The 56,947-nt window shown below is 54.1% G+C and carries 52 protein-coding genes and 3 pseudogenes (2 of these 55 cut by a window edge); 25 read left to right on the top strand and 30 right to left on the bottom strand.

What is annotated here, in order from left to right:
- The 6 genes from menF to menE form a co-directional block, all read left to right on the top strand.
- Positions 1-1,308, top strand: partial view of an isochorismate synthase MenF gene (gene menF / locus O1Q74_RS14450; protein ID WP_271874073.1) — the 3' portion only. Its footprint begins 21 nt before the window's first position; 1,308 of the gene's 1,329 nt are visible here — the last part of the coding sequence; the start codon falls outside the window, past its left edge; the stop codon is at positions 1,306-1,308.
- A 220-nt stretch (positions 1,309-1,528) separates the two neighbouring features.
- Complete coding sequence (gene menD, locus O1Q74_RS14445; RefSeq protein WP_271874071.1) at positions 1,529-3,211, top strand: 2-succinyl-5-enolpyruvyl-6-hydroxy-3-cyclohexene-1-carboxylic-acid synthase; 1,683 nt, start codon at positions 1,529-1,531, stop codon at positions 3,209-3,211.
- Positions 3,199-4,029, top strand: a complete 831-nt coding sequence (gene menH / locus O1Q74_RS14440) for a 2-succinyl-6-hydroxy-2,4-cyclohexadiene-1-carboxylate synthase (RefSeq protein ID WP_271874068.1) — start codon at positions 3,199-3,201, stop codon at positions 4,027-4,029. Before menD ends, menH begins: the two co-directional genes overlap by 13 nt.
- Before the next feature lie 5 nt (positions 4,030-4,034).
- The gene (gene menB, locus O1Q74_RS14435; RefSeq protein ID WP_271874066.1) at positions 4,035-4,892 is read left to right on the top strand and encodes a 1,4-dihydroxy-2-naphthoyl-CoA synthase; all 858 of its coding nucleotides are present in this window, start codon (positions 4,035-4,037) and stop codon (positions 4,890-4,892) included.
- Complete coding sequence (menC, locus tag O1Q74_RS14430) at positions 4,892-5,863, top strand: o-succinylbenzoate synthase (protein WP_271874063.1); 972 nt, start codon at positions 4,892-4,894, stop codon at positions 5,861-5,863. The genes menB and menC overlap by 1 nt, the downstream gene beginning before the upstream one ends.
- Positions 5,851-7,266 (top strand): o-succinylbenzoate--CoA ligase, encoded by a 1,416-nt coding sequence (gene menE / locus O1Q74_RS14425; RefSeq protein WP_271874062.1) that lies wholly within the window; start codon positions 5,851-5,853, stop codon positions 7,264-7,266. The genes menC and menE overlap by 13 nt, the downstream gene beginning before the upstream one ends.
- A gap of 17 nt (positions 7,267-7,283) precedes the next feature.
- Here menE and O1Q74_RS14420 read toward each other — a convergent pair whose 3' ends face one another.
- Positions 7,284-7,493 (bottom strand): catalase, encoded by a 210-nt coding sequence (locus O1Q74_RS14420; RefSeq protein ID WP_271874060.1) that lies wholly within the window; start codon positions 7,491-7,493, stop codon positions 7,284-7,286.
- A 252-nt stretch (positions 7,494-7,745) separates the two neighbouring features.
- Between O1Q74_RS14420 and O1Q74_RS14415 the strand changes: the two genes are divergently transcribed.
- Complete coding sequence (locus O1Q74_RS14415; RefSeq protein ID WP_271874057.1) at positions 7,746-8,285, top strand: YfaZ family outer membrane protein; 540 nt, start codon at positions 7,746-7,748, stop codon at positions 8,283-8,285.
- A gap of 201 nt (positions 8,286-8,486) precedes the next feature.
- Here O1Q74_RS14415 and tyrP read toward each other — a convergent pair whose 3' ends face one another.
- Positions 8,487-9,695, bottom strand: a complete 1,209-nt coding sequence (gene tyrP / locus O1Q74_RS14410; RefSeq protein WP_271874054.1) for a tyrosine transporter TyrP — start codon at positions 9,693-9,695, stop codon at positions 8,487-8,489.
- Positions 9,696-9,915: 220 nt separating this feature from the next.
- On the opposite strand from tyrP, the gene O1Q74_RS14405 reads away from it, so the two are divergent.
- The gene (locus O1Q74_RS14405; protein ID WP_271874051.1) at positions 9,916-11,109 is read left to right on the top strand and encodes a nicotinamide mononucleotide deamidase-related protein YfaY; all 1,194 of its coding nucleotides are present in this window, start codon (positions 9,916-9,918) and stop codon (positions 11,107-11,109) included.
- A gap of 406 nt (positions 11,110-11,515) precedes the next feature.
- On the opposite strand, the gene O1Q74_RS14400 is transcribed toward O1Q74_RS14405, so the two are convergent.
- From O1Q74_RS14400 to tesA, 3 genes are all read right to left on the bottom strand, one after another.
- Entirely contained in the window at positions 11,516-12,376 is an 861-nt protein-coding gene (locus O1Q74_RS14400) for a co-chaperone YbbN (RefSeq protein ID WP_271874049.1), read from the bottom strand.
- 109 nt (positions 12,377-12,485) lie between these two features.
- Positions 12,486-13,256 carry an SDR family oxidoreductase gene (locus O1Q74_RS14395; protein WP_225087273.1) on the bottom strand — a complete coding sequence of 257 codons (771 nt, stop codon included), beginning with the start codon at positions 13,254-13,256 and terminating at the stop codon, positions 12,486-12,488.
- A 28-nt stretch (positions 13,257-13,284) separates the two neighbouring features.
- The gene (tesA, locus tag O1Q74_RS14390) at positions 13,285-13,968 is read right to left on the bottom strand and encodes a multifunctional acyl-CoA thioesterase I/protease I/lysophospholipase L1 (protein WP_442953093.1); all 684 of its coding nucleotides are present in this window, start codon (positions 13,966-13,968) and stop codon (positions 13,285-13,287) included.
- Between tesA and ybbA the strand changes: the two genes are divergently transcribed.
- Together ybbA and ybbP are read left to right on the top strand one after the other, a co-directional pair.
- Complete coding sequence (ybbA, locus tag O1Q74_RS14385; protein WP_271874047.1) at positions 13,891-14,622, top strand: putative ABC transporter ATP-binding protein YbbA; 732 nt, start codon at positions 13,891-13,893, stop codon at positions 14,620-14,622. The two genes, tesA and ybbA, sit on opposite strands and share 78 nt — an antisense overlap.
- Positions 14,619-17,048, top strand: coding sequence for a putative ABC transporter permease subunit YbbP (ybbP, locus tag O1Q74_RS14380; protein ID WP_271874046.1), 2,430 nt, complete (start codon positions 14,619-14,621; stop codon positions 17,046-17,048). Before ybbA ends, ybbP begins: the two co-directional genes overlap by 4 nt.
- A 104-nt stretch (positions 17,049-17,152) precedes the next feature.
- Here the strand turns inward: ybbP and O1Q74_RS14375 are convergent.
- From O1Q74_RS14375 to purM, 5 genes and pseudogenes are all read right to left on the bottom strand, one after another.
- Positions 17,153-17,380, bottom strand: a pseudogene (locus O1Q74_RS14375) (GNAT family N-acetyltransferase); the annotation flags it as partial.
- 96 nt (positions 17,381-17,476) lie between these two features.
- On the bottom strand, positions 17,477-19,612 hold the full coding sequence (locus O1Q74_RS14370; RefSeq protein ID WP_271874044.1) for a TonB-dependent siderophore receptor: 2,136 nt from the start codon (positions 19,610-19,612) through the stop codon (positions 17,477-17,479).
- Entirely contained in the window at positions 19,605-20,711 is a 1,107-nt protein-coding gene (locus O1Q74_RS14365) for an ABC transporter substrate-binding protein (RefSeq protein WP_271874043.1), read from the bottom strand. Before O1Q74_RS14365 ends, O1Q74_RS14370 begins: the two co-directional genes overlap by 8 nt.
- A gap of 292 nt (positions 20,712-21,003) precedes the next feature.
- Positions 21,004-21,642 carry a phosphoribosylglycinamide formyltransferase gene (gene purN, locus O1Q74_RS14360; RefSeq protein WP_271874042.1) on the bottom strand — a complete coding sequence of 213 codons (639 nt, stop codon included), beginning with the start codon at positions 21,640-21,642 and terminating at the stop codon, positions 21,004-21,006.
- Positions 21,642-22,679 (bottom strand): phosphoribosylformylglycinamidine cyclo-ligase, encoded by a 1,038-nt coding sequence (gene purM, locus O1Q74_RS14355; RefSeq protein WP_271874041.1) that lies wholly within the window; start codon positions 22,677-22,679, stop codon positions 21,642-21,644. Before purM ends, purN begins: the two co-directional genes overlap by 1 nt.
- 337 nt (positions 22,680-23,016) lie before the next feature.
- Here purM and upp point away from each other — a divergent pair, with 337 nt between their 5' ends.
- From upp to hda, 3 genes are all read left to right on the top strand, one after another.
- Positions 23,017-23,643 (top strand): uracil phosphoribosyltransferase, encoded by a 627-nt coding sequence (gene upp, locus O1Q74_RS14350; RefSeq protein ID WP_180742314.1) that lies wholly within the window; start codon positions 23,017-23,019, stop codon positions 23,641-23,643.
- A gap of 204 nt (positions 23,644-23,847) precedes the next feature.
- Positions 23,848-25,137, top strand: a complete 1,290-nt coding sequence (gene uraA / locus O1Q74_RS14345) for a uracil permease (RefSeq protein ID WP_225087281.1) — start codon at positions 23,848-23,850, stop codon at positions 25,135-25,137.
- Between the two features lie 99 nt (positions 25,138-25,236).
- On the top strand, positions 25,237-25,944 hold the full coding sequence (gene hda, locus O1Q74_RS14340; RefSeq protein WP_180742315.1) for a DnaA inactivator Hda: 708 nt from the start codon (positions 25,237-25,239) through the stop codon (positions 25,942-25,944).
- Between the two features lie 77 nt (positions 25,945-26,021).
- On the opposite strand, the gene arsC is transcribed toward hda, so the two are convergent.
- The 6 genes from arsC to O1Q74_RS14310 form a co-directional block, all read right to left on the bottom strand.
- Positions 26,022-26,414, bottom strand: a complete 393-nt coding sequence (gene arsC / locus O1Q74_RS14335; protein ID WP_271874039.1) for an arsenate reductase (glutaredoxin) — start codon at positions 26,412-26,414, stop codon at positions 26,022-26,024.
- A gap of 14 nt (positions 26,415-26,428) precedes the next feature.
- The gene (locus tag O1Q74_RS14330) at positions 26,429-27,865 is read right to left on the bottom strand and encodes a beta-barrel assembly-enhancing protease (protein WP_442953092.1); all 1,437 of its coding nucleotides are present in this window, start codon (positions 27,863-27,865) and stop codon (positions 26,429-26,431) included.
- Positions 27,866-28,043: 178 nt separating this feature from the next.
- Complete coding sequence (locus tag O1Q74_RS14325) at positions 28,044-28,706, bottom strand: DUF4276 family protein (protein WP_271878937.1); 663 nt, start codon at positions 28,704-28,706, stop codon at positions 28,044-28,046.
- 2 nt (positions 28,707-28,708) lie between these two features.
- Entirely contained in the window at positions 28,709-29,800 is a 1,092-nt protein-coding gene (locus tag O1Q74_RS14320; RefSeq protein WP_271874035.1) for an AAA family ATPase, read from the bottom strand.
- 198 nt (positions 29,801-29,998) lie between these two features.
- Entirely contained in the window at positions 29,999-30,466 is a 468-nt protein-coding gene (bcp, locus tag O1Q74_RS14315) for a thioredoxin-dependent thiol peroxidase (RefSeq protein WP_271874034.1), read from the bottom strand.
- Between the two features lie 107 nt (positions 30,467-30,573).
- Entirely contained in the window at positions 30,574-31,125 is a 552-nt protein-coding gene (locus tag O1Q74_RS14310; RefSeq protein ID WP_271878935.1) for a glycine cleavage system transcriptional repressor, read from the bottom strand.
- 441 nt (positions 31,126-31,566) lie between these two features.
- Between O1Q74_RS14310 and dapA the strand changes: the two genes are divergently transcribed.
- The 5 genes from dapA to O1Q74_RS14285 all read left to right on the top strand — a co-directional run bounded on the left by dapA (position 31,567) and on the right by O1Q74_RS14285 (position 37,122).
- Positions 31,567-32,445, top strand: coding sequence for a 4-hydroxy-tetrahydrodipicolinate synthase (gene dapA / locus O1Q74_RS14305; RefSeq protein ID WP_180742319.1), 879 nt, complete (start codon positions 31,567-31,569; stop codon positions 32,443-32,445).
- Positions 32,446-32,461: 16 nt separating this feature from the next.
- On the top strand, positions 32,462-33,499 hold the full coding sequence (gene bamC, locus O1Q74_RS14300) for an outer membrane protein assembly factor BamC (protein WP_271874030.1): 1,038 nt from the start codon (positions 32,462-32,464) through the stop codon (positions 33,497-33,499).
- A gap of 143 nt (positions 33,500-33,642) precedes the next feature.
- Positions 33,643-34,356: a phosphoribosylaminoimidazolesuccinocarboxamide synthase gene (gene purC / locus O1Q74_RS14295; RefSeq protein WP_015839428.1), complete on the top strand. Its 714-nt coding sequence runs from the start codon at positions 33,643-33,645 to the stop codon at positions 34,354-34,356.
- A 220-nt stretch (positions 34,357-34,576) separates the two neighbouring features.
- The gene (locus tag O1Q74_RS14290; protein ID WP_039362141.1) at positions 34,577-35,029 is read left to right on the top strand and encodes a DUF441 domain-containing protein; all 453 of its coding nucleotides are present in this window, start codon (positions 34,577-34,579) and stop codon (positions 35,027-35,029) included.
- A 17-nt stretch (positions 35,030-35,046) separates the two neighbouring features.
- Positions 35,047-37,122 carry a tRNA(Met) cytidine acetyltransferase TmcA gene (locus tag O1Q74_RS14285; RefSeq protein WP_271874025.1) on the top strand — a complete coding sequence of 692 codons (2,076 nt, stop codon included), beginning with the start codon at positions 35,047-35,049 and terminating at the stop codon, positions 37,120-37,122.
- Positions 37,123-37,138: 16 nt separating this feature from the next.
- Here O1Q74_RS14285 and trxA read toward each other — a convergent pair whose 3' ends face one another.
- Positions 37,139-38,404, bottom strand: coding sequence for a thioredoxin (gene trxA / locus O1Q74_RS14280; RefSeq protein ID WP_271874023.1), 1,266 nt, complete (start codon positions 38,402-38,404; stop codon positions 37,139-37,141).
- 106 nt (positions 38,405-38,510) lie between these two features.
- Between trxA and O1Q74_RS14275 the strand changes: the two are divergent.
- Positions 38,511-40,919 (top strand): annotated as a pseudogene (locus tag O1Q74_RS14275) (DPP IV N-terminal domain-containing protein); the annotation flags it as partial.
- A gap of 93 nt (positions 40,920-41,012) precedes the next feature.
- Here the strand turns inward: O1Q74_RS14275 and O1Q74_RS14270 are convergent.
- Together O1Q74_RS14270 and O1Q74_RS14265 are read right to left on the bottom strand one after the other, a co-directional pair.
- Positions 41,013-41,759 (bottom strand): autotransporter outer membrane beta-barrel domain-containing protein, encoded by a 747-nt coding sequence (locus O1Q74_RS14270; RefSeq protein WP_271878932.1) that lies wholly within the window; start codon positions 41,757-41,759, stop codon positions 41,013-41,015.
- Positions 41,760-41,837: 78 nt separating this feature from the next.
- Positions 41,838-42,113 carry a hypothetical protein gene (locus O1Q74_RS14265; RefSeq protein WP_271874021.1) on the bottom strand — a complete coding sequence of 92 codons (276 nt, stop codon included), beginning with the start codon at positions 42,111-42,113 and terminating at the stop codon, positions 41,838-41,840.
- An 88-nt stretch (positions 42,114-42,201) separates the two neighbouring features.
- On the opposite strand from O1Q74_RS14265, the pseudogene O1Q74_RS14260 reads away from it, so the two are divergent.
- The 4 genes and pseudogenes from O1Q74_RS14260 to O1Q74_RS14245 form a co-directional block, all read left to right on the top strand.
- Positions 42,202-42,363 (top strand): annotated as a pseudogene (locus O1Q74_RS14260) (DUF1272 domain-containing protein); the annotation flags it as partial.
- A gap of 158 nt (positions 42,364-42,521) precedes the next feature.
- Positions 42,522-43,139, top strand: a complete 618-nt coding sequence (ypfH, locus tag O1Q74_RS14255; protein ID WP_271874019.1) for an esterase — start codon at positions 42,522-42,524, stop codon at positions 43,137-43,139.
- A gap of 363 nt (positions 43,140-43,502) precedes the next feature.
- A complete protein-coding gene (locus O1Q74_RS14250) occupies positions 43,503-45,164 on the top strand; it encodes a methyl-accepting chemotaxis protein (RefSeq protein WP_271874018.1) in 1,662 nt (553 codons plus the stop codon).
- A gap of 230 nt (positions 45,165-45,394) precedes the next feature.
- Positions 45,395-46,588, top strand: a complete 1,194-nt coding sequence (locus O1Q74_RS14245) for an IS4 family transposase (protein ID WP_271874016.1) — start codon at positions 45,395-45,397, stop codon at positions 46,586-46,588.
- Positions 46,589-46,780: 192 nt separating this feature from the next.
- On the opposite strand, the gene O1Q74_RS14240 is transcribed toward O1Q74_RS14245, so the two are convergent.
- The 6 genes from O1Q74_RS14240 to O1Q74_RS14215 all read right to left on the bottom strand — a co-directional run bounded on the left by O1Q74_RS14240 (position 46,781) and on the right by O1Q74_RS14215 (position 52,447).
- Positions 46,781-47,959 (bottom strand): acetyl-CoA C-acetyltransferase, encoded by a 1,179-nt coding sequence (locus O1Q74_RS14240; RefSeq protein WP_271874015.1) that lies wholly within the window; start codon positions 47,957-47,959, stop codon positions 46,781-46,783.
- 11 nt (positions 47,960-47,970) lie between these two features.
- Positions 47,971-48,618 carry a 3-oxoacid CoA-transferase subunit B gene (locus tag O1Q74_RS14235; protein WP_271874012.1) on the bottom strand — a complete coding sequence of 216 codons (648 nt, stop codon included), beginning with the start codon at positions 48,616-48,618 and terminating at the stop codon, positions 47,971-47,973.
- Entirely contained in the window at positions 48,618-49,274 is a 657-nt protein-coding gene (gene atoD / locus O1Q74_RS14230) for an acetate CoA-transferase subunit alpha (RefSeq protein WP_271878930.1), read from the bottom strand. Before atoD ends, O1Q74_RS14235 begins: the two co-directional genes overlap by 1 nt.
- Before the next feature lie 149 nt (positions 49,275-49,423).
- A complete protein-coding gene (locus O1Q74_RS14225; protein ID WP_180742329.1) occupies positions 49,424-49,723 on the bottom strand; it encodes an AtuA-related protein in 300 nt (99 codons plus the stop codon).
- Positions 49,723-51,063: an acyclic terpene utilization AtuA family protein gene (locus O1Q74_RS14220; RefSeq protein ID WP_271874007.1), complete on the bottom strand. Its 1,341-nt coding sequence runs from the start codon at positions 51,061-51,063 to the stop codon at positions 49,723-49,725. Before O1Q74_RS14220 ends, O1Q74_RS14225 begins: the two co-directional genes overlap by 1 nt.
- A 61-nt stretch (positions 51,064-51,124) precedes the next feature.
- A complete protein-coding gene (locus O1Q74_RS14215; RefSeq protein ID WP_271874004.1) occupies positions 51,125-52,447 on the bottom strand; it encodes a CitMHS family transporter in 1,323 nt (440 codons plus the stop codon).
- 482 nt (positions 52,448-52,929) lie between these two features.
- Here O1Q74_RS14215 and O1Q74_RS14210 point away from each other — a divergent pair, with 482 nt between their 5' ends.
- Positions 52,930-53,829: a LysR family transcriptional regulator gene (locus O1Q74_RS14210; RefSeq protein ID WP_271874002.1), complete on the top strand. Its 900-nt coding sequence runs from the start codon at positions 52,930-52,932 to the stop codon at positions 53,827-53,829.
- Positions 53,830-53,892: 63 nt separating this feature from the next.
- Here O1Q74_RS14210 and O1Q74_RS14205 read toward each other — a convergent pair whose 3' ends face one another.
- Genes O1Q74_RS14205 through O1Q74_RS14190 form a run of 4 tightly spaced genes read right to left on the bottom strand, consistent with a single transcriptional unit; the run spans position 53,893 to position 56,264 of the window.
- A complete protein-coding gene (locus O1Q74_RS14205; RefSeq protein WP_015839454.1) occupies positions 53,893-54,084 on the bottom strand; it encodes a YpfN family protein in 192 nt (63 codons plus the stop codon).
- Positions 54,085-54,086: 2 nt separating this feature from the next.
- Entirely contained in the window at positions 54,087-54,761 is a 675-nt protein-coding gene (locus O1Q74_RS14200) for a M15 family metallopeptidase (protein ID WP_271873996.1), read from the bottom strand.
- Positions 54,758-55,885 (bottom strand): succinyl-diaminopimelate desuccinylase, encoded by a 1,128-nt coding sequence (gene dapE, locus O1Q74_RS14195; protein ID WP_271873994.1) that lies wholly within the window; start codon positions 55,883-55,885, stop codon positions 54,758-54,760. Before dapE ends, O1Q74_RS14200 begins: the two co-directional genes overlap by 4 nt.
- A gap of 1 nt (position 55,886) precedes the next feature.
- Entirely contained in the window at positions 55,887-56,264 is a 378-nt protein-coding gene (locus O1Q74_RS14190; RefSeq protein ID WP_271873991.1) for an ArsC family reductase, read from the bottom strand.
- Between the two features lie 233 nt (positions 56,265-56,497).
- Between O1Q74_RS14190 and ypfM the strand changes: the two genes are divergently transcribed.
- The gene (gene ypfM / locus O1Q74_RS20380; protein WP_137739554.1) at positions 56,498-56,557 is read left to right on the top strand and encodes a protein YpfM; all 60 of its coding nucleotides are present in this window, start codon (positions 56,498-56,500) and stop codon (positions 56,555-56,557) included.
- A gap of 165 nt (positions 56,558-56,722) precedes the next feature.
- On the opposite strand, the gene O1Q74_RS14185 is transcribed toward ypfM, so the two are convergent.
- A protein-coding gene (locus O1Q74_RS14185) for an aspartate/glutamate racemase family protein (RefSeq protein ID WP_271873988.1) crosses the window boundary here: on the bottom strand, positions 56,723-56,947 show its 3' portion. Its footprint extends 486 nt past the window's final position; the window shows 225 of its 711 coding nt (coding positions 487-711); the start codon falls outside the window, past its right edge — the gene reads right to left on this strand; the stop codon is at positions 56,723-56,725.

Here is a 56,947-nt window from a genome sequence, read left to right as displayed (position 1 = left end):
GACTTGCTGCGGCATTTGCAGCAGGATTTGCGCGAGCCACAGCCTGAATGCACAGGTTTCAGACAAATAACGCGTTCATTAACCCTCAGCGATGCGACTGAACTATTGCCGTGGCTGGCGACTCAGCCGGTGTACCCACAGTTCTATTGGCAGCATCGCCAGGATCGTGAAGAAGCCGCCGTTTGCGGCAACGTGTGCGGGTTTCATCATATTCAGGATGCCGAGGCATTTCTCGTTCAGCAGCCGTGCGGCAACGACGTGCGTATCTGGGGGCTGAATGCGTTTAACCAGATAAAAGAAAGTGGCACCTCGTCACCTGGCTACCTGTTTTTGCCCCGCGCAGAGCTACGGCGTCAGGATGATACGCTCAGCCTGAGCATTAATCTGTTCAGCGACACCTCATTGCAGCAGGATGCCGCTGAAGCCTCGGCGTTTATTAACCTGCTTCTGCCGCCTGCGTCGTTGCCTCCTTTGCATGCGGAAGTTCAGTCCGTCGGGCATCAGCCGGAGCGTCAGGGATGGATTGATTTGCTCCAGCGGGCGCTACACGACATTAACGCGGGGTTGATGGAAAAGGTCGTTCTGGCGCGGGCGACCACCCTGACGCTGACGCAGCCGCTACAGGCCACCACCTTTATAGCCGCCAGCCGGGCGGCAAATCACCACTGTTTCCATTTCATGCTGGCGCACGACGCGCGTCATGCGTTTCTCGGTTCCAGCCCTGAACGGCTTTATCGCCGTCGGGGGAGCGAGCTGGAAACGGAAGCGCTGGCGGGGACGGTGGCAAGCGATCGCGACGCGCACAAAGCCGCTGAACTGGCCGACTGGCTGATGAATGACACCAAAAATCAGTGCGAGAACATGCTGGTGGTGGATGATATTTGTCAGCGGCTACAGCAGTCGGCGCTGTCGCTGGATGTGATGCCGCCGGAAATTGTGCGCCTGCGTAAAGTACAGCATCTGCGCCGAACCATTCATGCCACATTACGAACGGCGTCCGATAGCGCGTGCCTGAAGGCATTACAGCCCACGGCGGCGGTTGCGGGTTTGCCGAGGCAAGAAGCGCGCCGTTTTATTGCCGAACATGAACCGTTTGAACGCGGCTGGTACGCCGGGTCGGCGGGCTACCTTTCTCGTCAGCAGTCTGAATTCAGCGTGGCGCTACGTTCGGCCGAAGTGCGGGATCATATTTTGACGCTCTATGCCGGTGCCGGAATTGTGGCGGGTTCTGATCCAGAACAAGAATGGCAGGAGTTGGAAAACAAAGCCGCAGGGCTGAGATCCCTGTTAGACGGTGATATGTCATAGTTTTGTTTTATGGTTGTTGTGCCAGGTACTGGTTTATATCAAAGTCAGCGTGATAAAAAAAAATATAATAGTGCCGATCTTGATGTTTGCTGAAGGGAAACCAGGCCGCCAACAGTTTGATCGTTTGTCTTTTGTCTATATCCATCATTTTCTGTGAGCGTACAGCCAGTACACAGGAAGATGGCGGGAATAACCTGCAACCTGAGTTGTTGAGTACATCATGTCAACAAGTGTATTTAATCGCCGCTGGGCTACATTACTGCTGGAATCGCTGACCCGCCACGGCGTCCGGCATGTCTGCATCGCGCCCGGTTCTCGCTCCACCCCGCTGACATTGTCTGCGGCGGACAACCACGCGCTGATTTGCCACACGCATTTTGACGAACGCGGGCTCGGGCATCTGGCGCTGGGACTGGCAAAAGCCTCGCGTGAACCGGTTGCGATTATCGTGACGTCAGGCACTGCCGCCGCGAACCTTTATCCGGCCATCATTGAATCAGGGTTGACCGGTGAGCGGCTGGTCGTTCTGACCGCGGATCGTCCGCCGGAGCTGATCGACTGCGGTGCGAATCAGGCGATTCGTCAACATGCGCTGTATGCTTCACACCCCACGCTGGCGCTGGATTTGCCGCGCCCCACGCCCGATATCCCGGCTAGCTGGCTGGCTTCTTCTGTGGATAGTGCCATGGCGCGACTCACGTACGGCACGCTACACATTAATTGCCCCTTTGCTGAACCGTTGTACGGTGCCGATGACGGCACGGTGTATCAGGACTGGTTAATGACGCTGGGCGACTGGTGGAACAGCCGTGAACCCTGGCTGCGTGAAATGCGCCAGAGTGCGCTGGTGGTGCAGCCGGACTGGCCGCAGTGGCGACAGAAGCGTGGCGTTGTGCTCGCCGGTCGCGTGAGTCCTGAGCAGGGGGCACGTCTCGCTGCGTGGGCGAACGAACTGGGCTGGCCGCTGATTGGTGATGTTCTGTCGCAAAGCGGGCAGCCGTTACCCTGTGCGGATATCTGGCTGGCGCATCCTGACGCGGTGGATCGCTTACGGCAGGCGGATATTGTCTTGCAGTTCGGCGGCAGCCTGACCGGTAAGCGCCTGCTGCAATGGCAGGAGCAGTGCCAGCCGCAAGAATTCTGGTTAATTGACGATCTGCCGGGACGGCTGGATCCGGCCCACCATCGCGGACGCCGTCTGGTCGCCGACGTTGGCGAATGGCTTTCTGCACACCCGGCGCATAAGCAGACGCCGTGGGCGGATAGGTTGGTGGATATTGCTGATAAAACGCAGCGACAGATCGACACGCATCTGGCTTCCCGCTTTGGTGAAGCGCAGCTGGCGCAGCGTATACCGGCGCTGTTGCCGCCGGACGGACAGCTGTTTGTCGGCAACAGCCTTGTGGTACGCCTGATCGACGCGCTGGCGCAGCTCCCGCAGGGGTATCCGGTGTATGGTAATCGTGGTGCCAGCGGTATTGATGGCCTGATCTCCACGCTGGCAGGCGTGCAGCGTGCCACGGCAAAACCGACGCTGGGCATCGTCGGCGATCTTTCTGCGTTATACGATTTGAATGCGCTGGCGCTGCTGCGTCAGGCTCCCGCACCGCTGGTGTTGATCGTGGTGAACAATAACGGCGGCCAAATATTTTCCCTGCTGCCGACGCCGGTTGCACAGCGTGAAGCGTTTTACTGCATGCCGCAAAATGTGGAATTCGGCCACGCCGCCGCGATGTTTGGCCTCAATTACGTGCGCGCCGAGAGCTGGGAACAACTGGCAAATACGGTGACGGATTGCTGGACACAGGGCGGCGTTACGCTGCTGGAAGTCGTGGTTGAGCCGAAGGATGGCGCAGCAACGCTTAATGAACTGGTCGCGCAGGTGGCGACATGGGCGCACTAGATTTTCAGGGACTAGATTGTCAGAGGACAAATTTTCAGGGGTTAGGCTGCCAGAAGGTGACGCATGGTGCGGTTGCGCCGAGGCAGCCGTGGCTGGTGTGCCTGCATGGTTTATTAGGTAGTGGCGAGGACTGGCTACCCGTCCTGCCGTTTTGCCGCGACTGGCCCGTGCTGCTGGTGGATTTGCCCGGACATGGCGAGTCGAGAACGATCTCCGCAACCGATTTTGCCGATGTGAGTCGCCTGCTCAGCGAGACGCTGCGGGAGCAAGGTATTGCGCGTTATTGGCTGCTGGGCTATTCGCTCGGTGGACGTATCGCGATGTATCACACCTGCAACGGACTGCATGACGGCATGCTGGGGCTGCTGATCGAAGGGGGACACCCCGGTCTGGCGACGCCTGAGTTGCGTACGGAGCGTATTCATCATGATGCACGCTGGGCGCAGCGCTTTCGTCACGAGCCTCTGCCAGCGGTCTTGCAGGACTGGTATCAGCAGGCGGTGTTTGCTGATGTGGATTCAGTACAGCGTGAACAGCTGATTGCGCGCCGGAGTGCGAATCACGGCGCATCCGTTGCGGCAATGCTGGAAGCCACCTCGCTGGGGCGGCAACCTTTTTTAGCGGAATGCCTCCGACACCTGTCGATGCCTTTTGTTTATTTATGCGGTGCCAGCGACATGAAATTTCAAACGCTGGCGACGCACTACGGCCTGCCGTTACTGAGCGTCGCGCAGGCGGGCCATAATGCTCATCAGGCGAACCCAGCGGCGTATGCCGAGCGGGTTCGCGCTTTTCTTTTGCATCCCGTTAAGGATTGATAACTATGCTTTATCCGAGTGAAGAACTGCTTTACGCCCCGATTGAATGGTACGATTGCAGCGGCGATTTCGCCGATATCCTCTACCATAAATCCATCGATGGCATTGCCAAAATCACCATTAACCGTCCTCAGGTACGCAATGCGTTTCGTCCACAAACGGTAAAAGAGATGATTCAAGCGCTCGACAATGCGCGCCACGACGACGGCATCGGAACGATTATCCTGACCGGTGCGGGCGACAAGGCATTCTGCTCCGGCGGCGATCAGAAAGTTCGTGGCGACTACGGCGGTTATCAGGACGACAGCGGTGTGCACCACCTGAACGTGCTGGATTTCCAGCGCCAGATCCGTACCTGTCCGAAGCCGGTTGTCGCGATGGTCGCAGGCTATTCCATCGGTGGAGGACACGTTCTGCACATGATGTGTGACCTGACCATTGCGGCAGAAAACGCCATCTTCGGTCAAACGGGTCCGCGCGTGGGTTCCTTCGACGGCGGCTGGGGCGCTTCTTACATGGCGCGTATTGTGGGTCAGAAGAAAGCGCGTGAAATCTGGTTCCTGTGCCGCCAGTACGATGCGGCGCAGGCGCTGGATATGGGGCTGGTGAACACGGTGGTTCCGCTGGCCGAGCTGGAAAAAGAGACCGTGCGTTGGTGCCGTGAAATGCTGCAAAACAGCCCAATGGCGCTGCGCTGCCTGAAAGCGGCACTGAACGCGGACTGCGACGGTCAGGCGGGCTTGCAGGAACTGGCGGGTAACGCCACCATGCTGTTCTACATGACGGACGAAGGGCAGGAAGGCCGTAACGCGTTCAACGAAAAACGTCAGCCTGACTTCAGCAAATTCAAACGGAATCCGTAATGCGTCAGGTCACTCTCTATCGTTACAGCGTGCCGATGGAAGCCGGAGTGGTGCTGCGCAATCAGCGTCTGAAAACCCGCGATGGGCTTATCGTTTGCCTGCAAGAAGGCGAACGGTTGGGCTGGGGCGAAATTGCGCCGCTGCCGGAATTCAGCGTGGAAACACTGGCTGAGGCGGAAGCCGTTGCGCGTGAACAACTGCAATTGTGGGCGACAGGGGGAGTATTTTCCGACGATCTTCTGCCGTCCGTTGCCTTTGGCTTAAGCTGTGCGCAGGCGGAGCTGGATCAGCACCTACCGCAGGCGGCGGACTATCGCAAAGCGCCGTTGTGCAGCGGCGATCCTGATGAGCTGTTTGCCATGCTACAAGCGATGCCGGGCGAGAAAGTGGCAAAGGTCAAAGTCGGCCTGTACGAAGCGGTACGTGACGGCATGATCGTGAACGTGCTGCTGGAAGCCTTGCCGGACCTGAAACTCCGTCTGGATGCCAATCGTAGCTGGACGCGCGCCAAAGCGGACGGCTTTGCCCGCTATGTCGCGCCGTCATTGCGTTCACGTATTGCCTTCCTCGAAGAGCCTTGCAAAAACCGTGAAGAATCTCGCGAATTTGCGCGGGAAACCGGCATTAGCATTGCTTGGGATGAAAGCGTGCGCGAGGCGGATTTTCGGGTGGAAGCGGAGCCGGGCGTGAGCGCGATTGTCATTAAGCCGACGCTGGTCGGCAGCCTTGCACGCTGCCAGCAACTGGTGCAGGACACGCATCAGGCTGGATTAACGGCGGTAATCAGCTCCAGCATCGAATCCAGTCTGGGTTTAGCGCAGTTGGCGCGTTTGGCGCATTGGCTGACGCCGGATACGATTCCAGGGCTGGACACGTTGAATCTGATGCAAGCGCAGGTCATTCAAGCCTGGCCAGAGAGCACGTTGCCGCTGCTGGCTGCTGAGCAACTGGACGTGGTATGGCAATCCTGACTGACTGGCCGTGGCGACACTGGGCTAACCAGACGCCTCCGTCTGTCTCATTGAATGAGCCTGTCGCATTAATTGACGATGAAACCCGCTGGAGCTGGCAGGCGCTTGCCCAGCAGGTGGATCGTCTGACGCAGCATTTTACACAGCAGGGCGTTGCGGCCGACAGTACGGTTGCGCTACGTGGTAAGAATAGCGCCCAGATGTTGTTCAGCTATCTGGCACTGCTACAGTGCGGCGTTCGCGTGCTGCCGCTGAATCCACAGTTACCTGATGCACTAACCGAGGCACTGCTGCCTACGCTAAATGTCGCGTATGGCCTGTGCCTGAATGATAAGCCCTGGCCGAATGCCGTGCGCACGCTTTCTTTGCCATCGGACGATACTGAAGAACGTCACTGTACCGATCGATTGCGCTGGCAGGCCGATCGGCTGGCGACGCTGACGTTGACGTCCGGCTCCAGCGGGATGCCGAAAGCGGTGGCGCACACGTTCGCGGCTCATCTTTCCAGCGCGGAAGGTGTGGTGCAGATGATGGCGTTTTCCTCCTGCGACAGCTGGCTGCTGTCACTTCCGCTCTTTCACGTTTCCGGGCAGGGTATTGTTTGGCGCTGGCTTGCGACTGGGGCCACAATAGTGGTTCGTGCGCATCAGCCTCTGGATAGTGCGCTGCGCGATTGTACTCACGCTTCTCTGGTGCCGACGCAACTGTGGCGACTGCTGTCGGAGGATAGTTTCCCTACGGCACTGAAAGCCGTATTGCTCGGCGGTGCGATGATTCCGCAGACGCTGACGCAACAGGCGGAAGCCCGAGGCGTGAGCTGCTGGTGCGGCTATGGCCTGACAGAACTGGCGTCGACAGCCTGCGCGAAACGCGCCGATGGGGGAGCGGGGGTTGGTCTGCCGTTACACGGGCGGGAGATCCGGCTGCTAGAGGATGAAATTCTGCTGCGCGGCAGCACGCTGGCTGCTGGCTATTGGCGTGACGGGAAACTGATGCCACTGGTCGATGAGGATGGCTGGTTCCACACGCGGGATCGCGGGCGCTTTGCCGAGGGCGAGTGGCACATTCTGGGGCGTCTGGATAATCAATTTTTCAGCGGCGGAGAAGGGATCCAACCGGAGAATATCGAAGCCGTACTGTTGACGCATCCCGATGTTCAACAGGCCTGTGTTGTGCCAGTTGAAGACGCAGAGTTCGGCCACCGTCCTGTTGCGGTGCTGGAAGTGGCACAAACTACGACGCTTGATGCGGTACGCGATTGGCTACAGCCGCAGCTTGCCGGATTTCAGCGTCCAGTCGCGTATTATGCGCTGCCGACTGAACTGAAAAATGGTGGGATTAAGCTCTCTCGTCAGCAGGTGAAAAGCTGGGTTAATGCAACGCACCACGAGCCCAACAGGTAGCACGACTTGGCCGTAGGCTAGCTGTCCGGTGCATTGGTGCTGGGTTTCACCGCCGGTTTTTTATGCGTTGCCTGATGATTGGCGCTGGTTTCCCGATCAAACAGCGCCAGCTTTTCCAGAAACCACATGTCCTGAAACCGCATCGGGGGGCGCATATCGGCATGCACCGTATGAGGGGTATCCATCGCTGCGGCACGCTTCCCTGTCGCTAATTTTCCTTCTCTCATCATCGTTTCCTTCTGCCTGTTTTGTCGTCATCCATGGTGAGTACTATTGTTCACTTTGTCTTCTTTGAGCAAATAGGCCGCGCTTATTGTTGCTATTGTCAGCAGCACTGAATGAAAACTTTCATGATTATTAAAAGAATAAATCACTGCTCAGGGCAATTTCCTGCTGGAGTGAGGGGGCGTTTCGGGTAGAATCGGCAACGATAACACCTTTACACGCGCGTTTAACGACGGTTTTTAAGGATATTGAAAATGAAAAAGTTTGTGATTGCCTGTGCGGGAAGCCTGTTGCTTGCAACGGCTTCTGTACATGCCATTAGCCTTTCCGGGGAAGCAGGTCGCGATTATGCAGGCGCTAATGCGGGCTTCGGTATGGGCATTCCTGGGCTTGCGGGTAATGTGAGCTATGCCCACGGCGACAACAACAATGATGTCTACGGCTTCGGCTTGGGATACACCATTCCTGTTGGTCCACTCAAGCTGACTCTGGGTGGTAAAGCGCTGTACCTGAATCAGGATCACGGCAATGATGGCTATGGTGTTGCTCTGGGCGGTGGCGTGCAATGGCCACTGAGCCGTCAGTTCTCGCTATATGGCGAAGGTTACTATTCACCGGATGCTTTCTCCAGCCATGTCGATCACTACGTTGAAGGGAAAGCGGGCGTACGTTGGCAGGTATTTGCACCGCTGAACGTTGATGTCGGCTACCGCTACATCAATATGGCACGTGAAAGCGGGCCGGATAATAAACTGGCGGATTCTGCTTATGTCGGCGTTGGCCTGAGCTTCTGATATACCCGTCATACTTCAAGCCGCAGGTGTGTTGGCTTTCCTCGCTCACCCCAGTCACTTACTTGTGTAAGCTCCTGGGGATTCACTGTGTCGCCGCCTGCCTGCAACTCGAATTATTTAGGGTATCGTGGTTCGAAAGAAAAAAGGGCGTGAATGTTGAGTTCACGCTCTTTTTTTATGCCTAGGCGTCGCTGAAAAAGATTAGCTGATTGACGGTAGCCAGCCTGCGACCATCGCCAGTTGGATCAGGATGATGCCTACGCCGCTGGCGAAAACCAGCGCCAGAACTGGAGCACCACCTCGCGTCGCACGTATTTCAGGGCGCTGTTTGCGCACCTGCCAGCTCAGCAGGACGGGAATAAGCAGTGCCAGCACGGCCAGTGCGATCGCCGCATAACCCAGCGCCATCACGAACCCTTGCGGATAAAAGAGTGCAAACACCAGCGGTGGGATAAAGGTCAGCAAACCCGTTTGGGCACGTCCGGTGACGCTATTTTTACGCTTAAACAGATCGGCTAAATAATCGAACAGCCCCAGCGCTACGCCGAGGAAAGAGGTCGCCAGTGCCAGATCGGCAAACAGATGAACGGCCAGTTCAACGTGCGGTGAAGCCACCAGCGTGCGAATAGCCTGCATCAGTCCATTCAATCCCGCCTGATCGGCCAAAATAGCGTTGAATGTTGAAGAACTGAGGCTGCCTAGCATCGCCAGTTGCCAGAACATATAGGCAATCAGCGGTATCACGCTACCGATAAGGAATATCCGGCGAAGCTTACGGCTGTCGCCGCCCATATAGTGCACGATACTGGGGATACTGCCGTGAAAACCGAATGACGTCAGAATGACGGGTAATGCCGAGAGTGTCAGACCCTGTTGCAGCGGTAGCGTTAAGAGATTAACGCGCTGAATATGTGGCACCATGACGGCCAGCATAATGACGAGCATGAGCACTTTGCCGCTAAACAGGATGCGGTTAAACAAATCGACGGAAGATGTCCCGATACAGACAACGCCGCCGGCAACCAGCGTGAAGAGCAGAATTCCGGCGGACAGTGGAAGTGAGTAGCCACTCCATTGGCTGATGCTGGTGGCGAGCAGTTCGCCCGCGCCGCTGATATAGGCTGCCGTGAGCGCGTACATCAGAAATAGCATACTGAAACCCGTAATCCACTGTCCCCAGCGGCCGAGGTAGATTTTTGCCAGCGTGCCCAGCCCGGTGTGCGATGGCTGATGTTGATACACTTCAACCAGCAGCAGGGCGCTATAACACATCAGTGCCCATAAACCGATTAATATCGCTAACGTAGTACCAAATCCGACGCCGGCCGTTGCCAACGGCATCGCCAACATTCCTGCTCCAATGGTGGTGCCTGCAACGATAAAAATACTGCCAAGAGTACGATTTTTCACCTATTCCTCTATATATAGCGTGGCTATCCAGATATTTTTGGCAGCAGGGTAGAGTATTCAGTAATTTCTGTCAAAACGCCGTTACGAGGAGTGTAACTTTATATTTACACTGAAGCGTGGCTCGTCGGCTGTGTGTGTTCTCGGGCTGGCTGAAAGAAATATTGTGTTTGTTCATCCGACTTTTTAAAGTGGTTTCAGGATCGTCACGAGGAATAAAAAAATGCTTAGGGTCGAGATGTTATGTACCGGCGATGAAGTGCTGCATGGTCAGATTATTGATACCAATGCGGCCTGGTTGGCGGATTATTTGTTTCAACAGGGATTACCGATGACCAGCCGGATGACGGTGGGGGACGATCTCGATGCGCTGGTGACGGCGATAACGCAGCGTAGCCAGATCGCCGATATCCTGATTGTGAACGGCGGGCTGGGGCCGACCAGCGACGATCTCAGCGCATTGGCGGCGGCCACTGCAGCAGGCGAAGGACTGGTTGAGCACGCGGAATGGCTGGCGCGTATGGAGGCCTTTTTTGCCGAACGCGGCAGAGTGATGGCGCCCAGCAATCGCAAACAGGCGCAAATCCCCGCCAGTGCAGAAATGGTGGATAACCCGGTGGGCACCGCCTGTGGCTTTGCGCTGTACTTGAACAAGTGCCTGATGTTTTTTACGCCGGGCGTGCCATCTGAGTTCAAGGTCATGGTCGATCAGCAGATTATGCCGCGCCTGCGCGAGCGTTTTGCTATTGCCGATGCGCCGCTGTGCCTGCGTTTGACCACCTTTGGCCGTTCCGAGAGCGATCTGGCAAGCCAGTTGGATGGCATGGCGCTACCGCCGGGCGTGGTGCTGGGTTACCGCTCTTCTATGCCGATTATTGAGCTGAAGCTGACCGGCCCAGTCACGCAGCAGGAAAAGATGGTGCAACTGTGGGAAACGGTGCGCGATGTGGCCGGGGAAAATGCCATCTTTGAAGGAACGGAAGGGCTACCTGCGCAGTTGGCGAATCGTCTTGCTGAACGTGATATGACGCTGTCAGTGAGTGAACACTTCACGGCGGGATTGCTTAACTGGCAGCTCCAGTCGGCGAATGTTCCGCTGGCGGGCGGAGAGCTGCTGGCAAACGTTGAGGATGTCAGCCTGTCTGGGCTAGCGGACTATGCTCGCCATCTGGCGGAGCGTCAGGGCGCGTCGTTAGCGTTAGTTGTGGGGAATCGGAACGATGCCGAGCTATCACTGGCGCTACATACGCCGGAAGGATCTTTCGCCCAAACGATACAGTTCAACGTACAGCGCTACAGCCTGAAAACCCATCAAGAGGTTGTTGCTATGCTGGCGATGAACATGCTGCGCCGCTGGCTAAACGGCTGGTCAGTGTACGGCGGCCACGGCTGGATCTCAGTATTGAAGACGCTGTAGTCAGCGGGGGATTGAGGGTCTCTGCCTGGCTGTATTTCTATTCGGCTTTCTGGGGAGTTTCGTGCGCGATGATACCGTTATTTTCATGCTACCTCGTAGCACGCGCCCGACAAGGGACGGCTCAAACGCCGCTCGCCCCTTGACCCCAGGCTTTTCGGCGGAAATTATGCCGCTAACGCGGTGCCTTCGTCGGTATCAGGCTTAACGGACCGCTTGCGACACGTTCCCGACGTGGCGCAAGCTTTCGCCGCGTCCTGCGGCTCATCCTAAGCCTGCTATCTCCTCAGCATAATTTTTTACGCCGAGTTAGCACACCCGAAATCATCGTATCAATCCAATATAGGCGAGGACGAATGTTTGAAATAAGAAGGCCAAAATCAACGTTCTGGCCTTTTTCACAAGAGAATCAATATAATAACGAATAAAGCTGCCGACGGTAGCGGGCGGCGAGGGCGTCGCCGGTGCCGAGGGCGGCCATGATGTCCATCAGCGTTTTACGCGCGTTGCCGTTAGCAACGGCCAGATCTTTCTTCAGGAATCCCATCAGCAGCTCAAGCGCTTCCTCATTACGTCCGACCTGATGCAGTTGCAGCGCCAGCTGTACCGCCAGTTCCGCATTTTGCGGGTCGGCGTCCAATTGCTGCTGTAGATGCTGAATTTCCGGCGTATCGGCTGCCTGTTTTAGCAATTCAATCTGAGCAATGAGGCTGTGATAGCGCGTGTCTTGATCTTGCAAAGGAATGGTGGCTAATACGGCTTCGGCCTCTTCGCTGCGTTTAATTTGAATCTGCACTTCCGCCAGCATCAGACCAATGTCGCTGTGCTGCTGGCTGAGTTGCCAGGCGTCTTTCAGTAACTGCATCGCTTCTGGCAGTTTATCTTCCTGAATCAACTGCTGTGCCTGTGCGACTTTCAGCTCTTCTTCTTTCGGCAGCGCGCGTTTCAGCAATTCACGAATGGCCTCTTCCGGCTGTGGCCCCTGAAAACCGTCCAGCGGTTGGCCATCTTTAAACAGATAAACGGTTGGAATTGAACGCAGGCCAAACTGAGCGGCGACGCGCTGCTCGGCATCACAGTCAACCTTCGCCAGAACGAACTGCCCGGCGTATTCCTGCGCCAGCTTGTCCAACACCGGTTCCAGCTCCAGACAGTGCTGGCTACGTGCTGACCAGAAGTAAAACAGGACTGGCAGTGTCATGGAGTGTTCCAACACCTGATGCAGGTTGGATTCGTTGACGTCAACGATAGTCGCTTGTTGTTCTAACATGAGTAGCCTCTCTTACTTCCTGAATGCGTTTGACCCTTAGATGGGGCCTGTCGGTGTCACTTGCAAGCCTCGTACAGAGGCAAGTGCGCAATACCTCACCTGCTGAGGTTTATCCTCGTAATACCTTATCCAACAGACATCCCGGTAGCAGGCGGCGCAGCCAGGTTAAGGCGTGAGCCACCAGCGTCACGGGATAGCGTAATTTAGGCCGCGAGCTTTCCAGCGCATGATGGAGCTTCGGCAATATCGCTTCCGGCGGCAGCGTGAAGCGCTTAGCGATGCCGGGGTTAGTCACCGGCTTATCTGTCTGCGTCTGTGCGACGTTGCTGGTAAAGCGTGTACTGATCGGGCCGGGCTCGATCAGGCTGACGTGCAGGCCGCTGCCGTGTAACTCCATACGCAATGCATCTGACCAGGCTTCCAGTGCATATTTGCTGGCGGCATACGCGCCGCGCCCCGGCGTTGACACCAGCCCTAACACCGAACTGGTCTGGATGATACGGCCTTCGCCGTGCGGCAGCATGGCGGGCAGCAGTAATTGCGTGAGCTGATGCGTACCGAACAGGTTGCTGGAAAACTGCTGTTCGAGCTGCTGGCGCGAAATGGTATTCAGCGGGCCATACAGGCCGTATCCGGCGTTATTAAACAGCCCGTACAAGCGGTTATCGGTCAGTCTGATCACCTCTGCGGCGGCTTGTTCCACGCTGGCGCTGTCATCCAGATCGAGCGTAATCGCTTCCAGACCCAGCGTGGTCAGACGTGCGACATCCTCTGCGCGACGGCAGGCGGCAATCACGCGATAGCCGCGCTTTTGCAGATCCTGAGCGGCAATCAGGCCAATACCGCTGGAGCAACCCGTAATGAAGACCGTTTTTTGCATAACTTTACCTAATTCAAAAGCCTATTTATTAAGACTCATGGTTAACTAAGGGTTCCAGCTGCTTCGCCATCCATTCTGCGATAAACGGTTGGGCATCCCGGGTTGGATGGATGCCATCTTCCATCATCCACTCCGGTTTAAGATACACCTGCTCCATAAAGAAAGGCAGCAGCGGAAGTGCAAACTGCTCCGCTAATTTGGGGTAGATATTGCTGAATGACTCGGTATAGCGACGGCCATAGTTGGTCGGCAAACGAACCTGCATGAGCAGTGGCTGAGCGTTAGCCTGTTTGACCAGCGTGATGATTTTCGCCAGATCCTGCTCGATGTTGGCTGCTGGAAATCCCCGAAGACCGTCATTGCCGCCCAGTTCAACCAACACCCAACGCGGCTGATGCTGTTTCAACAGGGCAGGAAGACGCGCCAGCGCTTGTGCGGTGGTGTCTCCGCTAATGCTGGCGTTAACTATCGCGATGCCTTTTTTCTGCGTCTGCCACTGCGTGTTCAGCAGCGTTGGCCACGCGTTAGCGATCGGCATCTGATAGCCCGCACTGAGGCTATCGCCCAGAATTAATAATGTGTCAGCGGCGAAAGCGCGTACGCTGCATAATCCCAGAAGCAAAAGGACGAAAACATGTTTGCGAAGACCAGCCCAGCGAGTGCTACGCCAAGCGAAACTGCGCACGTAGAAAACATTCTTGAAGTTCATCATCTTAGTAAGCACGTTGGTCAGGGAGAAAATCGGCTTTCCATCCTTACCGGAGTTGAGCTTATTGTCAAACCTGCGCAGACAATTGCCTTGATTGGGGAATCCGGTTCGGGCAAATCAACGTTGCTGGGAATTTTGGCCGGGTTGGATGATGGCACGGAAGGCGACGTGAGCCTGATGGGCAAATCGCTAAACGCGCTGGATGAAGAAGGCCGTGCGGCGCTGCGTGCCCAGCATGTGGGTTTTGTTTTTCAGTCTTTCATGCTGGTGCCGACGCTGAATGCGTTGGAAAACGTGCAATTACCCGCATTGCTGCGCGGTGAAAGCGATAGCCACAGCCGCGGGCAGGCTGAACAGCTTTTACAGCAGCTCGGGCTGGGTGAGCGCTTACATCATCTTCCCGCTCAGCTTTCCGGTGGTGAACAGCAGCGTGTGGCGCTGGCACGGGCGTTTAGTGGTCGTCCCAACGTCTTGTTTGCCGATGAACCGACCGGAAATCTGGATCGTAAAACCGGTGAGCGCATCGTTGACCTGCTGTTTTCTCTCAATCGCGACCATGCCACCACGTTGATTCTGGTGACGCACGATGAGCAACTGGCGGCACGCTGTGAGCGGCGTCTGCGGTTAGTCGATGGCAAGCTGCGGGAGGATGCATGATCTGGCGGTGGTTCTGGCGCGAATGGCGCTCTCCTTCCTTACTGATTGTCTGGCTGGCATTAACGCTGGCTGTCGCTTGTGTGTTGGCACTGGGCACCATCAGCGACCGAATGGAAAAAGGGCTCAGCCAGCAGAGCCGTGATTTTCTGGCGGGCGACCGCGTGCTGCGTGCTTCACGGCCTGTCGCGGAAGCCTGGCTTCAGGACGCGCAGCAGCGCGGGCTGACGCTGAGTAGACAGATTTCTTTCATGACCATGACGTTCGCGGGTGATACGCCGCAACTGGCGCAGGTTAAAGCCACCGATCAACGCTATCCGCTGTACGGCAATTTGCAGACGCGTCCGGAAGGGCTGCATGCGGAGGCGGGAACGGTGCTGGTGGCGCCGCGCCTGTTGGCGCTACTCGGGCTGAAAGTCGGTGACATGCTGGACGTCGGCGATACTTCGTTGCGTATCAGTGGCGAACTGATTCAGGAACCGGATGCGGGCTTCAATCCGTTTGAGACCGCGCCGCGTATTCTGATGAATCTGGACGATGTCGAGAAAACCGGGGCGATTCAGCCGGGTGGCCGCATTACCTGGCGCTACATGTTTTCCGGTAATGAAAAACAGATTAGTGAGTTCAGCAACTTCATCAAGCCACAGCTCAAGCCCGATCAGCGCTGGTATGGCATGGAGGATTCCGAAGGCGCGCTGAGCCAGTCGTTAAAGCGGTCGCAGCAGTTCCTGTTATTGTCGGCGCTGCTGACGCTGTTGCTGTCTATCGCTGCAGTGGCGGTAGCGATGGGGCACTACTGCCGCAGCCGCTATGATTTGGTCGCCATTCTGAAAACGCTGGGGGCAGGCAAACAGGCACTGAGGCGATTAATCATCGGGCAGTGGCTTTCCGTGCTGGGCTTGGCGGCGATTTGTGGCAGCGTGCTCGGCCTGGGATTTGAGGCGCTGTTGATGAAAATGCTGGCACCGGTGCTGCCTGCCGCATTGCCTGCCTCCGGGCTGTGGCCGTGGGTATGGGCGCTGGGATCGCTGGTGTTGATCTCGCTGTTGGTTGGGCTGCGTCCGTATCGGCTGTTGCTGGCGACACAGCCGCTGCGCGTGTTGCGTCAGGATGTGGTGGCGAACGTGTGGCCGCTGCGCTATTACCTGCCGATCGTTCTGATTATTGTCGTCGGGCTGCTGGCGGTATTGTCCGGCGGCGGTGTGCTGCTGTGGTCGCTGCTCGGCGGCGTGGCGGTGCTGTCGCTACTGCTGGGTGTCATTGGCTGGGGCGGTTTGCTGCTGTTACGGCGTCTGACGGTTAAACGGCTGGCGCTACGTCTGGCCATTAATCGCCTGCTGCGTCAGCCGTGGTCGACGCTCAGTCAACTGGCGGCGTTTTCGTTGTCCTTCATGTTATTAGCGCTGCTGCTGGTGATGCGCGGTGATTTGCTGGAGCGCTGGCAGCAGCAATTGCCGCCGGGTAGCCCTAACTATTTCCTGCTGAATATCACGAAAGAACAGGTGCCACAGGTGGAGGATTTCCTCTCTCAGCATGACGTGACGCCGGAGCAATTCTTCCCGATTATTCGTGCGCGGCTGACGGAGATTAATCAGCAAGTTGCGACGGAAGTGATCCACGAGGACGATCCGGGCGGTAACACGGTGAACCGTGAACTGAACCTGACCTGGATGAACGGGATTCCACAGCACAACGTCCTGGTGGAAGGCGACGCGCCGAAGACGGGCGAAGTCTCGATGGAAGCAAAAGAAGCCAAAGAGATGGGGATCAAGATTGGCGATACGCTGACTTTTACCGGCGACACACAGCCGTTTAGCGCCACAGTCACCAGCTTCCGTCAGGTAGACTGGGAAAGCCTGCGTCCGAATTTCTTCTTTATTTTCCCCGTGGGGGCGTTGGACAACCAGCCACAATCCTGGCTGACCAGCTTCCGTTACGACGGTGATGAAAAGATGATTACGCAGTTGAACCGCCAGTTCCCGACGGTGAGCGTGCTGGATATCGGCAGTATTCTGCGTCAGGTCGGGCAGGTTTTGCAGCAGGTAAGCCGCGCGCTGGAGATTATGGTTATATTGGTGCTGTTCTGCGGTGTGTTGCTACTGTTGGCACAGATTCAGGTTGGGATGCGTCAGCGACGTCAGGAATTGATGGTGTACCGCACGTTGGGTGCCGGGTTACGCCTGCTGCGCACCACACTGTGGTGTGAGTTTGCTGTTCTGGGGCTGGTGGCGGGAACGGCCGCGGCGATTGGTGCAGAATCGGCGCTGTGGCTGTTGCAGCGTAAGGTCTTTAACTTTGCCTGGGAACCGAACGTCACGATGTGGATAACGCTCCCGTTAATCGCGGCGTTCCTCCTGTCGCTCTGCGGCGGCTGGCTGGGGCTACGGCTATTACGCGGTAAAGCACTGTTCCGGCAATTCGCTGGGTAATATTGCGTATAAGAATACGCCATTTTCTCTGGGACGAATTGCTATGCAAACGCAGAGAAAGTTTCGTGCGCAGTACCGCCGCCACGTTTATGCAAAACCTTATAAGCGGCGTAGCCGTGACCTTGATAGGCCGGGTCGATGATGATCTGAAATTCTGCGCGACGGTGGATATGGTTGATCTCCACCAGCTCAACCAGACCAACCTTGGTCTGCTCATGTTCAATAATGAAGCGCCGCTCGCTCGGGTCATGAATATGCTTGTCGTACAGATCGCTGAGTTTGATAAAGGCCTCGTAAGGCTCTTCAAACCAATAACGCATCACGCTGGCATGAATGTGCCAGCGCTAGTATAGCGGCGGGGAGGCGGGTGATGTGGTGTGAAAAATAGCACGATGCCCCGCATCGGTGAAATGCGGGGCGAAAGGATATTAGAAATCGACGCTGGCGCGCAGCACCACCTGACGCGGTTCTCCGATGGCGACGCGCAGATTATTACCGCTGGACGGGTAATAGGTTTGATCGAACAGGTTTTTCACGTTGAGCTGCCATTTCACCTTGTAGCCGTTGAGCGGCAGGCTATAGGCGACAAACGCGTCGGCGACGATGTAATCATCCAGATAGAAGCTGTTCGCCGCATCGCCAGCGCGGCGGCTGACATAGCGTGCACCTGCACCAGTACGCAGGTCGTCACCGGCTGCCAAGCCAATATTGCCAACGTCCTGCGTCAGGAAGAGTGACGCGGTATGACGCGCGGCGTTGGCCATCCGTTTTCCGGTATTTTCAGGATCGGCTGTAACGCGGGCATTGGTGTAGGCATAAGCACCGATCAGACTCAGGGAATCGGTGAGGCTACCCGCCAGATCCAGTTCGACGCCCTGCGAGCGCACTTTCCCTGCGGTCCGCGTTACGGTTTCGCCATTTATCAGTTCGCTTACCATCACGTTTTGTTTTTCAATATCGAACAGGGCTACGTTACCGGTAATGTGATTGGGCAGATCCCATTTGGCACCGATTTCGTAAGAACGCCCTAATTCTGGCGGTAGTGAGCCGATTTGCGTTGCAATAGAGGAGTTGGGTTTGAACGATTCGCTGTAGCTGGCATAGAGCGACGAGTAGGACGTCAGGCTGTAGATGATACCTGCACGCGGTACGGCGCGGCTGTAAGTGCTATCCGTTCGCGTGACAAATGGGCGACCTTTACCCGCCATCACATCGACGGTGTCATAACGCAGACCACCCAGCAATTGCCAGCGATCGTTAAGGCGAATGGTGTCCTGCATAAAGAATGCGGTGCTGTCGATATTTTCACGCTGGTCACTGTCTGAGGCGATGACGCGTGTGGAGGCGGCTAACTGACCGTAAACAGGGTTATAGATATTGAAGGTCGTATTGTTTGTCCCACGGATCATATCACCACGGAATGTTCTATCCGCTTCGTAATCAAAGCCAAACAGTAACTGATGATTGATGCGCCCCCAATCCACATCGCCATTCAGCGTAAGCTGGACTACCTGCGCCTGAGAGTGTGCGTAAGCTGTTGCATCTGCACGACGAGTGAGTATTCCAGTGTCGGCGTTATAACTCATCGCCCGCGCCTGATTATCGCTGTAGCGGTTGCGGTTGTAGGAATAAGTCAGGCTGCTTTTCCAGCGGTCATTCAGATTGCGGTCAACCTGCATGGTGACGCTATCCTGATCGCCGCGTGTCGCATTGTAGCTTTCATCAAAACGGCGATCGCGCGGTGTATTAACCGGCTTGCCCGTCTTCGGATCGATAAGGGTGCCGCGATCGAAAGGCGTCAGGTATTCCATGTGTTCGTAGGAAACACGTACCGTGGTGTCTTCGCCGTACCACATGAGGGATGGTGCAACCGTCGTCTGGCGGTTACGCCCGAAGTTGCGCCAGTAATCAGTTTCATCATGATCCACCACCATGCGGTAAGCCAGACCAGACGTGCCTAACGGGCCGGTGACATCCAACTGCCCACCGCCGCCCTTGAAGCTACTTCCCCAGCCTTCAATGTGCGTTTTCTGTACCAGTTCAGGTTTTTTACTGACAATATTGATGACGCCGCCGGGTTCGCCCATGCCGTAGAGCATGGAGGCAGGGCCTTTCAGCACTTCAACCCGCTCGCTGCTGGGCGTGAAGTTGCGTGCCTGAATGGAGCGTACGCCATCACGAAAGATCGAACCGTCGCGGTTATCGCCGAAGCCGCGTTTGATGATGGCATCCTGCGTGCCGCCTAGCGTATTCGACTGGGTGATACCGCTGACATTATACAGCGCTTCATCAATATTGCGTACCGCACGATCCTCAAGCACCTGCGTGGGGACGACGCTGACCGCCTGGGGGACATCCAGCAGACGGCTTTCGGTACGGGTACCCGTCACCGTTTTATGCGGCTGATAGCCCGTCTCCTTTCCCGCCTGAGCGCCAGGGGTGGCACTTACCACCATAGTGTCTTCTTTGCCATCAACGATGGCTGCCTGAATGCTAAACGGCAACAGCGCCAGCAGCGGCCAGCCGTGGCGGAACGCGGCCTTTTTTATAAAAAACTTATTCATGCGAAATCTGACTCCAATAAATCCCTGAAAATTCAATAGGTAAAAACTGTTGATAGAGTTGTTGTAGTGTTTGTTGCGGATCGATATCGGCGAACCGATCCGGGTAGAGCGCCTTGGCAAACATTTCGACCATCACGACGTGGTACGGGCTGAGGTAGAAGTTGTGCCACATGCTCCAGGCCCGGCCTGTTTGCACGGCTTGCAGGTGAGACAAAATAGGTTCCTGACGGATAAGCGTGTTGAAGCTCTCTTTCGCCTGCGCGGCGTTAACCAGCGGTCCGAGCATCAGGCTGGAGAAACGTTTGCCTTCCGGCCCGGCCATGCCGGTGGCGATGTAGACATCAGGATTGGCAGCCAGCACGCGCTCTGGGCTCAATTCCCCGTAGACGCTGTTGATGGTGCCGTTGGCAATATTCTCGCCGCCGGCGAAAGTCAGCAGGTCGCCAAGGCTGCCGCCGACCGCCGTGGTGCAGCAGGTATCACGTCTACCCAGATGCAAATGCAGCATGACCGTCGGTTTTTTACCGTGGTATTGCGCGATACGCTGGCGAACCACGTCCATATGCTGCTGATAGAAATTGCTGAAGGCGGCAGCGCGCTGGGGCTGATTCAGTACCTCGCCGAGCAGGCGAATACTGGGTAACGTGTTGTTAAGCAGGTCGATACGCAGGTCGACGTAAATAAACGGGATCCCCGCACGAGTCAGTGTTTGTTGCAGCAGATCTTCATTGGCCGCGTTTTTTGCCAGCCGGGGAAGAATAACCAGATCGGGTTTTAGCGGCAGCAGCATCTCCGCGTTCATTGCTTGCAGGCTGCCGTTACCTAACTGTGGGATCTGGGTAAGCTGCGGGAATTTTTCGGTATAGCGTGACCAGCTTTGCGCATCGTAGCGCGCCATATCGCCCGGCCAGCCGACGACATGCTTTGCCGGGTTATCAGGTTGAAGCAGCGCCAGCGTATACAGCATGCGACTCTCGCCCAGAATGATGCGCTGGGGGCTGTCTGGGATCTCCACCTGTCGACCCAACATATCAGTGACGGTTTTTGCCTGCAAAAGCGGGCTGAGAAAAAGCAGGCAAAGCAGTAAGGCAGTACGCATGATGGAGTTCACAGAATTTAGGATGGGGAAAGATAATCATTGTCATTTTCGTTTTCAACCGATGAAAAGTATGTGTAATGTCGGTTGAGAGAAATGTTCTTTTTTATCTGAGTCTTAGTGTTCGCTTAGTAAAGATTAGTAAATATTTAAAGCGTGGATAGGGCTGAAAATAGCGATGTGTCGCGTGTGTAGGGAAGAAATATGCGGAGAAGGGGGAGGTAAGAAAAAGCAGGAAGAGGAAGTGAGTAAGGCTCCGCAGTGGGAGCCTTACTAAGATGATGAAGAGACAGAATTACTCAGCAGCGTAGCCCTGTGGCGGAATACGCACGCTGTCGAGCCAGGCTTCATTATCCCGCATCATCAGTCTGCCGTTCAGGAACCAGTTAATGACCATCGGGTAAATCGTGTGCTCGTGCGTTTTCACGCGTTCGCTCAGGCTTTCTTCGGTGTCGTCACTAAATACAGGCACCTTCGCTTGCAGAATCAGCGGACCGCCATCCAGCTCATCCGTGACAAAATGTACGGAAGTCCCATGTTCCCGATCGCCATTTTCCAGCGCCTTGCGGTGCGTATGCAAACCGGGATACTTAGGTAGCAGAGAAGGGTGAATGTTCAGCATTTTGCCAGCAAACTGGGCAACAAATTCTGGGCTAAGAATCCGCATGTAGCCTGCTAAGATCACCAACGCCGGCTCATATTGCTCAATGTCGTTTGCCAGTGCCGCATCAAATGCAGCACGGTCGGCAAAGTCTTCAGGGTTCAGGACGCACGTAGGAATATCCGCATTCTGTGCGCGTTCTAGCCCGTACGCCTCCGCATTATTACTGAATACGGCAGCGATCTTTCCTTTGAGGCGTCCGTTCTTACAGGCGTCAATCAACGCCTGTAAGTTACTTCCATGACCTGAAATCAGCACAACGATGTTTTTCATCAGTTAATAACCACTGCGTCTCCGGCATCGGTTTGAGTAATGACGCCGATTTTCCATGCGTTTTCGCCGCTGCTGTTGAGTAATGCAACGGCCTCGTCTGCCTGTTCGGCTGGCAGTGCGATGATCATACCAACACCGCAGTTAAAAGTACGATACATTTCATGGCGGCTGACATTCCCAGCCTGTTGCAGCCAGTTGAACACCGCAGGCCATTGCCAGCTGGATTCGTCGATAGTTGCCTGCATACCTTCTGGCAGAACGCGTGGGATATTTTCCCAGAAGCCGCCGCCGGTCAGGTGAGAAATCGCATGAACGTCCACTTTCTCAATCAGGGACAGGATTGATTTCACGTAGATTTTGGTCGGTGCCAGCAGGTGGTCGGCCAGCGGTTTGCCTTTCAGCTCGAACTGCTCTGGATCGGTTTTGCTGACTTCAAGCACTTTGCGTACCAGAGAATAGCCATTTGAGTGTGGGCCGCTGGACGCGAGGGCCACCAGAACATCACCGTTCTGGACTTTGCTGCCGTCGATGATTTCTGATTTTTCTACCACACCGACGCAGAAGCCAGCCACGTCGTAGTCTTCGCCGTGGTACATGCCCGGCATTTCGGCGGTTTCGCCACCGACCAGCGCACAGCCTGATTGTTTACAGCCTTCTGCGATACCGGTAATGACGCTGGCAGCGGTATCGACATCCAGTTTGCCCGTAGCGTAATAGTCGAGGAAGAACAGCGGCTCAGCACCCTGAACCACCAGATCGTTCACGCACATCGCAACCAGATCGATACCAATGGTATCGTGGCGTTTCAGATCCATCGCCAGGCGCAGTTTGGTGCCGACTCCGTCAGTGCCGGAAACCAGAATCGGTTCGCGGTATTTTTGCGGTAAGGCGCACAAGGCACCGAAACCACCCAATCCACCCATAACTTCCGGGCGACGAGTCTGTTTCACTACACCTTTGATACGGTCTACCAATGCATTACCCGCATCGATATCCACGCCTGCGTCTTTATAGCTGAGAGAGGTTTTGTCGGTCACTGCTGAGTCCCCACGAAGGTTACGGGTCGTATTCAGAAAACACGGTATTGAGAAAACATACTGTGGTAAAAATAGTGCGCGATAATTCTAACAGTGTAGGCAATCGTTTGCGAGTGATGAGTCATCGGCGGGCTATTTTTCGTTAACGGCAACAATTTCTCTTCTCGGTTGATCTGGATCAGGCTTAATCGTATGGTGCTAAGCAAAAAAGGCGGTATAATCCCGCGATTTTTTTTACGACGGGCTCTTGTGCCCGCCGCCCTGCGGGCCGCCGCAAGCGGTGTTTAAAAACGCGCTTGGCGTTTTTGTCCGTCCACTAGCCGATGGGGAGATAAAGATGAAGATCGTCGAGGTGAAACACCCACTCGTCAAACACAAACTGGGTTTGATGCGAGAGAACGATATTAGCACGAAGCGTTTTCGTGAGCTGGCTTCCGAAGTGGGAAGTTTGCTGACTTATGAAGCCACCGCCGATCTGGTCACTGAGAAGGTCACCATTGATGGCTGGTGCGGTCCGGTTGAAGTCGATCAGATCAAAGGCAAGAAAATTACCGTCGTACCGATTCTGCGTGCAGGGTTGGGGATGATGGAAGGCGTGCTGGAAAATGTCCCTAGCGCGCGCATCAGCGTTGTCGGCATCTACCGTGATGAAGAAACGCTGGAGCCTGTTCCTTATTTCCAGAAGCTGGTGTCCAATATCGAAGAGCGCATGGCGCTGGTGGTTGACCCCATGCTGGCGACCGGCGGCTCAATGATCGCGACGATCGATCTGCTGAAAAAAGCAGGCTGCCACAGCATTAAGGTGCTGGTGTTGGTCGCGGCGCCAGAAGGGATTGCCGCACTGGAAAAAGCTCACCCGGATATCGAGCTTTACACGGCATCCATCGATAAAGGCCTCAACGAGCAGGGTTACATCATGCCGGGCCTGGGCGATGCGGGCGATAAAATATTTGGTACGAAATAACAGGTAAGCCGACTTATTAGTCGGCTTTTTTTTGGCGGGAACCTAAGTATTTCCTATGGTTCTCCACTGCCTGTGTTAGACCATAGTCGGTTTTTTATTACATCAGTAGCCAACATTCTCCTGCTTCATCACTGCGGTGGGGCGGGGTAAGTCTGGCTGCCATAAGAAGACACATAAATAACAACACTACAGAGGATATTGAAGATGACTCGTCGCGCCATCGGGGTAAGTGAACGACCGCCCTTGTTACAAACCATCCCGTTGAGTTTCCAGCATCTGTTTGCGATGTTTGGCGCTACCGTTCTGGTACCCATTCTGTTCAAGATCAATCCGGCAACCGTACTGTTATTCAACGGTGTCGGTACGCTGCTGTATTTATTTATTTGTAAGGGAAAAATCCCGGCCTATCTGGGATCGAGCTTCGCGTTCATTTCTCCGGTTTTATTGTTGCTGCCGCTGGGATACGAAGTCGCGCTGGGTGGTTTCATTATGTGCGGCGTGTTGTTCTGTCTGGTGGCGCTGATTGTTAAAAAAGCCGGGACTGGCTGGCTGAATGTGCTGTTCCCTCCTGCGGCGATGGGGGCGATTGTTGCGGTTATCGGCCTTGAACTGGCCGGTGTGGCGGCGGGAATGGCCGGGCTGCTGCCTGCCGATGGCGCTTCTGTCGATTCCACTGCGGTGACGATTTCACTGGCGACGCTGGCGATCACCATTCTGGGATCGGTGCTGTTTCGTGGTTTCCTGGCGATCATTCCGATTCTGATTGGGGTGCTGGCAGGCTATGCGCTGTCGTTCGCGCTGGGCGTGGTGGATTTGACTCCGATTCGTGAAGCTCACTGGTTCGCGATGCCGACATTCTATACGCCGCGCTTTGAGTGGTTTGCCATTCTGGCGATTCTGCCTGCGGCGCTGGTGGTGATTGCAGAACATGTCGGCCATCTGGTGGTGACGGCGAATATCGTGAAGAAAGACCTGATGCGTGAACCGGGGCTGCACCGCTCCATGTTCGCCAACGGCATTTCTACCGTGCTGTCTGGCTTCTTTGGCTCCACGCCGAACACGACCTACGGCGAAAACATCGGCGTGCTGGCGATTACCAAAGTGTACAGCACCTGGGTGATCGGCGGTGCAGCAATCCTCGCGATCCTGCTTTCCTGCGTGGGCAAACTGGCGGCGGCGATTCAGGCTGTACCGGTTCCCGTTATGGGCGGCGTATCGCTGCTGCTGTACGGTGTGATCGGGGCGTCCGGTATTCGCGTGCTGATTGAATCCAAAGTGGATTACAACAAAGCGCAAAACCTGATCCTGACTTCCGTGATTCTGATCATCGGCGTCAGCGGTGCGAAAGTGCATCTGGGGGCGACCGAGCTGAAAGGCATGGCGCTGGCGACCGTTGTTGGTATCGGGATGAGCCTGGTGTTTAAGGTCATTAGCCTGTTCCGCAAAGAGGAAGAGATCCTCGATGCGCCGGAAGAGAACGACGCACGTCCATAACCGCGTCAGTTTCCCTGTTGAGGCCGTGCACATCGCGTCCTCAACAGGGCCCGGTTTCTGTGATAAACTCGATTCGATTTCCTGCCCGTTTTGCTCGAGGTGATTCTGAACACGCCGGCACAGCTTTCATTGCCACTCTACTTACCCGATGACGAAACCTTTGCCAGTTTCTATCCGGGTGAAAACGCGTCTCTTCTTGCCGCCATCAATAATGCTTTGCATCAGGAGCATGGTAGCTATATCTATTTCTGGTCACGCGAAGGGGGCGGGCGCAGCCATCTGCTGCATGCTGCCTGCGCTGAGTTGTCGCGTCAGGAACGTGCGGTGGGCTATGTGCCGTTAGATAAACGCGCCTACTTTGTGCCGGACGTGCTGGAAGGCATGGAACAACTGGCGCTGGTGTGTATCGATAATATTGAATCGATTGCGGGTGATGAAGAGTGGGAAATGGCAGTGTTTAATCTGTATAACCGCATTCAGGAAACAGGACGTGCCCGGCTGTTGATTACCGGCGATCGTCCACCGCGTCAGTTGAATTTACGTCTGCCCGATCTGGCTTCCCGTCTCGATTGGGGACAAATCTATAAGCTGCAACCGCTGTCGGATGATGAGAAAGGGGAAGCGCTACAGCTGCGTGCCAGACTGCGCGGGTTCGAATTGCCGGAAGACGTGAGCCGTTTTCTGCTTAAGCGTCTGGATCGGGAAATGCGTACGTTATTTATGACGCTCGATCAGCTCGACCATGCTTCCATCACTGCACAGCGCAAGCTGACCATTCCTTTTGTGAAAGAGATCCTCGGTCTGTAGTTAGCGATCGCTGTTAAAAGATCGTCGTTGAGGATCGTTCACGTCTCTTGTTTACCACTATTTTTTACCGCCATTTTTTACAACGACAGTATTTCCAGCACCTGTTCCGGCGGGCGACCAATACGTGCCCGACCGTGTGCCACGACGATGGGGCGCTCAATGAGCTTCGGATTATCGATCATTGCCTGAATTAGCTGTGTTTCCGTCAGCGCGGCGTCGGACAGCCCCAACTGCTGATAAATCTCTTCTTTGGTTCGCATCAACTCGCGTGCGCTGTTAAAGCCTAGCTGCCGGATGAGCTGCGCCAGCGTCGCGGCATCGGGCGGCGTATCGAGATAGAGCACGACGTTGGGTGTAACATGATGCTCCTGCAACAGTGCCAGCGTTTCGCGGCTCTTGGAGCAGCGCGGGTTATGGTAAATCGTCACGGCGGGTTGGGATGAATAAAGTTGGGTTGAAGATTGTGTCATCGTCATGTTCCTTATCAGGATTTCTGGTACTGGCGGAAACGCTGTTGCAACTGACGAAGCTGGTCGATGCGGGCGTCGTAGCGCGCCTGTTCCAGACTCCCCAATTTAACCAGTGAGCTCGCGTTGCTCAGTAGCCGAATAGCTTGATCGAGCTGGCCGTTGAGCGCCAGACTCTCTGCGCGTGCAGCCAGTTCTTCCGCCCGCTGTCCTTGTGCTGCTGAGGCTTGCGCCAGCAGATCCCAGCCGTTTGAATCGTCGGGGTGCGCATAGGTATAGCGATACAGTATTTTGCTGGCGGCGGCAGGCTGTTTCCCTTCGACATACGCATTCGCCAGATTCAACTGAAGCACCGGATTAGCCTGCGCACCAGGCGCGTTTTGTAAGCGGCCGATCGCCTGCGTTGCGCGGTTTTGTCCCAGATCGATATCGGTCATCATATCCAAAAACCACGGGTTTTCAGGCGCGCTGCTTAGCAGCGGTTGCAGCACATTGCGCGCCTCATCGTATTTCTTCGCCTGATAAAACTGAATCGCTCGGCCATACTTCGCGGCCAGCTGTTCCCGCACGTTGCCTTTTTCCCATTGCTCCAGCAGATCGTTGCTCAGCGGACGATCCGGTGAGCCATACATACCAAAGGTGCGTATTTTGGCGAACAGGAAATCCTGAGAAGACTGTACCGGCGTTGAGCGCATCTGGTTGGCGCGGTTACGGGCGTCGGACAGGCGGCTTTCCGGCAAGGGGTGCGTCAGCAACATTTCCGGTGGTCTTGAGGCGTAGCGCGATTGGTCAGCCAGCTTTTGCAGGAAATTCGGCATGGCTTGTGGATCGAAGCCTGCACGCTGCAAGACCTGAATTCCGATACGGTCTGCTTCTTGCTCATTTGCCTGAGTGAACGTAATCATTCCCTGCTGTGCACCCGCCAGCGTACCACTGAGCGCTGCCATCCCCAACTGTGGATTAGCCATCGCCAACAGTATGGAACCGAGCGCGCCGACCCACGTAAGCGGGGCGCTACGCTGCTGTGATTCCATGCTGCGAGCCAGATGGCGCTGGGTAACGTGGGAGATTTCATGCGCCAGCACGGAAGCCAGTTCGCTTTCGCTATCGGCATAGCGGAACAGCGCGGAATGCAGCACCACATTGCCGCCAAAGAAGGCGAAGGCGTTGATGTCATCATTACGGATCAGATAGAAATGGAACGGCGTGCGTACCGAATCGGCCTGCTTGACCAATCTGTTGCCGAGCTGATTAATGTAATTGGACAGTAGCGGATCGTTGATAAGCGGCGCGCCGGCCCGTAGCTGGCGGACGTAAAAATCCCCCATAGCCAGTTCCTGATTGATACTGAGCGTGCCGCCCGCAGTGGTGCCGATATCCGGCAGCCGATCCTGCGTGTCGGCCTGAGCAGGAAGCAGGTTGCCAGCCAGTAACGCCCCGAGCAGGACAGACATGACCGTTTTTCTTAACCGAATAGACATAACGGAAGATAACCTTATCAACAGCTAACGTGAAAGCATTCTGCCAACTATCTTAGCCAGCGATGGAAGACAAAGAAATGCCCGAGAGGGAAAAACGTGGTGAAGAGGGATCGCCAGCATGAAATAAATCTCATTTGATAGAGATGAACGATCAGGAATGAGACGGTTTCAATGCTTCCAGACGCTGTAGCCAGCCTGCAAAGTGAGGACATTGCCGTCGAATCGTATCCAACCCGATATCAGCGGCAATCAGTGGCCCATGTAGTGTCTTTTGATATTTTGGTATTGCCGCCAGAATACGTTTTGATGGTGCCGTTTGTGGGCTATTGTTAATACATTCAGGAGAATCAAAGGCGAGTTTAATATTGTTAAGTTCTGTTATCCGTCTTTTGTCCTCAAGCCAATCTGCGAATTTTTCTGGGTCGCAAAATAACAACGCTTCAAATTCATGTAATAAAAAATTAGGGATAAAATTAGGCTGAGCAATATCGGCATCAAAGGCGTTTTCCAAATCCTCGATCCATGAATAAATATCACCGTTAATGGGTTTTCCCTGTCCAACCTTAGGGAAATCTGTCGGTAAACCATAATAATCAATTAACGTTGTCACCCAGGCTTTCTTATCGTGCTGACAAAGTTTGGTAATTTGATGTTTTACTTTTCCATAGCTGACGATGCCACCTTTATGTCCCCGACTGGTTTGCGCCAGAATCGCGTCAAGGTAAACGCCCTGCGGTGTAAAGTAAGGTGCCAACGTATCGCGGACAAATGTCTCTTCCGTTTGTCCCTCAACAAATACCTTTATCCTGATCATCGTTATCTCTGTGGCCTCCCGCCGAGTATGTTTTTCTTCCACAGTTCTCCCAGACTGTAATCTTCCAGCCACTCTTGCAGTGTGTTCTGATCCAAACGTTTAAATGTAGATGCACCAAGGTGTTTATCTACTACGATAAGATCTTCGGCTTCGAATTCATTAACCAGCTCAACAGATTGTGTTGAAACAATGAGTTGATGTTGTTCACTCGCACTTCTGATGAGTGCAGCGAGTACGCTGATAGCATAGGGGTGCAAACCTAATTCCGGCTCATCGATAATGATGGCACTGGGCATATATATTTCAGGTTGCAGTAACACCGTCGCCAAGAGAATAAAACGCAGTGTACCATCTGACAATTCATGGGCTTTAAAGGGAATGTCCTGATCTTTTTCGACCCATTCGAGTTGAATGCTTTCGGGGTTATCCGGCGTCGCTCGGAGATAAAAATCACCAAAAAAGGGCGCGACCATTTGGATCGTTTTTACGATACGTTGGTAGTGTTCGGTGTGATTTTTTTGCAGACGAAATAGAAATGCAGCCAGATTGGCACCGTTTTCCCGCAAATAGTCATTATCATTAATACGGTGGATTTGTTTAACTCTGGCGCTTTCGCTGGTGTCATGAAAATGATAAACACGCCAGCGACGCATAGCAGGGAGCGTGTATTTTTTTATATTTGAACGATGTTGCTCGGCTACGGATTCAAAATGCCCTGAGTTAACGCCATTATCGCCATTAAGGTTCCACCATAACGCCTCTCGCTGGAACATCATACGGTTATCGTTGGTGGGTTCCAGTGCGAATTTATAACCGTTATTTCCGAAATAGAGTTCGCCTTTCAGCACGTCTGTTTTTTTACGGCCAAAATGTAATAACGCATCAGGGCCACCAGACTTACTGATTAACAGTTGTAACCGCTGATCCAATAACGTGGCGATGAGTCGGAAAAAGCTAATGAAATTCGATTTCCCGGCACCATTTGCGCCAATCAGCACATTCAGGCAGCCCATATGCAGATCGCAGCTAGCAATTGATTTATATCCTTCAATTACTATATGGCTTAGATGATCGCTTCTGGTTACCGTTTTCATGATGATTATGTTGCCTTATTTGACTGAGTTACTCGCATCTCACGATGACGTTGTATGTTGGTCTACTGTGGTATAGCAGAAAGAGAAGGTGAGGTCTTGTGCCGACTCGCTGATTTAACAAACTATTGTGAGCGTTTTTCCAAAATCAACGAAAACCGGCACGTATCACGGTGCCAGTGGAGGATTTGAAAACCGCAATCAGGCGTTTTTCAGGTAATCGAGAACGATGTCGTGGTGGTTGCTGGTTTTGAAGTCGTCAAACACCTTCTCTACCTTGCCGTTTTCATCGATCAGGAAACTGATGCGATGAATACCGTCATAGGTTTTCCCCATGAAGGTTTTTTCTCCCCAAACGCCAAATCCTTCTGAAACCTGATGATCTTCATCAGAAAGCAGCGTGAAATTTAAGACTTCTTTCTCGACGAAACGGGACAGCTTTTCTGGTTTGTCCGTGCTGATACCGAGAACTTCAACGCCATGTTTTTTCAGATCGTCCATGTTGTCGCGCAGACCGCAGGCTTGAACGGTGCATCCTGGCGTCATCGCTTTAGGGTAGAAATACACCAACACTTTCTGTCCCTGGAAGTCGGTTAAATTTACTTGTTCGCCATCCTGGTCGGGCAAGCTAAATTTCGGTGCTGTATCACCGGCTTTCAGTGTGTTCATCACGACTCTCCGTCTTGTTTCTCTTCATGTTGTGGATATGCCCATGCCCTTTGCAATAATAATGGCAACGTTATGCTATTGGGCCCAAATACTACTGAGCCCAAATATTACTGGGCATAGTTAACGACGCTAATACTGCCTTGTGCGTTCAATTCTGTACATAGCTGATGAAAGGCTGGCTCAATAATTGAGCTATCCAGCGTAGCAGAACTGTGTGCGGCAATCTGAATGTACAGTTGCGGCGGCTTGTCACCCTCGGCGGGCTGGGTTTTTGACACCAGCTCAGCAATGTTTAACTGGTGAGAATCGAACAAATCGGTAAAGCGCTCAATGATGTGAGGGGAGTCGGCAACGTCAACTTTCACCCAGACGGTAGAGGGCGTTGGCTGGCTAGCCTGTGACTCCGTGCGCTTCATCACGATCAGCAAATCCATCTCCGCGCCTTTCAGCGGCAGGGTTGATTCGATCAGCGTTATCGCGTTCCAGCTACCGGACAGCAACATAATGAAGGTGAACTCTTTGCCCAGCATAGCAAGACGGCTATCTTCGATATTGCAGCCACAGCTGCTGACGTGGCGGGTAATCGCATTGACAATACCAGGGCGATCCACCCCCAGTGCGGTAATAACCAGATAGTATTCTTGTGAGCTTGGCAACATCATGCTTCCTGTCTTTTTCCCATTCATCACATGGTAAACATAAAAAATTGCCTGGAGCAATTTTTAACGCCGCTTGCGGCGGCCCGAAGGGCGGCGGGCAGGGATAGCCCGCCGTAAAAACCTGGAGCAATTTTTAACGCCGCTTGCGGCGGCCCGAAGGGTGGCGGGCAGGGATAGCCCGCCGTAAAAACCTGGAGCAATTTTTAACGCCGCTTGCGGCGGCCCGAAGGGCTGAGGGCAGGGATAGCCCGCCGTAAAAAACTGGAGCAATTTTTAACTCGATTTGCTCGACCTATTTTCCCAAAATATCAGAAGCATTTTTAATTTCGTTTACTGCGTCATAAAAAAACCTGCGTCAGGCACCGACAACGCCCTTGTCTGCTTGCTTTTGCATAGAAGTCAAAAGTACCATGAAGCACTTGTTTGTGGAGGGGATGGCCAATGTTTACGGGAAGTATTGTTGCGCTGGTTACGCCGATGGACGCCAAAGGCGCCGTCGATCGGGCGAGCTTGAAAAAACTGATTGATTATCATGTCGCTAGCGGTACATCGGCGATTGTCTCTGTCGGCACGACGGGTGAATCCGCCACGCTGAGCCATGACGAACATGGCGATGTCGTGATGCTGACGCTGGAGCTGAGCGACGGACGTATTCCTGTCATCGCTGGCACCGGTGCTAACGCGACCGCCGAAGGCGTTTCACTGACTAAACGCTTTCATGGCACAGGCGTTGTTGGTTGCCTGACGGTCACACCGTACTACAATAAACCGACGCAGGAAGGCCTATACCAGCATTTCAAAGCGATTGCCGAGCATACCGATCTGCCACAAATCCTGTATAACGTACCTTCCCGCACTGGCTGCGACATGCTGCCAGAAACCGTTGCCCGTTTGTCCGAAGTGAAAAATATTGTCGCAATTAAAGAAGCGACGGGGAACTTAAGTCGGGTAAGCCAGATCCAAGAGCTGGTTAGTGAAGACTTCATTTTGCTGAGCGGCGATGACGCCAGCGGTCTGGACTTTATGCAACTCGGCGGTAAAGGTGTGATTTCCGTAACGGCGAACATTGCCGCGCGTGAAATGGCGGAACTTTGCAAGCTGGCGGCGCAGGGCAATTTTGTCGAAGCGCGCCGTTTAAATCAGCGCCTGATGCCTCTGCATCAGAAATTATTTGTTGAACCCAATCCTATTCCGGTGAAGTGGGCCTGTAAGGAATTGGGACTCATGGCGACCGATACGCTGCGCCTGCCGATGACACCGCTGACCGATGCCGGTCGTACGGTGATGGGGCAAGCACTTAAGCAAGCGGGTTTGCTGTAATCGTTAGGGAGATTTAATGAGTTATTCATTACAAAAGTCGATGGTGGCGAAAGTCGTTGGCATATCACTCGTGATGTTGCTTGCGGCTTGTTCCTCCGATCAGCGCTATAAGCGTCAGGTGAGTGGCGATGAATCCTATCTGAAGGCACCGGCGCTGCACGCGCTGAATACGCCTGCCGGGATGATTTTACCGGTGCAGAACGGGGATTATGATATACCGCCAGTTACCCTGAATGGCGCGGTCGGCAAGGAGCTGGATATTCGTCCTCCCGTGCAGCCATTGGCCTTGTTGAATGGTTCTCGCACCCAGATCTCTGGAGATACGGCAACGCTGTTGTTAGAAAACAGCGCACAAAACAGCCAGCTCTGGTCTCAGGTTATCCGCGTGCTGCAAGACAAAGCGTTCACTATTGCCAGCCGTCAGGACGCCAGCCAAACGCTGACAACCGACTGGATCTCATGGCCGCGTGAAGACGAAAACGTACCGTATCAGGGGCGTTATCAGATTTCCGTGCAGCAGCAGGGTTATCAGGTCGCCCTGATCGTGAAACTGCTGGGATTACAGCTGAACGGCCAGCCAGTGACGACGAGCGATCAAAATCAGCGCTACGCCGGTCTGATGCTGAATGCGCTCAGTAATGGTCTGGATTCTCAGGCAACCGCGCGCGAAAACGCACTGGCAAACCGCACCATTGGTTCGCTGGATGTGCAGAGCGGAGCGGATGATACTGGCCTGCCACTGCTGATTGTACGCGGCCCGTATACCGTGGTGTGGGATCGTCTGCCAACCGCGCTGAGTAAAATCGGAATGGAAGTTAGCGATCGCAGCCGTCCGCAGGGCTCGGTTTCCGTCAAGTATAGAGCACCGAGCGGCGGAATCTGGGATGACCTGGGCGCGAAAAATCCTGAGCTGCCTAACGGCGATTACAAATTGCAGGTCGGCGATTTAGATAACCGCAGCAGTCTGCAATTTATCGACTCCAAAGGGCATACGCTAACCCAGTCTCAGAACGATGCGCTGGTGGCCGTATTCCAGGCGGCGTTTAGTAAATAATGCATAAACCAAGGGTCGGATTATCCGGCCCTTCTTCATTCAATAATCTCTACCCGAATTGACGGGCGCTATCGGCAACCGTTCGGGGAAGCGTTAAATATCGGGTCGTATTGGTTGACCCTCACTGTGTGGAGTAATTAAAGATGCAAAAGCTAGCTGAGCTGTATCGTGGAAAGGCGAAAACCGTCTACACCACCGAAGATCCCGATCTACTGGTGCTGGAGTTCCGCAATGATACATCAGCAGGAGACGGTGCGCGCATTGAGCAGTTTGACCGTAAAGGGATGGTGAATAACAAGTTCAACCATTTCATCATGAGTAAACTGGAAGAAGCCGGAATCCCAACCCAAATGGTGAGCCTGCTGTCTGACAATGAAGTGCTGGTGAAAAAGCTGGAGATGGTGCCGGTCGAGTGTGTCGTGCGCAACCGCGCGGCAGGGTCGCTGGTAAAACGTCTGGGTATCGAAGAAGGTATCGAGCTGAATCCGCCGTTGTTCGATCTGTTCCTGAAAAACGATGCAATGCATGACCCAATGGTGAACGAGTCTTACTGCAAGACGTTCGGCTGGGTGAACGAAGAGAATCTGGCTCGTATGAAAGAGTTGAGCTACAAGGCGAACGACGTGCTGAGCAAACTGTTTGGCGACGCCGGGCTGATTCTGGTCGACTTCAAGCTGGAGTTCGGTCTGTTCAAAGGTGAAGTCGTGCTGGGTGATGAGTTCTCACCAGACGGTAGCCGCCTGTGGGACAAAGAAACGCTGAACAAAATGGATAAAGACCGTTTCCGTCAGAGCCTCGGTGGTTTGATTGAAGCGTATGAAGAAGTTGCGCACCGTATCGGCGTAAAATTAGACTAACTGCGCAATCGTTTACGTTCAGGCCGTCAGTTTGAAATAGGCTGGCCGCCTGAATGTTTTATTTGTTTTCCTCCCGAAAGCTGTCTTCTGATTCCTCGTCTCCGCCTGAAGAATTTACCGATCTCTCTCTTACTTCGATTCCTGCCCCTGACGCCGATTAATGCTATCATCGCGGTTTGCTTAACGCGCAACCTGACTACTTTTCGACAGACTCGCATCCATGGCCTACTTCGATCCAACATTGTTAATTCTGCTCGTCCTGGCGGGGCTGGGTATCATCAGCCATAACATGACCGTCACGCTGGCGATTCTGGTTCTGCTGGCGATACGCATCACACCGTTGAACAGCTATTTCCCGTGGGTGGAAAAATACGGCCTGAGCATCGGTATCGTTATTCTGACCATTGGTGTGATGGCACCGATTGCCAGCGGAAAAATTACCGCCAGTGAAGTGATGCATTCCTTCCTGCACTGGAAATCTCTGCTGGCGATCCTTATTGGTGTGGTTGTGTCCTGGCTTGGCGGACGCGGTGTGTCGCTGATGAGCAATCAACCTTCCGTTGTGGCAGGGCTGCTGGTGGGGACAGTGATGGGAGTGGCGCTGTTTCGCGGCGTTCCCGTCGGTCCATTGATCGCTGCCGGGCTGCTTTCCCTGCTGATCGGCAAGACCTGATTCATTCGGCGCGTGTGATGACATTGCGTGATTTTCTCCACAGCCAATACCAGCAACAGCGTTATGGTGTTCGGCGGCTGATGTTGCTGAGCGGTGAAGCGAGCTGGTGTGAAGAGCAGGCGTTAGCGCTTAGTCGCCAGTTGTCCGGCGACTGGCTGTGGATCGGCGAATCTGCACCTGATTCCGTTACCTCGCTGCCAGCCAGTCGAGTACGGACGCTGCTGGGGCGGGAGTCTCTCCATGCGGTGTTTGATGCGCGCAAAGGCGTGGACGTCGAGGCGCTGGCGATGCTGTCAGGCACGCTACAGGCCGGTAGCTGGCTGATTATGCTGGTGCCGCCGTGGCAGACATGGCCGACCTTGCCGGATGAAGACAGCCTGCGCTGGAGCGAACAAGCACAGCCGATTGCCACCCCGTACTTTATCCAGCATTTTCAGCGCCAGCTGTTGGCCGATGCAGACGTGGTGCTCTGGCTGCAGGGCCGGAAAACCGTCATTCGGCCACTGGCCGTGCGATCGGACTGGCAGCCTGCGAGCGGTGAACCGACCGCGCAACAGCAGAAGATTCTGTATGAGCTGAACACCGCTGAGTCCGGCGTATTTGTCATTACTGCACCGCGCGGGCGGGGAAAATCCGCGCTGGCAGGAATGCTGACGCAGCGGAGCCGTAAAGCCTGCTGGATCACCGCACCGTCTCGTGCGGCGGCGGAGATTCTGCAACAGCACGCGCGTGCCGATGCACAGTTTTGGGCACCGGATGCGCTGCTGGCACACTGCCGCCTTCATGGCACGCCTGATATCGACTGGTTGTTAATTGATGAAGCGGCGGCGATTCCGTCTTCCGTGCTCTCCGCGCTGTTACCCTATTTTTCCCGCATTCTGATGACTACGACGGTACAGGGATATGAAGGTACCGGACGGGGATTCCTGCTGAAGTTTTGTGCGACGTTGCCGCAGTGGCGGGCGTTTACGCTGGATGAGCCTTTGCGCTGGGCCGTTAACGATCCGCTGGAGCGGGTGTTGGATCAGGCATTGCTCTTCAACGAGCCAGACGCGTTTTATTCCACACCGCAGGTCGCCCTACCTATTTCCTCTTCGGCGCTGGAAAGCCGCACCGAACGTGCCGACGACTGGCTAACGCACCCTGAGCGTCTGGCAGGGTGTTACGCGCTCTTGTGCAGCGCGCATTACCGTACTTCGCCGCTGGATTTACGTCGCCTGATGGATGCGCCGGGTATGCAGATTGCCAGCGCACAGGTGGCGGGCAATATTTGTGGCGTTCTGTGGCTGGTGGAGGAAGGCGGGCTATCCGCATCATTGGCGCATGAGGTGTGGGCCGGACGGCGACGCCCGCGTGGCAATTTGGTGGCACAGTCGCTGGCGGCACACGCGGGATTGTGGCATGCGCCGATGTTGCGGGCGCGTCGCGTGAGTCGGATTGCGGTGGCATCGTCATTTCGCCGGCAGGGGATTGGCCGGGCGCTCATTGCCGAGCAGACGCGCGAGGCACAACAGCAGGCGCTGGATTACCTGTCGGTTAGCTTCGGCTATCAGCCAGAGCTGTGGGCGTTCTGGCAGTCGTGTGGCTTTCAACGGGTGCGTATTGGCAGCCATCTTGAGGCCAGCAGCGGCTGTTACAGCGCGATGGCAATACTGCCGCTGAGTGACGCGGGGCATAAGTTGGTGGAGCAGGGAAGCCAACAGCTAGCGCGTGACTGGCGTTGGCTACAGCGTCTGATTCCGCTGAATCTTACGCTGCCGCAGACAGATAGCATGGAGTTGAATGATGACGACTGGCGTGAATTGGCGGGGTTTGCGTTTGCGCATCGACCGATGGAAGCCAGCTTTGCCGCGCTTTGCCGCCTGTTGATTCACACCGTATTGCCGTTGCCTGCGCTACGTCTGCTGGTGGAAAAGCCGAGAGATGGGGAACAGATAGCGGCGGCGCTGGGGCTGACTGGCAGGAAAGCGCTCCTGAAACGCTGGCGTGAAGAGGCGGCTGTTGCGCTGGTCGATATCGATGGACAACGGTGCGAGCGCTGGCGGCAGTGGGGACTTTCTGTTGGACCGACGGTTGATACGCCTCATCCTTGAGACGCAGGCTACAGCGTTAGTCCAACTGTGATGTGAAGGCTGGTGCGCGGCGCAGCAATTCCCACAGCGTTTCTTGCAAGTGGGTTTTCTGCTGCTCTAACAACTGCGGGTAGCGCTGATAAAAAGCGCTCTCTTTCGCGGAAAAATCCGGGTTCTCCTGAAGCCATTGCTCACGTAGTGCCGTAATTTGCGCATCCGTGAGCCGTTTGTTGGGCGTTGCTTCTTCCTGTTCCTTAAACCAGCGGAAACGTTTGTCAGGCGTTGCCCGTTCTTCTCTGCTCCATCCATCGTGAATTTGCAGGATCTGCGCCAGCGCGAAGCCGAGAGTGGTGCTCACGCCTCGCCAGCTGTTTACATCAGACGCCGCAGGCGGCGGTGATAGGCTGGCAATGATTGACGCTATATTTTTTTCCAGACCCAGTTCGCCAGAGGCTTTCTCCTCCCAACTGATCGCCTGCTGATGCAGCGCCGTCCATTCGCTTTCTGCCACGGTTTCACCCGCCAACAGCCGAGAAGCCACGGTAATCCACTGCTGACGCAGGCTGTCTACCGTGCTGTCTGCCAGCCAGTCAGACCACGGGTTGCCCGCATCGTCTAACCACTGCTGTAGCCATTGCAGCGCAACGCCATCTATGGCTTTTCCGGGAGCGATAGCAGCAAAGAGAGCGTCAACCTGTGCTGGCGTGGTAGTCGGCAGCTTTTCCAGCAGTAGGCCGAGTGCGGCTGGCAGCCCGCTGACGCGTTCAAAAATGTGAATGTCAGTACTGTGCGCCAGCACCGCAGAGACCGAGCCCTTGTTGTCCTGCCAATAAGGGGAAAAGGCGTGTTCAATATCCCCGTTTGCCGCATGCTGACGTAGTCGCTGGTGGAGAAAATCGTGTAGCGACGCATTGCCATAGAACGCTCCCCACGTCACGCGGGTGTCTGCCAGCGGTTGAGCGGTGTTCTGTATCGCGATCTGATGTGATTCCAGCCAGCCGCGTAGCTGCGCCAGCGTTTTTACGCCAATCTGTCGCGAAATCTCCTCACCGTTTTTAAACAACAGCAGCGTTGGAATGCCACGAACCCCAAAACGCTGCATCAATGCCGGATATTGCTCCACATCCAGCTTGGCGACGGTCAGGTTATCTGGTGTGTTATCCGCGATGGTATCCAGCAGAGGAGCCAGCGTTTTGCACGGCTGGCACCAGGGTGCCCACAGGTCAAGCAGAATGGGCTTGTCGTTATTATTGAGCAATGCATCCAGCGAGGTGTCGCTGGCAGTGATAATGGCGTCGGACATGGTGTCTCCATTCAGGGAAAAATCGTGAGTAAATGCGCAAAGCGCGGGCGATGAACCGTGACGACACGGTTTATTGCGAGCCGCCTACGGTCATGTTGTCGATGCGAAGCGTTGGATGATCAACGGGGCGTCTGGCGTGGGTAAGAGCACGCTGCTGCGCGCCTGTGCTGGACTCTGGCAGCACGGCAGTGGGTTGATTGCGCGACCTCGCCGCCGCCGCATCAACACGCTGATAGCGCTATTGGCGAGCGCAGCCTTGCCTGGCGCAGCGAGTGAGTCTCCTGACCTGAGCCGCGAGAATTATCGCCTCATCAGGGATCAAGGACAGCATTACCGGACGCTGGTTCACCACTATCCGGGACGGATAGTGTGGCAGTCAGACGGTCAAACGTTCCTCTATCGTCGCTCAATAGCAGCGACGATAGAGAACCCCGGTGGCTATGAATTTATGCGCGTGGAGGCAGCTAGCCAGACTCAGCAACCCGCCTTCGATCATGCGCGTCTGGCGCAGGCGCTCAACCCGTTATTGAAAAAACCGGTGACGGCAACGACGCTGCCGTTTGAGCAGGTTGATTATAACGAACAGGCAAAACTGCTGTTTATCCCGCAAGGCACGCGGCTGCTTGGCTGTGATATCCGTAGCTATCAGTGCCGCGTGTTGTCCGATCTCTCTCAATCCGAGGAGCAAAGTCGCACTGCCGCACAATCTCAGAGCCGTCTCTCACCGGATGGACAATGGGAGGCGCTCGTTGAAAACCATAATTTGGTGCTGGTCGGTAAGCAGAATGGCGAACGGTTTGTCATCACGCAGGACGGGACGGCGCAAAACGAGTACGAGATTGAACGGCTGAGTTGGTCGCCGGATAGCACGAAACTGGCACTGTTTCGCGTTCAGCGGGCAGACAAGCGTTACGTTCACTATATCGAATCGTCGCCAGCAGACCAGCGACAGCCGAAGCATCGTCAGATCTTTTACCCTAAACCGGGCGATATGCTGGATATTCCGCAGCCGGTACTGGTGGAGGTGGCTTCGCGTCGCATCACCGCTATCGATCCCTCACTGTTTCCCAATCCTTATTCGCTTTCTTACCCCGTTTGGCGCAAAGATGGGCGGACATTCACGTTTGACTATAACCAGCGCGGTCATCAAACGTACCGGGTGATTGAAGTGGAGAGCGAGACCGCCACGCCGCGCGTGCTGATCAACGAAACGTCAGACACGTTTATCGATTACATGCCGCTAACGGGTGTGGCGACGGGAAGCGGTAAATATTATCGGCACGATCTGGCTGACAGCAACGAGATCATGTGGGCCTCTGAGCGCAGTGGGTGGCAGCATCTTTATCTGTATGATGCCGTGACGGGAACGGTGAAGAATGCGATTACGCAAGGTGAGTGGGTGGTACGCTCCGTTAACTGGGTCGATGAAAAGAATCGGGTGATTTACTTCAGCGCGTCGGGCATCAACCAAGGGGAAGATCCTTATTACCTGCACGGCTATAAAATCGGCTTTGACGGCAGTGGGCTAACGGCATTAACGCCGGAATCCGCCAACCATACGCTGAGCTTCTCACCCAACGGCGACTACTATGTCGATACTTACTCGCGCTACGACTTACCGCCAGTCACCACGCTCTATCGCACGGCAGATAATCAGATGCTGATGCGGGTGAATACCACGGATATCAGCCAACTGCGTGCCGCAGGCTGGCGTCCCCCGATTCCTTTTATGACGCCGGGCAGGGATGGCAAAACGGAAATTTGGGGGCTTCTCTATCCGCCACGCAATCTCAACGCGGGGGAGAAATACCCGGTCGTTGAAGGGATCTATGCCGGGCCACACGGTTCTTTTGTGCCGAAAGATTTTTCCTTTTGGCCGGAACCGTTGACCGAGTTTGGGTTTGCCGTCGCGAAGATCGACGGTATGGGAACCAATAACCGTTCCCGCGCCTTTCATGATGTCGCGTGGCGCAACCTGAAGGATGGAGGGTTCCCCGATCGGATCCTATGGCATCAGGCAGTAGCGCGACAGTATCCCTGGTATGACATCGCCCGTGGCGTGGGGATTACCGGCGTGTCTGCTGGTGGACAGAACGCGATGGCGGCACTGCTCTTCCATCCGGAATTTTATAACGTCGCCGTGGCCGATTCCGGCAGCCACGATAACCGCATGGATAAAATCTGGTGGAATGAACAGTGGATGGGATGGCCGGTCGATGAAAAATATGCGGACGCTTCCAACGCGGAAAATGTCTGGCGTTTACAGGGTAAGCTGCTGCTGATGGTGGGGGAGTTGGATGAGAATGTCGATCCGTCCACGACGATGCAGGTCGTCGATAAACTCATCAAAGCCGACAAAGATTTTGACCTGTTCTATCTGCCCGGCGGTGGTCACGGTGTCAGCGGCGGGGCTTACGGTCAGCGGCTGATGTGGGATTTCTTTATCCGTCATCTGGCAGGACGAAAGACGCCAGACTGGAATCGCCCAGAGCAGGAAAAATCTCCGGTGCGCTAAGTGTTCTCGCCGATGTTGTCTTCATCGGCGAGTAATACTTCCATCTTTATCATGATGTTAACGCCGACGGAGAGGTCGTCGGCGCTATGGCTATCAGAAAGACACGTCGACGCCGCCGCGCAGCACTTCTTCGTTACCGCGATCGGCAAAGTGTTTGTCAGCACGCAGGAAGAAACGGGCATCCGCCGCTTTACCTACATCCAGCCTCACACCTGCCCACTGCGAATCTTTGTCCAGTCGAATGCCCGGAATATCGAGGCGCTCTCCTTCGCGGCCCAGCCCGCTCCAGCGCGAGGAGACATCAAGCGACGGGTTGGTGAATGCATGCTGGTACTCACCGCTCACGCCAACACTGCTCCACCATCCCTGATTCCATTGCAGCAGCGCGCGCAGGTTAACCCCTGTCAGACCAATGGTACGGGAGTAATCATTGCCTTCTCCCGTCAGGCCAAATGCGCTGCCGGTATCCGTAAAGCCGCCAGTGGACAGGTAGCTGTACTTCAGCCCGGCATAGGGCTGCACGCTAAAGATATCGTTGAGCGCCAGCTCGTAGCCGGTTTTGACTAGGCTCTGCCAGCTATCGCTTGAGGTACTGCTGGAAACCGCTTCGACATTGTTCAGCAAGATTGAACGCTGCAATTTATCGCGACCATGCTGATAGCTCAGGTTGCCCTGAACATACCATTCTGGCGTAAGGTTATAGCGCGCGTAGGTCATCACCCCGTGCAGTTTATTTTCACTGCCGCCGCCGCTGCCCTCGTAATCGGCTTTGATTTGGCTGTTGGTATAGGCGATCCCGGCACGTAATCCCGGCGTGTCGAAGTCGGTATCCGTACCGATGGCAGTCAGCGTGATGTCGTAATGGCTGCCCAGATAGCCGGACTGTTTCAGGTCGCCGCGCAGCTTACCGGTTTCAATTCACAGCCCGTAGTTTTTCTCGTTCCCTAACAGATCCAAGCGGTTGTTCAGGAGCTGGTTCTGATAATCCAGACTGTTAAACAGAATGGCATTGCTGGAGGCGTGTGCCTGACCGGACAGCGAATCCAGTGCAATAGCGGCGGCGCTCGCGCTGCCTAACTGCTGGAAGGCGGCGGCTTTAGCCAGTAAATCGGCTTGCTGCTCGCTGGTTGAGGATAGGGTTGACCAGCGATCGGCAACCTGTAGCGCCGATTCAACATTCGCCGCTGTCTGCAACTGCGCTGCGCTGCGCTGCGCAAACCGCTGCTGGTGGCCGCTTCTACGGTATTCAGGCGGCTGAAGGCGCCAGTCACGTCGTTGCTGCCTCTGCTCTTATGAGTGCACGTTTTGTCCTGATTGTGCGGATACCGTATTTCATCACGCCTGCCCGAACTGCGGCGGTGAACTGGTCAAACGGCCAGTGCGTCCGACACGCTGTCTGGTTAACGATCCGGCCTCAACGATTCGCATCGTCAAACCGCACTGACAGGAAAATAGCTCCTTTGTCGTTGCAAAAAATGGAACATCTCGTTCAGTAATTCCCGATTTCTCCTGTCAGCACGCGGCGTATAGTGAGACTTAACCGTACTTTATGACGAATGTCGGCAGATGATGGCGTTCGGCACAGGCTCTCAGGAGAGAAACGTGAATCAAGATTATGTTGTTGTTCAGCAGCCTTCGGAGGCGAATCAATTAATCCTGCTGTTTCATGGGGTAGGCGATACCGCCGCGGGTATGGCACAGATTGGACGTTATTTTGCCGCTGCACTGCCGCAGGCGATGGTGATCAGTATTGGTGGGCCGTTCAGTACAGGTTATGGCGACGGGCGGCAGTGGTTCTCTGTGCAGGGCGTTACGGAAGAGAACCGACTATCCCGCATTGAGGCAAATCTGCCGCGTTTTGTTGATACTGTGCGCCACTGGCAGGAACAAAGCGGCGTTAGCGCGGCACACACCGTGCTGGTGGGCTTCTCGCAGGGCAGCATTATGTCGCTGGAAGCGTTGAAGTTAGGGGGCTCGCTGGCCGGGCACATTATCGCGTTCAGCGGCCGCTTTGCGGTATTGCCAGAAAAAGCCTTTGCGGATGTTACGGTGCACCTGATTCACGGTGAAGTGGACGGCGTGATTGTCGTTGGACACGCTCATGCTGCCGCTGAGCGTTTTCAGAAACTGGGGACCGCGTTTACGTTGGATATCGCGCCCGCTGTTGGGCACGGCATTGATGAACGGATGTTGAAACAGGCGTTGTCTTACCTCAAATAACCGGCTATTTCCGCCATACTTTAATCTGCTTGTGCGTTGGTTTCCGTTACATGCCGGTCCGTTACCGGGCTGGCTTTACAGGCACACGGCCTTATGTCGCGCAATACGCGAAGGTGTTATCACGCCCCTCGAATTATTTAGCGTTTATTCCATCAGATTATCTTATTGCTTGTTTTTCCTATGTTACATTCAAATTCGAGTATGCCATTTAGGGAATGAGTTTTTATCCATATTAAAAATAATATCATCCATATCGGGATGTTAAATAATATAGGCAATGTTTTTATTTGTGTTGAGTGTTCAATATTTACCTTCTTTTTTCGGATATAACTATTCCATCCTTATGGAAAAAGAGGGTGTGCCATGTTTAAGCGTATTAAAGTCATTACCATCCTTGTCATTTTATTGTTTGTCTTAGGCATATATCAGTTCTTAACGGGGGCGTTATCCGTTCGGGCACTGATGAACGATAGAGACAGTTTTTTGGTTTCCCAACGCTCGAATCAGAATGTGGCCGCCTTTACTGATGCCTGGATCATGATGAATCAGACGCGCATCGCTATCGGTTCGATTATACAAAACATGATGATGGGGAATGCGGATAAAGAGGCCATGCAGGCGCTCTTACAGCAGGCCAAATCGCAATTGGCCGCTTCAGAAAGTAGTTATAAACATTATTTATCTCTCCCTAATACGCCTGGACTGGATGAGGCGTTATCTAAAAAACTTGAAGAGAGCTATACCGCTTACGACAAGCTACTGAATGATATTGTCGATTCGCTTTCCGGCGGGTTAGCGGGAGCGGCGATGAAATTAAGTAGCGGTGCGACGCCGTATAACGTAGCCATGCAGGACGCCTATATTACGTGGCGTGCGGCGCAAAACCAGCTATCGGATGACGGCTTGCAGGAAAACCACGTTGCGTTTGAAACGATGTTGTGGCTTTTGGGAGCCCTCTCCGTGGTCGTCGTGTTGGTGATCATCCTCAGTTGGATCGGGTTGCAGCGTATTCTTTTGCACCCGCTGCGTACGCTCATGCGGCACATTAGCGCCATCGCCGAAGGTAATCTGACGCATCCTATTGATACCGCCGGCCGTAATGAAATGAGCCAGCTTGCGGCGGGGCTGCACCACATGCAGCAGTCATTAATCCGCACCGTGAGTCTGGTGCGCGACAGTTCCCATTCCATCCACTCCGGGGCCAGTGAAATTTCGGTGGGCAGCAACGATCTGTCGTCGCGCACGGAACAGCAGGCCGCCTCGCTACAGGAAACGGCCGCCAGCATGGAGCAACTCACCTCAACGGTGAAACTGAATTCTGACAATGCGCGTCAGGCGACGCTGCTGGCAAAAAATGCGTCAGAGACGGCCAATAAAGGGGGAGCTGTCGTTGATAATGTCGTGAAAACGATGAATGAAATAGCCGACAGTTCGCAAAAAATCGCCCACATTACCAGCGTGATTGATAGCATCGCTTTCCAAACCAATATTCTGGCGCTAAATGCGGCGGTAGAAGCGGCGCGTGCGGGTGAACAGGGGCGGGGCTTTGCCGTGGTGGCGGGGGAAGTGCGGACGCTGGCGCAGCGCAGTGCTCAGGCTGCCAAAGAGATCAAAACGCTGATTGATGACTCGGTGAGCCGCACGAATACCGGGTCTTTGCAGGTGAAAGATGCGGGCGATACGATGCAAGAGATCGTCAGTGCCGTGAGCCGGGTAACGGATATTATGGGGGAGATCGCGTCGGCGTCCGATGAGCAAAGCCGGGGGATTGAGCAGGTTGGGCAGGCGGTTAATGAAATGGATCGCGTCACGCAGCAAAACGCCTCGTTGTTAGAAGAATCCGCTTCCGCTGCGGCGGCATTGGAAGAGCAGGCGCGATATTTACAGAACGCGGTGGCGGTGTTCAAAATTAATCAATCGGCAGCACAGGAACATCGCGCCGAGAGTGCGCCGTCTCTTGCTGCATTACCGAAGCCTAAACCCACGCATGTCGGCTCATCGAATGCAAACTGGGAAACGTTTTAACCAGCGAATCGTATTGTTGTTCTCCAGTTAAAACGACAAAGGCCGTAGAGCGGTAGCAAGGGATAGATCGTAAAGACGCTGCAAGTACGTCCATGTAAGCTCGGATTGCGCAGATATGAATCTCATCCCTGAGATTCACCCTTTCAGGCTGAGGAATCCCCAGAAAACAAGACAGGCATAGAGTTTTATGATCTACTGATTTTCGCCAAAAAATTCAATGAGATCACCCTATGCCTGTCCGTAAAGTATGCCAGACTTTTTTCCGTCACGCTTTAGCTTCAACACATCAATATCGACAACATGCGCTTATTGATTCCACCGCTGCGTTGATAAGCGGTGCCACGCTTTCACTCACCTGCATCGGGCGTTATTTACCCGGCCCTGCTCGCGTGAAAGATAAAATAAAACGGGTTGACCGCCTTTTGGGAAACACTGCGCTTCATCACGATATCCCGAAAATATTTAATCAGATTACATCCATGATGACCAAAAACATGCCGTGGTGTGTTATTGCCGTCGACTGGAGTGGCTATCCCTCTCAGGATTTTCATGTCCTGCGTGCCAGCCTTGTCTGTGATGGCCGCGCTATCCCCTTGATGAGTCAGGTGGTTCCGTCAGAAAAGCAAAACAATATTTTGATACAGAAAGCCTTTCTTGACGCGCTTGCCTGTGCTATTGCCCCGCAAATGAAAGTCACCCTCATCACCGACGCGGGCTTCCACAATGAATGGTTTCGGCATATCAAAGCACTGGGATGGGACTTTATTGGTCGCATCCGGGGAAACGTAAAATTTTGCCTTCATCATGGCCCGGAACGCTGGCTGAACGTGAAAGACTGTACTGGCACGGCGCGCGCGGAATATCTGGGAGCCGGAACGCTGGCGCGTTCAAAAAAGGCGCAATGCAACGGACATTTTTATCTTTATAAAAAAGCGCCGAAAGGCCGAAAAAGCCAACGTCGCAAAGGGAAACCGAGCCATCCCACAACAGAAAAAGAACAGCGTGCGTCAGCTAAAGAGCCGTGGCTGCTATTTACCAGTACTGATGAATTCAAGCCCCATGAAATTATGAAACTCTACAGCAGGAGAATGCAGATTGAACAAAACTTTCGCGATGAAAAGAGTGAGAGATTTGGCTTTGGCTTACGCGCCTGTGGAAGCAAAACGGGTGAGCGGCTTTGGGTGCTGAGTTTGCTGGCAACACTGGCATCAATTGTTCTCTGGTTATTAGGATATCATTTTGAAAATAAAGGTCTTCATCTTCATTATCAGGCGAACAGCCTTAAAAGTCGAAGAGTGATATCGTTTTTGACACTGGCGGAAAATGTACTGCGGCATTCACCGCGAATAATCAGGCGAGTGAAGCTGGAGAGTATTTTAGCCCAACTCACCAGCACCTACCGAAATATGGTGCTGGTTTATTAGCGATGATTTTGTGGGGATCCCTCAGCCTTTCAGGGTCGTCGCAAGCGACGTTCAAAAACGTTCCTGACGTTTTTGTCCCTGGCGCAAACGCTTTACTCTTCTATTCCCTTACTCCCGTTTTCGTTCTGTAAATAGGTTTGTCAACGGTCTGATTACTTTGTCCTCTGGCACATGTTTCGGCCAATTGCACGTTTAAACGCGCTCAACGATCATTGCGATACCCTGTCCGCCGCCGATGCATAGCGTCGCCAGCCCCAGTGTTTTGTTATAGCTGTGCAGCGCATGGACCAGTGTGACAAGAATGCGCGCGCCGCTTGCCCCGATAGGGTGGCCCAGCGCAATCGCACCACCGTTGACGTTCACTTTTTCTGGATCGAGCTGGAGATCGCGCTGTACGGCTAGAAACTGCGCGGCAAAGGCTTCGTTGGCTTCAATCAGGTCGATATCGCCGATTGTCAGCCCGGCTTTGAGTAGCGCTTTCTGCGTCGCGGGAATTGGCCCCAGTCCCATGACCTCACTCGGTACACCGGCAGAGGCCCAGCTGCGGATACGCGCTAGCGGGGTAATTCCCTGTTTTTTCGCTTCGGATTCACGCATTAACACCAGCGTCGCGGCCGCATCGTTAATGCCGGACGCATTGCCTGCGGTGACGGTGCCGTTCGCGGAGAATGCCGGACGTAGCGTTGCCAGCGACGCTAGCGTGGTATCCGCACGAGGGAATTCATCCCGATCGAAAATCCGCGTCTCTTTCTTGCTGCGCAGTGACAGCGGGGTAATTTCGGCTTTGAAGCGACCCGCTTCAATTGCGGCGACGGCTTTCTGCTGGGACGCCAGCGCTACCTGATCCTGTTCTTCGCGCGTAAGCTGGTAACGCTCGGCGATATTTTCTGCCGTGGTACCCATGTGGTAATCATTAAACGCGCACCACAGACCATCGTTAATCATGATGTCAACGAGCTTGCCATTCCCCATACGGTAACCGTGGCGTGCTTTTTCCAATAGATAGGGAGCCGCACTCATGTTTTCCATCCCGCCCGTTACGCAGACCTGATTGTCGCCGGACAGAATGGACTGTGCGCCGAGCACGACGGCTTTCAGACCAGAACCGCAGACTTTGCTGATGGTCAGCGATGGCGTTTCAAAGGACAGCCCAGCCGCCTGGCTGGCCTGATGCGCAGGATTTTGCCCCAGACCGGCTTGCAGCACGTTGCCGAGAATCACCTCATCAACCGCCAGCGTGTCTGGCAGCGTCGACAGGCAATCACGGATGGTGGCAGAGGCCATATCGATAGCGGACGTATTGGCCAGGCTACCAGCGAATTTACCAATCGCGGTGCGTTTGGCACTAACAATAACAACGGAGTCGTTCATGATCGCCTCGATTAATGAATACTGAACGGTTTTAAATCGGCGGACACGGTAAAGTTCGCCTCGGTTTTCTGGCGTAGTTCGTCCACGGTGATGTCGGGGCTGATCTCAGTCAGCACCATTTGTTTGTTGATGAATTGGAAGACGGCTAACTCGGTGACGACCATGCTGACTTTATTGGCGGCCGTCAGCGGGTAGGTGCACTGGTGTAACAGCTTGGCATCGCCATTTTTGGCACAGTGTTCAAGCGCGATAATGACCTTCTTCGCGCCGACAACCAGATCCATCGCCCCGCCCATACCGGGCACCATTTTCCCCGGCACCATCCAGTTGGCGAGGTTGCCGTGCTCATCGACCTGCAAGCCGCCGAGTACACAAACATCGACATGGCCGCCGCGAATCAGCGCGAAAGAAAAAGCGCTATCGAACATGGCGGCACCGGGCACCATGCCACAGGGTTGTCCCCCGGCGTTGACCAGATTGCTGTCGGGTTCAGTGACCGCGCCTAAGCCCAAAAAGCCATTCTCTGACTGAAAGGTAACTTCAATCCCGTGTGGCACGTAATTCGCCACTTTGGTGGGCAAACCAATCCCTAAATTCACCACATCACCGTTTTTTAATTCCAGTGCGACGCGGCGAGCGATTAATTCTTTCGCATCCATTATTTTTCTCCCACATAAAGGTGATCAACCAGCGCCGCTGGGGTAACAATGCATTCTGGGGCTAACTGGCCAACCGGAATAACCTGCTCACATTGCGCGACGACTTTCTTTGCGGCGAGTGCAATGAGCGGGTTAAAATTACGGGCGGTGAGGTGATAAATAAGGTTTCCGCGGGTGTCGGCAATACTAGCCTGTAATATGGCGAGATCTGCCGTAATCGGCAGTTCTAATAAATAAGTAATATCGTTAATCGTTATTTTTTGTTTATTTTCTTCAACGATGGTGCCAACGCCAGTGGGTGTCAAAAAGCCACCCAAACCCGCGCCACCGCTGCGAATACGTTCTGCCAACGTCCCTTGTGGCACCAACTCTACGTCTAATTCGCCGGAGATCATGCGACGTCCGGTTTCTGGGTTTGTACCAATATGTGAAGCAATCACTTTCTTCACCTGACCATTGGCAATTAACGGCCCAACGCCGGTATCGACAAATCCGGTGTCATTTCCGATCAGGGTTAAATCAGAGACGCCGGATTTAATGATCTCATCTACCAATAATTTCGGTGTTCCGACGCCCATAAAACCACCGAACATAATTGTCATTCCGTTAAATAAATAAGAACGGAAATGGCTGGCATCAATGACTTTATTATTCATTGCCTGTTTACTCTGAAAGTTATTTCTCTGAAAAATGGCCGCACGACTCCCTACAGGTAAATAAATACCTGTCAATCGTGGTGGCGGATGTTCGTTGTTTAGGGAAAGGGTGGAGAATAGATAAATTCCACCCTTTCCCTGTTATCGAATTAAATATCGATATCCAGTATGGCCGAGCTTAACCCTTTGCCATGCATGTCCAGCGCCAGCGAACGTGTAACGCCGCCGCCCAATGCACCATACATGACGAAGTTCAGCGCGCCGATAGCGGGGAGCTCATAGCGGACAACCTCACCCGTTACGATATCGGCAAACCAATCCTTCACTTTCTCGGCCGTGATCGTCTCTTTCAGCACCTCATAATCTTCCGCCCGGTAAGCAATCAGCGAAATATTGGAGGTATTTCCTTTATCGCCGGTACGAGAGTGGGCAATTTCACGTAGTTTCATTATTTAATCTCCAGATAATCAACGGCTGGTGTGACGCAGGCGCGAGACAGCAGGGTGGAATCCATCGCCAGTATTTCTTTCACCGCTTTGTTAACACCGCCGCCGCCTGCCGGGCCGTTGGTATAGAGCGTTTCAACTTCGTTACCCACTTTCACCGCTTGCGCTCTGGAGGTGCAGCGTGCCGCGACGCGAGCGCGGACTTCATACGGTTCGCTGCGTTGCGACCGCTGTGCGCCGTGCAGTGAATCAACGCCGATCAGGTCATAGCGCACTTCCTGAAAATCGATCTGGCACACCGCAAAGCGCCCTTTGACGATATCCAGCGCTAAACGGCCGCGTGCGACGGCACCGGGGCCGGCGTAAGAAATTTCGCCTTCGCCGATGAAGCCGTCCTGATAGCCGACAGACACTTTCAGCGTGTCGGTTTTTGCGCGCCCGGTGGCACCCTGTACGCGCACGCGGTTTTCACCGTCTTGCGTAAAGGTGACGTGGCTGAAATCGGCAATCACGTCTGGGGTAATGTAGCTGTCCGGGCGGTGGATCTCATACAGCAGCTGTTCTTTACAGGTATCCACGCAGACGCAGCCGCCGGAACCTTCAACTTTGGTAATGACGGCACTGCCGTCTTCGCTAATTTCTGCAATCGGAAAGCCCAGACGATCGAGGTGAGGGATGTCCTTAACGCCAGGATCGGCATAGTAACCACCGGTGATTTGACCCGCGCACTCCAACAGATGGCCGAGACAGGTGCCTTTGCCTAAACGATCCCAGTCATCGGCCGCCCAGTTGAATTCATACATCATGGCGGACAGGAACAGAGATGGATCGGAAACGCGACCGGCAATAATCACATCCGCACCCTGACGCAGCGCTTCTACCAGCGCATCGGCGCCGAGATAGGCATTGGCGGAAAGAATGTCTTTGCCGCAGCGTGAAACAGGCTGACCCATCTCATCCAGCTTGGAATCCTGCGCAATCAGTACCGAGTGCACATCATCACCGGTAACGACGGCGATTTTCAGCTTCTCTGCACCCAGCTCTTTGGCGATGTCCAATACGCGCTGACCCGCGGCAACGGGGTTCGCCGAGCCCATATTGGTGATGATTTTGATGCCTTTTTCCAGGCAGAGCGGCAGCACAGCGTGCATACGGTCGGCCAGTAGTTCGTTGTAGCCTTTTTCCGGGTTCTGCTGCTTCTGTTTTTGGCCGATGGCGATAGTGCGTTCTGCCAGACATTCAAATACCAGATACTGAATGTCGCCTTTTTGAGCCAGTTCTACGGCCGGTTCGATGCGATCGCCAGCATAGCCAGCGCCGGAACCAATACGAATTGTCTTCATAAACTTACCTTTATCAATGAAATGTGTCTGTTGGCGTCATCAATGGGAAACGGTACGTTCCCTACAGGGGAAAGACCCCGAAGATGACGCAGGCGAACGTCATGATGACGCTGGCGGCCCAGAGCACAGGGATAGAGAACTTCTGGTGGTCGGCGAGATCGACACCCGCCAGACTGACCAGGAGGAAGGTGGCCGGCGTCAGCGGGCTAACCGGGAAGCCTGTGGTCATCTGTCCTAATACGGAAGCCTGCGCGACCTGAATCGGCGGTACGCCCAGCATGTCCACGGTGTGGGCAATGACTGGCATGATGCCGAAGTAATACGAATCAGGGTCAAACACCAGACTCAGCGGCATGGAGATCAGGCCGACGATAAACGGAATGTGGGAGGCAAAAGATTCCGGTACAAAGCTGACTGCCGAGAGCGACATGGCTTTCAGCATACCGGTGCCGCTCATGATGCCGGTGAACGCGCCCGCAGCAAACAGGATGCTGGCCATCATCAGCGCGGCTTTGGCATGGGCATTAATACGCTCTTTCTGCATTTCAACGTTGGGGTAGTTGAACATCAGTGCCAGCGTCAGCGCGATCATGAAGGCGACCGTAGGGGAAATTTTGGTAAACACCATGGTGCCGATAACGGCAAGCACCAGCGCGATGTTGACCCAGAACATCTTCGGACGACGCAGCGCTTTTTCGGCATCGGTCAGCTCTTTTACATGTGCTTCAGCCATGATGGACTGCGTGCCGCCAGCCAGCGGATTACCCGATGCCAATCCCAAACGCTTCTCTTCTTTCTTGCCCCAGTAATAGCCCATGAGCACCATGAAGGTCAGGCCGCAAAGCTGTGCGGGGATAAGCGGAATAAACAGGTCGTGCGTCGTGGTGTTTAACGCGGCGGCGGCGCGGATCATCGGCCCGGTCCACGGCAGGAAGTTAACACCGGCGCTGAGCGCGGTAATGCCAACCAGAATGCGTTTATCCATGCCGAGCTTATTAAACAACGGCAGCATGGCGGGAATCGTGATCAGGAAGGTGACGGCACCGTTACCGTCCAGGTGCGCGATCAATGCTAGGACGCCTGTGCCGATAATGATTTTTACCGGGCTGGTGCCGACCATGCGTAAGATCCCCTTGATGATAGGATCAAACATGCCGGCATCGGTGACGACACCGAAGAAGGCAATGGCAAAAACAAACATCGCCGCCATCGGGGCCAGTTTGGTGATGCCGTCCACCACGTATTTCGCGGTATCGGTGCCGCTGCCTGCCGCGAGCGCGCCCAGAACGGGAATAACGATAAGCGCCACCAGAGGCGACATTCGTTTGGTCATGATGAAAAAGAGCAGGGTGGCTATGGTTAGCACCCCGATGAGAGCTAGCATAAAAGTTCCTCTTTAATAATATATTTGTATGTTGCCTATTTTTTTATTTACAATAAATTAAACAACTCAATAACAATTCTTGTCATAATTAACAAAACAAATGAGTGCTTACTCCAGAGCCATTTGATTTTTTGTCTGCACTATTTTTATCACCCTCAACCCGCTTTATACTAACTCGTAATCGCAATGGTTTTATTCGTAAATCTGATGGGTTTATTTTATTTGTTAATGGTATTAACTCTTTCGATTTTCTTATTAATTCCTAATTGATTGATTTTGTTTGCTTAATCGATATTTTTTGCGTAATTGTTTTTTATGATTTGTGATATTTATCCAGAATGTCCATTTTTATGAGTAGTGGGCTGTGTTTGAATGGAATTAAATAAATGCGGGAAGGATCATAAAAATGGTAGTTGCCGATTTTTTTTATTGAATTTGTTCCTTTCTTACCGGAGACTTCATTTTATTTATATAAAAACACTATGAACTTATCGATAAAACAATTACGAGCCTTTATCGCGTTGACGGAAACTGATAATTTCACGCGCGCTGCTCAGAAAATAAATCTCTCTCAGCCAGCATTTAGTTCATTAATCGCCGGATTGGAGGAAGAGGTCGGCTATCGGCTATTTGATCGCGATACACGTAAAGTGCAACTCAACGCCGATGGCCTTCATTTCATTGATATTGCCCGTCGTCTGGTGCAAATCCATGATGATGCCGTCGGTGAGATCAAGTCGTATGCCACGGGGTACAAGGGAAAGATTGTGCTGGCGGTATTGCCGTCAATGGCGGTGGAATGGTTGCCTCAGGTGCTGGCGCAATATCACCGTGCTTATCCCAAGATTAAGGTTGAACTGCTGGATACACAGTGGGATCGCTGCCTGAAAGCGGTGCTGGATGGGCGCGCCGATCTGGCGCTGACAGCAGGGCAGCCGTCGCCGGGAACATTCAGCTCTCGCATGCTGTTTGCCGACAGTTTTTACCTGATCTGCCAGAACTCGCACCCGCTGGCGCAGCGCGACAGTGTTGATGTGGCCGATGTGGCGCAATACCCGTTTGTCGGGTTTTGCAAAGGCACCAGCATTCGGCAGTACACCGATCAGCTTATCGAGCCGGAAGGTTTTAACTACGTGCTGGAAGTGCGTCAGTTGACCACCATGATGGGGCTGGTGGCGGCAAATTATGGTGTGAGTATTGTGACGGGGCTGACGCTGTTCCAGTTTCAGCACAAAGACATTGCGATTATTCCGTTTCGGGATTTATCGCTGCAGCGCGGTATCTATCTGGTGACGGATAGGGAGCGTCAGCTTTCAGTATGTGCGAAAGAGTTTTATGATTTTCTTCTGGAGCGGGCGGAAAGTTTTGTTCCCGCCGCGTGAGAATCCAAACTGCCCGCAGCGCGGGGTTTAGCTCGCGTGCAGGCGGTTTGGTGATGACTGAGATCAGGGTTTTTTCTTCGGCCAGTCGTCGTCTTCATCGTCCCATTTGTCGTTGTTGTCACGATGTGGGGGCAATTTGGGTTTGTTGAGCAGAAAACGCGTATGGTCAACATTACGCAATTCTTTGATGCCGTTAATCAGCATGCCTATCAGGATAATCAGAATTATCCACCAGTAATCAGCCAGCCATGCCATGGTTACGCCTCATCAACATTATGAATATAACGGGTAAACAGCTGCGGCAAGTGCTGGCAAAGCCAGTGGTAGCCTGCAATATCTTCATCTTGCCAGGCGGCAAGGATGAGATCGGGTGTAAGCTGTTCTTCCGCATACTGTGCTAATGGATAATAGCTGATATGCCAGGGTTCGACTGCGACACCGCCGAGATCGTGCGCATAAGGCCGATAAAAACCGTATTCATGCATGTGCGCGCTCATCCACGCGTTCAATGCGGCAAAATAACCGCCTTCTTCATATTCCCACGGTTCTAGTTGGAGCGAGCTGCCTGCGGGTAATAAATCGGGATCGTAGATATCGAGATCGCTGCCCCAGTGGTGGCGGCTGGAGCCGGGCATTGCTGACCAGCGTAGAATCGCTTCACAGCGATCGCCTTCGTCCAAAGACGACACATCCAGCGGCTGGCTGTTGGCATCCATGACGGGACGCTCGCCGCGGAACTTGCCATTCCAGATCTGACGCTGGCGCTCGAAATCACGGAACGTACTGGCTGGTTGCAGGTTAAATCCCGCCGTCTTTGCTGCCAGCTGTAGCGCCAGAAACGCGGTTACCGCTTCTGGCTGAAGGCGATGGCGACCGTCTAAAGCAACCAGATGCTGGTCGCTTTTACCGGTTAACATAGCTGACGTCATCATGCGATGAGCTGCTCCATAATGCGCTGGTACATGCGGCTTAGCAGTTGCAGATCTGCGGCGCTGACGCATTCGTCCACTTTATGGATCGTGGCATTAACGGGGCCCAGTTCAACCACCTGCGCGCCCATACGTGCGATGAAGCGGCCATCGGAAGTGCCACCATTCGTCAGTAGCTCTGGGGTAACCTCATTGTAGTGTTTGACGGCATTTACCACGGCATCGACCAGTTCGCCGCGTGCGGTCAGGAATGGTTGGCCGGAAAGCTTCCAGTCAATGGTGTAATTGAGCTGGTGGCGATCCAGCAGTTCCGCGACGCGCTGCTGGATTAACACATCCGTTAATTCGGTGCTGAAACGGAAATTAAACTGCACAAACAGTTCGCCGGGGATGACGTTATTGCTGCCGGTGCCTGCCTGAATATTGGCAATCTGCATGGTGGTTGGTGGGAAGAAATCGTTGCCCCGATCCCATTCGGTGGCGATCAGCTCGTTCAGTGCTGGTGCTGCACGATGAACAGGGTTGTCCGCCAGATGAGGGTAGGCAACGTGCCCCTGTACGCCGTGTACGCGCAGGTTCGCTGTGATGGAGCCACGACGGCCATTTTTTACCACATCGCCCACAACATGCGTACTCGACGGCTCACCGACCAGACAGTAGTCCAGGCGTTCGTTGCGTGCCATCAGCGCCTCAACCACTTTTACCGTGCCGTTAACGGCGCTGGCTTCTTCGTCCGACGTAATCAGGAACGCAAGACGCCCTTGATGATTTGGGTTAGCGGCGACAAAGCGCTCGGCGGCAATCACCATTGCGGCCAGCGAACCTTTCATATCCGCGGCACCGCGGCCGTACAGCATACCGTCACGGATGATCGGCTCAAACGGTGGGTGCTGCCAGTGGCTTTCATCGCCGCTGGGAACCACATCGGTGTGTCCTGCGAAGGCCAGCGTTTTTCCTGTGCCGCGCCATGCCCAGAAATTTTGGGTATCGCCAAAATCCATTGCTTCGACGGTAAAGCCCATCGCCGTCAGGCGTTCAATCATGAGCGCCTGGCAGCCCTCGTCGTTCGGGCTGAGGGAAGGGCGTTTAATTAACTGTTGAGCGAGCTCTATGACTGGGCAAGACACGTTATTTTTTCTCCGCAATAAATTTCTGGTAGCTGTCGATACTGAACCCCAGCAGCGCGTTGCCGTCATCGGCAATCAGCAATGGTCGTTTAATCACCGCTGGTTGTTCCAGCATCAGGTTTTTGGCGGCCTCTGCGCTGTCGTGAGTATCGCTGTTGATTAATTCACGTAGCTCCTCACTAAGCTTACGCCAGGTCGTTCCGCGTGTATTGAGTAAGGCCTGAAACCCCAGTTGGTCGATAAAACGCTGTAGCTGCTGTTCATCCAGACCGTCGGCACGATAATCATGGAAGCGATACGCCACCTGTTGATCGTCCAGCCAACGGCGCGCTTTCTTTATGGTGTCACAGTTTTTGATGCCGTACATGGTCAGCGCCATAGGGGGAAAATCCTTTCTGCTTATTGGGTTGCATGACGATCGCTGTTCTCAACAGCATGGCCCAACAGGGCCTAATCGGGCGATAGCCCAGCATGCCGAAAAAAGGCGGGGAGATCTACTGTGAACTGTGTAGCAGAAATTAGGAGTAGTACGCTTTTTATACTTTCATAATGCTTTTACCTGATTAAAAAGTGTGCGTATAATGCGTCGCCGTTAATCACCAAGAGGTTCGCATGGTAGAAGTAGAAGTGAGTACTTGGAAAGATTTTATTGAAGCAATGTTACGTAAATAATAACGAGAAGTACTGTTAGTCATTGCATACCAGGAATAAAGTCATACGAATAAGCAGTATTGAGTCTCTCAATACTGCTTTTTTTCTATCCAAAAAGGGGAAACTTGAGTGAATAAAAGAGGGTATTATTAAGCTTGCGAACGAAATCCATTTTATCCAATTAATTCATGTGGATGATTGGTTAAGCGCAAATTTCGCAGCGGCAATTGCGTGAAGCTTACTGGTGTCAAAAAGAGGAACTATCGCATCCTGAGCACTGATTAACAGCGGGATTTCCGTACAACCTAGAATGATGCCTTCCGCGCCTTGCTGTTCAAGTTGCTGGATAATGCCCCGATAGGTTTGCCGCGAGGTGTCGTTAATGTTCCCCAGACACAGTTCGTCGAAAAT

Source organism: Pectobacterium sp. A5351 (assembly GCF_028335745.1).
In the GTDB taxonomy this organism is placed as follows: domain Bacteria; phylum Pseudomonadota; class Gammaproteobacteria; order Enterobacterales; family Enterobacteriaceae; genus Pectobacterium.
Note: the sequence above shows the minus strand (reverse complement) of the source record. Positions and strands in the feature narration are given on the sequence as shown.

What these genes read in the sequence shown, in the direction of transcription:
- ybbP (WP_271874046.1), top strand. Translation starts at nt 14,619, where the DNA reads ATGATCTGGCGGTGGTTCTGGCGCGAATGGCGCTCTCCTTCCTTACTG.
- atoD (WP_271878930.1), bottom strand. Translation starts at nt 49,274, where the DNA reads ATGAATAATAAAGTCATTGATGCCAGCCATTTCCGTTCTTATTTATTT.
- menB (WP_271874066.1), top strand. Translation starts at nt 4,035, where the DNA reads ATGCTTTATCCGAGTGAAGAACTGCTTTACGCCCCGATTGAATGGTAC.
- purC (WP_015839428.1), top strand. Translation starts at nt 33,643, where the DNA reads ATGCAAAAGCTAGCTGAGCTGTATCGTGGAAAGGCGAAAACCGTCTAC.
- bamC (WP_271874030.1), top strand. Translation starts at nt 32,462, where the DNA reads ATGAGTTATTCATTACAAAAGTCGATGGTGGCGAAAGTCGTTGGCATA.
- trxA (WP_271874023.1), bottom strand. Translation starts at nt 38,404, where the DNA reads ATGTCCGACGCCATTATCACTGCCAGCGACACCTCGCTGGATGCATTG.
- arsC (WP_271874039.1), bottom strand. Translation starts at nt 26,414, where the DNA reads ATGACACAATCTTCAACCCAACTTTATTCATCCCAACCCGCCGTGACG.
- O1Q74_RS14405 (WP_271874051.1), top strand. Translation starts at nt 9,916, where the DNA reads ATGCTTAGGGTCGAGATGTTATGTACCGGCGATGAAGTGCTGCATGGT.
- O1Q74_RS14325 (WP_271878937.1), bottom strand. Translation starts at nt 28,706, where the DNA reads ATGATCAGGATAAAGGTATTTGTTGAGGGACAAACGGAAGAGACATTT.
- O1Q74_RS14225 (WP_180742329.1), bottom strand. Translation starts at nt 49,723, where the DNA reads ATGAAACTACGTGAAATTGCCCACTCTCGTACCGGCGATAAAGGAAAT.
- O1Q74_RS14285 (WP_271874025.1), top strand. Translation starts at nt 35,047, where the DNA reads ATGACATTGCGTGATTTTCTCCACAGCCAATACCAGCAACAGCGTTAT.
- dapA (WP_180742319.1), top strand. Translation starts at nt 31,567, where the DNA reads ATGTTTACGGGAAGTATTGTTGCGCTGGTTACGCCGATGGACGCCAAA.
- O1Q74_RS14210 (WP_271874002.1), top strand. Translation starts at nt 52,930, where the DNA reads ATGAACTTATCGATAAAACAATTACGAGCCTTTATCGCGTTGACGGAA.
- O1Q74_RS14220 (WP_271874007.1), bottom strand. Translation starts at nt 51,063, where the DNA reads ATGAAGACAATTCGTATTGGTTCCGGCGCTGGCTATGCTGGCGATCGC.
- menH (WP_271874068.1), top strand. Translation starts at nt 3,199, where the DNA reads ATGGGCGCACTAGATTTTCAGGGACTAGATTGTCAGAGGACAAATTTT.
- O1Q74_RS14370 (WP_271874044.1), bottom strand. Translation starts at nt 19,612, where the DNA reads ATGAATAAGTTTTTTATAAAAAAGGCCGCGTTCCGCCACGGCTGGCCG.
- O1Q74_RS14330 (WP_442953092.1), bottom strand. Translation starts at nt 27,865, where the DNA reads ATGTCTGTCCTGCTCGGGGCGTTACTGGCTGGCAACCTGCTTCCTGCT.
- purN (WP_271874042.1), bottom strand. Translation starts at nt 21,642, where the DNA reads ATGAAAAACATCGTTGTGCTGATTTCAGGTCATGGAAGTAACTTACAG.
- O1Q74_RS14290 (WP_039362141.1), top strand. Translation starts at nt 34,577, where the DNA reads ATGGCCTACTTCGATCCAACATTGTTAATTCTGCTCGTCCTGGCGGGG.
- O1Q74_RS14250 (WP_271874018.1), top strand. Translation starts at nt 43,503, where the DNA reads ATGTTTAAGCGTATTAAAGTCATTACCATCCTTGTCATTTTATTGTTT.
- O1Q74_RS14190 (WP_271873991.1), bottom strand. Translation starts at nt 56,264, where the DNA reads ATGGCGCTGACCATGTACGGCATCAAAAACTGTGACACCATAAAGAAA.
- upp (WP_180742314.1), top strand. Translation starts at nt 23,017, where the DNA reads ATGAAGATCGTCGAGGTGAAACACCCACTCGTCAAACACAAACTGGGT.
- O1Q74_RS14365 (WP_271874043.1), bottom strand. Translation starts at nt 20,711, where the DNA reads ATGCGTACTGCCTTACTGCTTTGCCTGCTTTTTCTCAGCCCGCTTTTG.
- O1Q74_RS14420 (WP_271874060.1), bottom strand. Translation starts at nt 7,493, where the DNA reads ATGAGAGAAGGAAAATTAGCGACAGGGAAGCGTGCCGCAGCGATGGAT.
- O1Q74_RS14395 (WP_225087273.1), bottom strand. Translation starts at nt 13,256, where the DNA reads ATGCAAAAAACGGTCTTCATTACGGGTTGCTCCAGCGGTATTGGCCTG.
- ybbA (WP_271874047.1), top strand. Translation starts at nt 13,891, where the DNA reads ATGTTTGCGAAGACCAGCCCAGCGAGTGCTACGCCAAGCGAAACTGCG.
- bcp (WP_271874034.1), bottom strand. Translation starts at nt 30,466, where the DNA reads ATGAACACACTGAAAGCCGGTGATACAGCACCGAAATTTAGCTTGCCC.
- O1Q74_RS14245 (WP_271874016.1), top strand. Translation starts at nt 45,395, where the DNA reads ATGCCTGTCCGTAAAGTATGCCAGACTTTTTTCCGTCACGCTTTAGCT.
- menE (WP_271874062.1), top strand. Translation starts at nt 5,851, where the DNA reads ATGGCAATCCTGACTGACTGGCCGTGGCGACACTGGGCTAACCAGACG.
- menC (WP_271874063.1), top strand. Translation starts at nt 4,892, where the DNA reads ATGCGTCAGGTCACTCTCTATCGTTACAGCGTGCCGATGGAAGCCGGA.
- O1Q74_RS14310 (WP_271878935.1), bottom strand. Translation starts at nt 31,125, where the DNA reads ATGTTGCCAAGCTCACAAGAATACTATCTGGTTATTACCGCACTGGGG.
- menD (WP_271874071.1), top strand. Translation starts at nt 1,529, where the DNA reads ATGTCAACAAGTGTATTTAATCGCCGCTGGGCTACATTACTGCTGGAA.
- O1Q74_RS14320 (WP_271874035.1), bottom strand. Translation starts at nt 29,800, where the DNA reads ATGAAAACGGTAACCAGAAGCGATCATCTAAGCCATATAGTAATTGAA.
- O1Q74_RS14415 (WP_271874057.1), top strand. Translation starts at nt 7,746, where the DNA reads ATGAAAAAGTTTGTGATTGCCTGTGCGGGAAGCCTGTTGCTTGCAACG.
- tesA (WP_442953093.1), bottom strand. Translation starts at nt 13,968, where the DNA reads ATGATGAACTTCAAGAATGTTTTCTACGTGCGCAGTTTCGCTTGGCGT.
- O1Q74_RS14200 (WP_271873996.1), bottom strand. Translation starts at nt 54,761, where the DNA reads ATGATGACGTCAGCTATGTTAACCGGTAAAAGCGACCAGCATCTGGTT.
- O1Q74_RS14205 (WP_015839454.1), bottom strand. Translation starts at nt 54,084, where the DNA reads ATGGCATGGCTGGCTGATTACTGGTGGATAATTCTGATTATCCTGATA.
- O1Q74_RS14235 (WP_271874012.1), bottom strand. Translation starts at nt 48,618, where the DNA reads ATGGATGCGAAAGAATTAATCGCTCGCCGCGTCGCACTGGAATTAAAA.
- O1Q74_RS14240 (WP_271874015.1), bottom strand. Translation starts at nt 47,959, where the DNA reads ATGAACGACTCCGTTGTTATTGTTAGTGCCAAACGCACCGCGATTGGT.
- uraA (WP_225087281.1), top strand. Translation starts at nt 23,848, where the DNA reads ATGACTCGTCGCGCCATCGGGGTAAGTGAACGACCGCCCTTGTTACAA.
- O1Q74_RS14215 (WP_271874004.1), bottom strand. Translation starts at nt 52,447, where the DNA reads ATGCTAGCTCTCATCGGGGTGCTAACCATAGCCACCCTGCTCTTTTTC.
- O1Q74_RS14400 (WP_271874049.1), bottom strand. Translation starts at nt 12,376, where the DNA reads ATGTTAGAACAACAAGCGACTATCGTTGACGTCAACGAATCCAACCTG.